This is a genomic window from Agromyces luteolus (assembly GCF_009729855.1).
GTDB lineage: Bacteria > Actinomycetota > Actinomycetes > Actinomycetales > Microbacteriaceae > Agromyces > Agromyces luteolus.
The window spans coordinates 399,733-457,403 of the sequence record NZ_WODA01000025.1 but is presented as its reverse complement, the minus strand read 5'-3'; the positions used below and the strand labels follow the sequence as shown (position 1 = coordinate 457,403).

The 57,671-nt window shown below is 73.3% G+C and carries 47 protein-coding genes and 1 tRNA gene (2 of these 48 only partly in view); 39 read left to right on the top strand and 9 right to left on the bottom strand.

From position 1 onward, the window contains the following. A protein-coding gene (locus GLX25_RS15770; RefSeq protein WP_155843887.1) for an FAD-binding oxidoreductase crosses the window boundary here: on the top strand, positions 1–126 show its 3' portion. Its footprint begins 1,260 nt before the window's first position; the window shows 126 of its 1,386 coding nt (coding positions 1,261–1,386); its start codon lies beyond the left edge, outside the window; it ends in the stop codon at positions 124–126. A gap of 27 nt (positions 127–153) precedes the next feature. Further along, the gene (locus GLX25_RS15765) at positions 154–429 is read left to right on the top strand and encodes a hypothetical protein (protein ID WP_155843447.1); all 276 of its coding nucleotides are present in this window, start codon (positions 154–156) and stop codon (positions 427–429) included. 210 nt (positions 430–639) lie between these two features. On the opposite strand, the gene GLX25_RS15760 is transcribed toward GLX25_RS15765, so the two are convergent. Beyond that, positions 640–1,461 carry a hypothetical protein gene (locus GLX25_RS15760; protein ID WP_155843446.1) on the bottom strand — a complete coding sequence of 274 codons (822 nt, stop codon included), beginning with the start codon at positions 1,459–1,461 and terminating at the stop codon, positions 640–642. A 165-nt stretch (positions 1,462–1,626) separates the two neighbouring features. Here GLX25_RS15760 and GLX25_RS15755 point away from each other — a divergent pair, with 165 nt between their 5' ends. The 7 genes from GLX25_RS15755 (at position 1,627) to GLX25_RS15725 (ending at position 9,248) form a co-directional block, all read left to right on the top strand. Then, the gene (locus GLX25_RS15755) at positions 1,627–1,977 is read left to right on the top strand and encodes a PepSY domain-containing protein (RefSeq protein WP_155843445.1); all 351 of its coding nucleotides are present in this window, start codon (positions 1,627–1,629) and stop codon (positions 1,975–1,977) included. Between the two features lie 131 nt (positions 1,978–2,108). Continuing rightward, positions 2,109–2,777 carry a response regulator transcription factor gene (locus GLX25_RS15750; protein ID WP_166548900.1) on the top strand — a complete coding sequence of 223 codons (669 nt, stop codon included), beginning with the start codon at positions 2,109–2,111 and terminating at the stop codon, positions 2,775–2,777. Between the two features lie 3 nt (positions 2,778–2,780). After that, positions 2,781–4,163, top strand: coding sequence for a sensor histidine kinase (locus GLX25_RS15745; protein ID WP_155843443.1), 1,383 nt, complete (start codon positions 2,781–2,783; stop codon positions 4,161–4,163). 28 nt (positions 4,164–4,191) lie between these two features. Further along, positions 4,192–5,034 carry an alpha/beta hydrolase gene (locus tag GLX25_RS15740; RefSeq protein WP_155843442.1) on the top strand — a complete coding sequence of 281 codons (843 nt, stop codon included), beginning with the start codon at positions 4,192–4,194 and terminating at the stop codon, positions 5,032–5,034. A 67-nt stretch (positions 5,035–5,101) separates the two neighbouring features. Beyond that, a complete protein-coding gene (locus tag GLX25_RS15735; RefSeq protein ID WP_155843441.1) occupies positions 5,102–6,019 on the top strand; it encodes a hypothetical protein in 918 nt (305 codons plus the stop codon). 51 nt (positions 6,020–6,070) lie between these two features. Continuing rightward, positions 6,071–6,748: an SDR family NAD(P)-dependent oxidoreductase gene (locus tag GLX25_RS15730; RefSeq protein WP_155843440.1), complete on the top strand. Its 678-nt coding sequence runs from the start codon at positions 6,071–6,073 to the stop codon at positions 6,746–6,748. Positions 6,749–6,914: 166 nt separating this feature from the next. Next, the gene (locus GLX25_RS15725) at positions 6,915–9,248 is read left to right on the top strand and encodes a transglycosylase domain-containing protein (protein ID WP_155843439.1); all 2,334 of its coding nucleotides are present in this window, start codon (positions 6,915–6,917) and stop codon (positions 9,246–9,248) included. 53 nt (positions 9,249–9,301) lie between these two features. Here the strand turns inward: GLX25_RS15725 and GLX25_RS15720 are convergent, their stop codons facing one another. Together GLX25_RS15720 and GLX25_RS15715 are read right to left on the bottom strand one after the other, a co-directional pair. Next, a complete protein-coding gene (locus GLX25_RS15720) occupies positions 9,302–10,870 on the bottom strand; it encodes a YhgE/Pip domain-containing protein (RefSeq protein ID WP_166548899.1) in 1,569 nt (522 codons plus the stop codon). Between the two features lie 287 nt (positions 10,871–11,157). Beyond that, on the bottom strand, positions 11,158–11,802 hold the full coding sequence (locus GLX25_RS15715; RefSeq protein ID WP_155843437.1) for an MBL fold metallo-hydrolase: 645 nt from the start codon (positions 11,800–11,802) through the stop codon (positions 11,158–11,160). Between the two features lie 61 nt (positions 11,803–11,863). Between GLX25_RS15715 and GLX25_RS15710 the strand changes: the two genes are divergently transcribed. From GLX25_RS15710 to GLX25_RS15625, 18 genes are all read left to right on the top strand, one after another. Further along, positions 11,864–12,766, top strand: coding sequence for a diacylglycerol/lipid kinase family protein (locus tag GLX25_RS15710; RefSeq protein WP_155843436.1), 903 nt, complete (start codon positions 11,864–11,866; stop codon positions 12,764–12,766). A 79-nt stretch (positions 12,767–12,845) separates the two neighbouring features. Next, a tRNA-Glu gene (locus GLX25_RS15705) sits at positions 12,846–12,921 on the top strand. A 170-nt stretch (positions 12,922–13,091) separates the two neighbouring features. Beyond that, positions 13,092–14,210: a TerC family protein gene (locus tag GLX25_RS15700; protein ID WP_155843435.1), complete on the top strand. Its 1,119-nt coding sequence runs from the start codon at positions 13,092–13,094 to the stop codon at positions 14,208–14,210. 110 nt (positions 14,211–14,320) lie between these two features. Next, a complete protein-coding gene (locus GLX25_RS15695; protein WP_271192390.1) occupies positions 14,321–15,193 on the top strand; it encodes a PP2C family protein-serine/threonine phosphatase in 873 nt (290 codons plus the stop codon). Between the two features lies 1 nt (position 15,194). Continuing rightward, positions 15,195–16,487, top strand: a complete 1,293-nt coding sequence (locus tag GLX25_RS19430; protein WP_155843434.1) for an FHA domain-containing protein — start codon at positions 15,195–15,197, stop codon at positions 16,485–16,487. Next, complete coding sequence (locus tag GLX25_RS15685) at positions 16,487–18,109, top strand: serine/threonine-protein kinase (protein WP_155843433.1); 1,623 nt, start codon at positions 16,487–16,489, stop codon at positions 18,107–18,109. Before GLX25_RS19430 ends, GLX25_RS15685 begins: the two co-directional genes overlap by 1 nt. Then, positions 18,106–18,819, top strand: a complete 714-nt coding sequence (locus tag GLX25_RS15680; RefSeq protein WP_166548898.1) for an FHA domain-containing protein — start codon at positions 18,106–18,108, stop codon at positions 18,817–18,819. The genes GLX25_RS15685 and GLX25_RS15680 overlap by 4 nt, the downstream gene beginning before the upstream one ends. Positions 18,820–19,021: 202 nt before the next feature. Continuing rightward, positions 19,022–24,385, top strand: a complete 5,364-nt coding sequence (locus GLX25_RS15675) for an Ig-like domain-containing protein (RefSeq protein WP_155843431.1) — start codon at positions 19,022–19,024, stop codon at positions 24,383–24,385. 43 nt (positions 24,386–24,428) lie between these two features. Then, positions 24,429–25,397, top strand: coding sequence for an AAA family ATPase (locus tag GLX25_RS15670; RefSeq protein ID WP_155843430.1), 969 nt, complete (start codon positions 24,429–24,431; stop codon positions 25,395–25,397). After that, on the top strand, positions 25,394–26,767 hold the full coding sequence (locus GLX25_RS15665) for a DUF58 domain-containing protein (protein WP_155843429.1): 1,374 nt from the start codon (positions 25,394–25,396) through the stop codon (positions 26,765–26,767). The genes GLX25_RS15670 and GLX25_RS15665 overlap by 4 nt, the downstream gene beginning before the upstream one ends. After that, the gene (locus GLX25_RS19425) at positions 26,764–29,055 is read left to right on the top strand and encodes a transglutaminase TgpA family protein (protein WP_155843428.1); all 2,292 of its coding nucleotides are present in this window, start codon (positions 26,764–26,766) and stop codon (positions 29,053–29,055) included. The genes GLX25_RS15665 and GLX25_RS19425 overlap by 4 nt, the downstream gene beginning before the upstream one ends. A 38-nt stretch (positions 29,056–29,093) precedes the next feature. Further along, complete coding sequence (locus GLX25_RS19190; protein WP_155843427.1) at positions 29,094–29,663, top strand: FHA domain-containing protein; 570 nt, start codon at positions 29,094–29,096, stop codon at positions 29,661–29,663. A gap of 121 nt (positions 29,664–29,784) precedes the next feature. Beyond that, positions 29,785–31,263 (top strand): 3-isopropylmalate dehydratase large subunit, encoded by a 1,479-nt coding sequence (gene leuC / locus GLX25_RS15650; protein WP_155843426.1) that lies wholly within the window; start codon positions 29,785–29,787, stop codon positions 31,261–31,263. Between the two features lies 1 nt (position 31,264). Beyond that, complete coding sequence (leuD, locus tag GLX25_RS15645; RefSeq protein WP_155843425.1) at positions 31,265–31,882, top strand: 3-isopropylmalate dehydratase small subunit; 618 nt, start codon at positions 31,265–31,267, stop codon at positions 31,880–31,882. Next, entirely contained in the window at positions 31,883–33,253 is a 1,371-nt protein-coding gene (gene murA / locus GLX25_RS15640; RefSeq protein WP_166548897.1) for a UDP-N-acetylglucosamine 1-carboxyvinyltransferase, read from the top strand. Between the two features lie 7 nt (positions 33,254–33,260). Continuing rightward, positions 33,261–34,037, top strand: coding sequence for a lysophospholipid acyltransferase family protein (locus tag GLX25_RS15635; RefSeq protein WP_271192389.1), 777 nt, complete (start codon positions 33,261–33,263; stop codon positions 34,035–34,037). Continuing rightward, positions 34,030–35,166, top strand: a complete 1,137-nt coding sequence (locus tag GLX25_RS15630; RefSeq protein ID WP_155843424.1) for an NAD(P)H-dependent glycerol-3-phosphate dehydrogenase — start codon at positions 34,030–34,032, stop codon at positions 35,164–35,166. The genes GLX25_RS15635 and GLX25_RS15630 overlap by 8 nt, the downstream gene beginning before the upstream one ends. Then, positions 35,066–36,166 (top strand): D-alanine--D-alanine ligase family protein, encoded by a 1,101-nt coding sequence (locus GLX25_RS15625; protein WP_155843423.1) that lies wholly within the window; start codon positions 35,066–35,068, stop codon positions 36,164–36,166. The genes GLX25_RS15630 and GLX25_RS15625 overlap by 101 nt, the downstream gene beginning before the upstream one ends. Before the next feature lie 66 nt (positions 36,167–36,232). Here the strand turns inward: GLX25_RS15625 and GLX25_RS15620 are convergent, their stop codons facing one another. Continuing rightward, positions 36,233–36,757 (bottom strand): DUF3515 family protein, encoded by a 525-nt coding sequence (locus GLX25_RS15620; protein ID WP_155843422.1) that lies wholly within the window; start codon positions 36,755–36,757, stop codon positions 36,233–36,235. A 25-nt stretch (positions 36,758–36,782) separates the two neighbouring features. Here GLX25_RS15620 and thiL point away from each other — a divergent pair, with 25 nt between their 5' ends. Continuing rightward, positions 36,783–37,781, top strand: a complete 999-nt coding sequence (thiL, locus tag GLX25_RS15615; RefSeq protein WP_155843421.1) for a thiamine-phosphate kinase — start codon at positions 36,783–36,785, stop codon at positions 37,779–37,781. On the opposite strand, the gene rsmD is transcribed toward thiL, so the two are convergent. Then, on the bottom strand, positions 37,751–38,353 hold the full coding sequence (rsmD, locus tag GLX25_RS15610; RefSeq protein WP_155843420.1) for a 16S rRNA (guanine(966)-N(2))-methyltransferase RsmD: 603 nt from the start codon (positions 38,351–38,353) through the stop codon (positions 37,751–37,753). The two genes, thiL and rsmD, sit on opposite strands and share 31 nt — an antisense overlap. A gap of 48 nt (positions 38,354–38,401) precedes the next feature. Here rsmD and GLX25_RS15605 point away from each other — a divergent pair, with 48 nt between their 5' ends. From GLX25_RS15605 to mutM, 10 genes are all read left to right on the top strand, one after another. Further along, a complete protein-coding gene (locus tag GLX25_RS15605; protein ID WP_155843419.1) occupies positions 38,402–39,217 on the top strand; it encodes a tetratricopeptide repeat protein in 816 nt (271 codons plus the stop codon). Then, positions 39,214–41,403 carry an ATP-dependent DNA helicase RecG gene (locus GLX25_RS15600; RefSeq protein WP_155843418.1) on the top strand — a complete coding sequence of 730 codons (2,190 nt, stop codon included), beginning with the start codon at positions 39,214–39,216 and terminating at the stop codon, positions 41,401–41,403. The genes GLX25_RS15605 and GLX25_RS15600 overlap by 4 nt, the downstream gene beginning before the upstream one ends. Positions 41,404–41,454: 51 nt before the next feature. Then, a complete protein-coding gene (gene coaD, locus GLX25_RS15595) occupies positions 41,455–41,946 on the top strand; it encodes a pantetheine-phosphate adenylyltransferase (protein WP_155052249.1) in 492 nt (163 codons plus the stop codon). Between the two features lie 35 nt (positions 41,947–41,981). Beyond that, the gene (locus GLX25_RS15590) at positions 41,982–42,956 is read left to right on the top strand and encodes an AAA family ATPase (RefSeq protein ID WP_155843884.1); all 975 of its coding nucleotides are present in this window, start codon (positions 41,982–41,984) and stop codon (positions 42,954–42,956) included. Positions 42,957–42,961: 5 nt separating this feature from the next. Next, a complete protein-coding gene (locus GLX25_RS15585) occupies positions 42,962–44,329 on the top strand; it encodes a DUF58 domain-containing protein (protein WP_155843417.1) in 1,368 nt (455 codons plus the stop codon). Then, positions 44,319–46,793, top strand: coding sequence for a transglutaminase TgpA family protein (locus GLX25_RS15580; RefSeq protein ID WP_155843416.1), 2,475 nt, complete (start codon positions 44,319–44,321; stop codon positions 46,791–46,793). The genes GLX25_RS15585 and GLX25_RS15580 overlap by 11 nt, the downstream gene beginning before the upstream one ends. An 11-nt stretch (positions 46,794–46,804) precedes the next feature. Further along, on the top strand, positions 46,805–47,368 hold the full coding sequence (locus GLX25_RS15575) for a YceD family protein (RefSeq protein WP_271192387.1): 564 nt from the start codon (positions 46,805–46,807) through the stop codon (positions 47,366–47,368). A gap of 9 nt (positions 47,369–47,377) precedes the next feature. After that, entirely contained in the window at positions 47,378–47,581 is a 204-nt protein-coding gene (gene rpmF / locus GLX25_RS15570; protein WP_092669520.1) for a 50S ribosomal protein L32, read from the top strand. Between the two features lie 76 nt (positions 47,582–47,657). Beyond that, positions 47,658–48,320 (top strand): ribonuclease III, encoded by a 663-nt coding sequence (gene rnc, locus GLX25_RS15565; protein ID WP_155843881.1) that lies wholly within the window; start codon positions 47,658–47,660, stop codon positions 48,318–48,320. Between the two features lies 1 nt (position 48,321). Beyond that, complete coding sequence (gene mutM, locus GLX25_RS15560; protein WP_166548896.1) at positions 48,322–49,338, top strand: bifunctional DNA-formamidopyrimidine glycosylase/DNA-(apurinic or apyrimidinic site) lyase; 1,017 nt, start codon at positions 48,322–48,324, stop codon at positions 49,336–49,338. Here the strand turns inward: mutM and GLX25_RS15555 are convergent. Both GLX25_RS15555 and GLX25_RS15550 read right to left on the bottom strand, forming a co-directional pair. After that, on the bottom strand, positions 49,280–50,368 hold the full coding sequence (locus GLX25_RS15555) for a GNAT family N-acetyltransferase (protein ID WP_166548895.1): 1,089 nt from the start codon (positions 50,366–50,368) through the stop codon (positions 49,280–49,282). The genes mutM and GLX25_RS15555 overlap by 59 nt on opposite strands. Next, positions 50,365–51,441 carry a GNAT family N-acetyltransferase gene (locus GLX25_RS15550; protein ID WP_166548894.1) on the bottom strand — a complete coding sequence of 359 codons (1,077 nt, stop codon included), beginning with the start codon at positions 51,439–51,441 and terminating at the stop codon, positions 50,365–50,367. Before GLX25_RS15550 ends, GLX25_RS15555 begins: the two co-directional genes overlap by 4 nt. Positions 51,442–51,587: 146 nt before the next feature. On the opposite strand from GLX25_RS15550, the gene smc reads away from it, so the two are divergent. Then, positions 51,588–55,118: a chromosome segregation protein SMC gene (gene smc, locus GLX25_RS15545; RefSeq protein WP_155843413.1), complete on the top strand. Its 3,531-nt coding sequence runs from the start codon at positions 51,588–51,590 to the stop codon at positions 55,116–55,118. Positions 55,119–55,385: 267 nt separating this feature from the next. On the opposite strand, the gene GLX25_RS15540 is transcribed toward smc, so the two are convergent. Next, a complete protein-coding gene (locus GLX25_RS15540; RefSeq protein ID WP_155843412.1) occupies positions 55,386–57,050 on the bottom strand; it encodes an alpha-amylase family protein in 1,665 nt (554 codons plus the stop codon). A gap of 4 nt (positions 57,051–57,054) precedes the next feature. Continuing rightward, a protein-coding gene (locus GLX25_RS15535) for a TIGR03885 family FMN-dependent LLM class oxidoreductase (protein ID WP_155843411.1) crosses the window boundary here: on the bottom strand, positions 57,055–57,671 show its 3' portion. Its footprint extends 370 nt past the window's final position; 617 of the gene's 987 nt are visible here — the last part of the coding sequence; its start codon lies beyond the right edge, outside the window; the stop codon is at positions 57,055–57,057.

Genomic DNA, 57,671 nt, shown 5'->3' with positions numbered 1-57,671 from the left:
GGATTGGGCGAGGAGGAAGGTGCCGACGGTGCCCTGATCCTCGGCGCACACGAGGAGCGCGTCGAACGGATCCGGCTCGCCTACGACCCCGACGGTGTGTTCGCAGCTGCCGCGGCGCGGCCCTGAATCGCGGCGAGCACCCCGTGGAACGCGGTGGCCGACACCGGCGGCAGGATCACGGTCGCGACCGCCGGGGATCTGGTGGCGATGAAGACGGCCGCCGGCCGGGCGCAGGACCTCGCCGACCTTCGCATCCTGGCCCGCCACCTCGGCATCACCGACCCCGAACGGAGAACGCCCGCGCGCCGTGGGGGAGTGCCCGCTGACGCCCGACGGTGGAGTCGTGTCATCCGCCTCTCCGCGCGGACTGCGAGTCAGGCGAACCCTGCGCTCGACAGGGCGCGCCGTGCGTTGCGGGCGTCGATCTGACCCATTGCCGAGTTCGGACCGGAAGGCAGCGTCGGCGCGACGGCCCGTCACCGAAGAACGCATCGCGATCCTCGGCAGCCTCGCCGCCGCGCAACCCGCGCCAGCGGCGGACGAACGCAGCCGTTCGCGACGGCGGACGTGAACCTTCCGAAACCGAGTGCGGAGGACGGATTCGGCGAGGAATCCCGCTCAGGAGAGGGTTGTCGCGGTTCAGTCCGGACTCCCCAGCGGCCCGGTTCCGGCGCCGTCCGGCACGGTGTCGATCCGGACGAGTTCCTCGCGTCCGGCGCCGCCCGATGCGTCGAGTGCGAGCACCGGGCCGACACCGGGTGCGTAGAACTTGAGCTCGGCGACATCCGGTTCGATCGTGATGGTGTCCCAGGTGAGCAGGACGTCGTCGAACGCGCCGATCGGCGCCTCCGCCTTGGCGTGCACGCTCAGGACCTCGCCGTTGTCCTCGGCTTCGCCGCGGTAGTACTCCTGGCGGTAGGCCATGCCCGGCTGGGGATCGGCGGGGATCAGGATGCCGGGCAGGGCGCCGTCGACGCCCGCCTCGAACGATCCGGAGCGCGACGTGATCGCACCGTCCTCGAACTCTGCGGTCTCCTCGCCGAGGTACCACACCGCGCCCGCGTCGTCCTGGGCGTACCAGTCGAACGTGTCCTCGATGATGTCCGCGCCGTCCCGCACGGTGTCGCGCACGACACGGGCGGTGATGCCGTTCGCGATCCGCTTGGTCTGCGAGGTCGCGATGACGGTGACGACGAGGTCCGTGCCGTCCGCCCCGGCCTCGCGGTAGGTCCAGCGCGTTCCGGGCGTCATCGGCCAGTAGGGATTGTCGATGTCGGGACTGAATCGGGCCGGATCGAGGTCGACCGGCTGGTCGCCGACCGGGAGCCCGGATGAGGCGCTCCCGCCGGCGCCGGACCCCGCGCCGGCGTCGACCGACCCCGCGCTGCAGCCGGTCGCGGCCGCCGCGACGGCCGTGACGGCGGCGATCGTGGCGATCCGATGGACCTTCCGTGCTCGCATGATCCCGTTCCCTTCCCTCGGTGTCGCAACCGTGTGCTTCGAGGTTCGCCCGCCACTGCTGACTCGGCGATGAATGCGAGCACGGCGCGTTCAGGTGGGAGTCAGCGGATGCGTCGCAGACTCGCCTCGAACGCAGGAACGAACGCAGGAACAGGGGAGTACCTGATGAAGAAGCGCATGATCGTGATCGGGTCGGCGGCGTCCGGGATCGCCCTGCTGCTCGGCGGCGCGGCGCTCGCCTACGCCGGGACGTTCGAGTCCTCCTCGCCGTCCGAGGCCGCCGAGGACTCGGCGGAGGGGCCGGATGTGCCGATCACCGGTGACGCCCTCGAGCGCGCGAGTGCTGCGGCGCTCGCCACCACCGGCGGCGGACAGGTGACGGGGACCGAGGTCGGCGACGAGGAGAGCCTCTACGAGGTCGAGGTCACGTTGCCGGACGGCAGCCAGGTGGACGTCCAACTGGACGAGTCGTTCGCCGTCGTGTCGACCGACGCGGACGTCGAGTCGGACGAGTAGCTTCCGGTCGGCGCGGGGCCCGGCACGCCACGGGTCCGATACGGCACGGGGAGGATCGGCCTAGGCTGATCCCGCGAGTTCGCGTGCGCCGCGCCACCTCCGCGTCGCATGCGCACGACAGGAGCCGAATCGTGAAGGTACTGCTCGTCGACGACGATCGGAGGCTGGTCGCGAGCCTGTCCCGCGGCCTCGAGGCGGAGGGGTTCACCGTCGAGGCCGAGCACGACGGGCCCGGCGGCCTGTGGCGAGCGACGGAAGGATCGTTCGACGCGATCGTGCTCGACATTATGCTCCCCGGGCGCAACGGATTCCTCGTCTGCCGCGACCTGCGCGAGGCGGGCGATTGGACGCCGATCCTCATGCTGACGGCCAAGGACGGCGAACTGGATGAGTCGGAGGCGCTCGACACCGGCGCCGACGACTACCTCGTCAAGCCGTTCTCCTTCGTCGTGCTCGTCGCGCGCCTCCACGCGCTGATGCGCCGCGGGTCGCGGAGCCCGGCACCGGTCTCGGTGGGAGACCTGACCATCGACCCTCGAAGCCGGCGCGCCGATGTCGGCGGCCGGGAGCTGGCGCTCACCGCCCGCGAGTTCGACGTGCTCGAGTTCCTCGTGCACCGCGCGGGCGAGTCGCTCTCCAAGCGCCGCATCCTCGACGGGGTGTGGAGCGACGACTTCGAGGGCGACCCGAACATCGTCGAGGTGTACGTCGGACGCCTGCGCCGACGACTCGCGGACGCGGGATCCGGCGTGGCGATCGCCACCCTCCGCGGAGCGGGATATCGCATCGAGGACGGGTGAGCCATGAGCGGCATCCGTGTCCGGACGACCGTCGTCTCCGCCCTGCTCGTATTGGTCGTGCTCACCGCTGCAGCGGTGGCGCTGGTGACGGCGCAGCGCGCCGTGCTCACCGAGTCGGTCGACGAACTGCTCGACCGCCGGGCGGCGGCGGTGCTCGAGACGGTCGAGGCGTCGACCACCCCGCCGCCGGTCGACCTCGCGGCCGACGGAGACGAGGAGTCGTTCGCCGTCGTCACCGACCTCTCCGGTGCCGTGGTCGCCTCGACCGCCGGCGGGAGCCGCGACCTCCCGCTGCGCGCCCCGGCGGGCGAGGACCCGAGGTTCGCGACGGTCGCCGTGCCGTCGTCCGAGCCCGCGGGCGACGGCGGTGCGTCGTTCCGCCTCCGCTCCGAGCGCGCAGGCGACCTCGTCGTCCACACCGCGACCCCGCTCGACGACGTCGACGAGAGCGTGCAGGCCCTCATCCGAGGGCTCGCGATCTCGGTGCCGCTGACCACGATCCTCCTCGCGGCCGGCGTCTGGCTCCTCGTCGGTCGCGTCCTGCGCCCCGTCGAGGCCATCCGGCGGAACGTCGCGGAGATCGGCGGCGACACCCTCGACCGTCGCGTCCCCGAACCGACGAGCCGCGACGAGATCGCCCGGCTCGCGGTCACGATGAACGCGATGCTCGACCGGATCGAGCAGGCGTCGGTCGAGCAGCGACGATTCGTCGACGACGCGTCGCACGAACTCCGCAGCCCGCTCGCACGGATGCGCACCGACCTCGAGGTCGACCTGCAGCATCCCGCGCAGGCGGACCCGGCCGCGACGCTCGAGCGCGTGCACGACGACGTCGCCGAACTCGAGCGACTCGTCGACGACCTGCTGACGCTGGCGAGATCGGATGCCGCCGGGCCCTCGGCCACGACGGCGAACCAGCCGCCCGTGGACCTCGACGACGTCGTGCTCGACGCCGTCGCCCGCGTCCGTGCCCGCCGTCCCGGCGTCGTGATCGAGACGACCGACGTCGCGGCCGCTCGCGTGGGCGGGCGACGTTCCCAGCTCGCGCGGGCGGTCGGCAACCTGCTCGAGAACGCCGCGACGCACGGACGCCCGCCGATCGCGGTGCGCCTCGCGCAGCGCGACGGATGGGCGCAGCTGGAGGTCGCCGACGCGGGCCCCGGCATCCCGGAGGCGGACGCGGATCGCGTCTTCGACCGGTTCGTCCGGCTCGACCCGGCGCGGTCGCACGATGCATCGGGTACCGGCCTCGGGCTCTCGATCGTGCGCGCCATCGCCGTCGCGCACGGCGGCACGGTGTTCGTCGATGCGGGACGCCCGTCCGGCACGCGCGTCGTGATGCGGATCCCCACCGGTGCGCTTCCGTCCTCGCCGGCAGGGGAGTAGACCGGGGGTGGAGCGAAGGAGGGCGACCATGTCCACGCCGACATCCGGTCCGGGTCCCGACACGATCGTGCTGATCCACGGGTTCTGGGTCACACCGCGCAGTTGGGAGCACTGGAAGCAGCACTACGAGGGCAAGGGCTACACGGTGCTGACGCCGACGTACCCGGGATTCGAGGTCGAGGTCGAAGCGCTCCGTGCGGATCCGACGCCGATCGAGCAGCTCGAGGTGTCGCAGATCATCGGGGGGTTCGAGGAGCTGATCGGCGCGCTCGACCGTCCGCCGATCATCATGGGCCACTCGGCCGGCGGGGTCTTCACACAGATCCTGCTCGACCACGGATACGGAGCCGCGGGCGTGGTGATCTGCTCGGCGCCGACCGAGGGCGTGAAGGTGATCCCGCTCTCCCAGGTCAAGTCGTCGTTCCCCGTGCTGAAGAACCCCGCGAACCGGCACAAGGCCGTCGGGCTGACCCCGGAGCAGTGGTACTACGTCTTCGGGAACACGTTCGGCGAGGAGCGGTCGCGGGAACTCTACGACCGGTACCACATCCCCGCTTCGGGCAAGGTCTTCTGGGGCAGTGCCCTCGCGAACATCCACCCCGGCAAGGACGACACCTACGTCGACTACCGCAACGACGCGCGGGCCCCGCTGCTGTTCATCTCGGGCAGGCAGGACCCGCTCTTCCCGCCGAAGGTGGGCCATTCGAACGTCAAGCACTACACGTCCGACACGGTCACCGAGATCGTGGAGTGGGACGGGCCGCACCTGCTGCCCGCCATCCCCGAGTGGGAGGAGCTCGCCGACTTCGCGCTCGACTGGGCGCTGACGCATGCGGGAGGCGGGCCCGAGGACGGAGCGGGGCCGGGCTGACGGACCGCCGGCGATCTCAACCATCCGGACGATTCGACGGCGTCGTCGACGCTCCTACGCTTGCGGCATGGAATCCGGGATCGAGCCGATCGAGCAGTCCGAGCTGCGGAACTTCATCACGCACACCGAGGACACGATCTCACCGAAGGGCGTCGCCGCCCTCTACGGGCGCGCCGAGATGCTCGCGCGGTTGCCGCTCGGCCTGCAGCGCCGGATCGTTTCGCGGGCCCGCGCCGACGACTACATGGGCTTCGTCGTCGAGCCCTACTGCACGTTCCTCGCCTACGGGATCCGCGACGAGGTCGCGGCGGGCCGGCTGCTGCCACCGGGCTACCGCCTCATCCCGACCGCCATGTTCGCCGACGACGAGCCGCGCGCGTGCGCCATCCTCGGGGCGTTCAACGTCCACGCCTCGGTGTTCTGGGGGGCTCGGGTGGAGCTCTACCTCATCGCGGAGGACACGCGCACGGGAATGCTGACCTGGGTCATCTGCGACTACGAGTCCAACACGATCAACTACGACCCCGGGCAGGGGTTCTCGGCCTCCACCACGAGTCGGGCCGTCGTCACCACGTCGCACGCCGGTGAGGTGATCGTCGACGTCCGGAGCCGGGAGCGCGCGAACGCGCTCACGATGACGGCGCCGCTGGCGGCGGGTGCGATGCGGTCGCTCGACCAGCGTCTCTGGGTGGACGGCAACCTGTCCGTCGACTACGGCGGACGACTCGAGCACGCGGACTCCGTCCCCTTCGGGCTCGTCTTCGACCCGGGCGAGATGGCCCGGGCGCTGCAGCTCCCGCCGGAGGCGGTCGAGGTGGAGCGCAACACCTTCGGCGCCGACTTCCGGGAGGACGAGCCGTTCTCGGTCGCCTGCTTCCCGTACGCGCAGCACTTCCTGACGACCAGCTACCCGCGCTCGAGCCCGATCCACGACCGGCGGTCGCTGGAGGAGGCCGTCCGCTCGCTGCCGGCCGGGCCTCGCTGACATCGCGTGCGCCGGGCCCGCCCGGTGCGGCTCGCGCGCTAGCGTGAACGCATGGACCTCCAGCTCAGCGGTCGCGTCGTGCTCGTCGTGGGCGGCGCCGGCTTCATCGGTTCGGCGATCGTGCGGCGGGCCCGCGAGGAGGGGGCGACCGTCGTCGTCGCCTCGCGGGATCCGGGCGACGGCATCGTCCTCGACGCCCGAGACGACGCGTCCGTGATGGCGGCCATCGAGCGGATCGTCGACCGGCACGGCCGGCTCGACGCGGTCGTCGTGACCGCGGCGCCGCCCGCCCAGACGCTCGATCCCGCACGACTGGGCGACCCGGCGCAGGTCGCCGAGGCGTTCGACGCGAAGTCGCTCGCATTCCTGCGCGTCGCGAACGCGGCGATCCCGGTGATGACCGCGGCGGGCTTCGGCCGGATCGTCGGCGTGAGCGGGCAGAACGCGTTCCTCAGCGGGAACATCACGGGCTCGGTGCGCAACGCCGCGTTGAACGTCATCGCGAAGAACCTCGCCGATGCGGCGGCCGGCTCGGGAGTGACGGTCAACACGGTCAATCCGGGGCTGGTGCGGAACGAGCCATCCGTCGACGTCGAAGCGGGGAAGGGCGGCGAGTCCTCGCCGACCCAGATCGCGGACCTCGTCGCCTTCCTCATCTCGCCGCTGTCGGCGGTCTCGGGCGAGACGATCGCCGTGGGCCATCGCGTTCGCGGGGTGGTCTCGGGCTAGCAGGGCGCGCGGCGCGCCCGGCGCTGCTTTACAAGGGCCGATCCCTGAGGTTCGATGGAAGGCGAGGCCGAGGAGGACCGGAACCCTGCATCCGGTCCCGAGACGGGGACGGCCTCGGAAGGTCGGGGTTGGTTCGATGATGTACGGCGACACGCACGATCGCGCGGTGACCCGACCGCGCACGTTCGGCGGCGTCCTCGGCGGGCTGCTCGGCCTCGTCGCGGTGAGCGCGGCCGCGGCACTGCTCGTCGCCGCCGCGGTGACGCCGGCGATCGCCACGGCGGGCGTCGCGGCATCCGGCACCATCTCGCTCTTCGAGAACCTGCCGAGCTACCTGAAGATCGGCGAGCTCTCGGTGAAGAGCAACATCTACGCCAAGCAGTCCGACGGCAAGCAGAAGCTGCTCGCCTCGTTCTACGACCAGAACCGGGTCGAGGTCGAGTGGGACGAGGTGAGCCAGTACGTCAAGGACGCGGCGATCGCCGGTGAGGACCCGCGCTTCTACGACCACAACGGCGTCGACCTGCAGGGCACCATGCGCGCGGCCGTCACGACGGCGAGCGGTCGCGAGACCCAGGGCGGCTCCTCGATCGCCCAGCAGTACGTCAAGAACGTGCGCGTACAGGAATGCGAGCGCGAGGCGGTCGACGAGGAGGAACGCGACGGATGCTACGACGCCGTCACCGAGACCTCGATCGATCGCAAGCTCAAGGAGATGCGCCTCGCCATCGGCGTCGAGAAGCGCTACACCAAGAGCCAGATCCTGCTCGGCTACCTCAACATCGCGGGCTTCGGCGGCACGGTCTACGGCATCGAGGCGGCGGCGAACTACTACTACGGCACGAGCGCCTCGAGGGTGACGCTCGCCCAGGCGGCGTCGCTCGTCGCGATCGTGAACAACCCGTCGAAGTTCCGCCTCGACCAGCCCGACAACGAGACGAACGGCGCGGCCGACGGATACGCCGCCAACCACGGTCGGCGCGACTACATCCTGCAGAGCATGCTCTCCGAGTCGAAGATCACGCAGGCCGAGTTCGACGAGGCGATCGCGACGCCGGTCGAGCCGAAGATCACCGAGCCGAGCACCGGATGCCAGACCGCCGGCGGAGGCGCCTACTTCTGCGACTACGTCAAGCACATCCTGCAGAACGACCCGGTGTTCGGCGAGGACGAGGCGTCGCGGCTGCTGAACTTCCGCCGCGGCGGCTACAACGTGTACACGAGCCTCGACCTCGACCTGCAGGCCGCGGCCGAGCGGGCGATCGCCGCGCACGTGCCCGCGACGTACCCGGGATGGGACGTCGGCGGCGTCATCTCGACCGTCGAGGTCGGAACGGGCCGCGTGCTCGCGATGGCCCAGAACCGGACCTACAGCCAGGACCCGAAGGTGCTCGAGAAGGGGCCGCAGTACACGAGCATCAACTACAACACCGACTTCGCCTACGGCGGATCCCGCGGCTTCCAGCCGGGATCCTCCTACAAGGTCTTCACGCTCGCCGAGTGGCTGGCGGAGGGCCACGGGCTCGCCGAGCGCGTCGACTCCCGGCCGAAGAGCAACTGGGGCGTCTTCCAGGACAGCTGCCTCGGACCGCACTTCGCGGGCGACTGGAATCCCCGCAACGACGCGAACGAGTCCGGCGCCAACTACAGTGCGCTCGAGTCGACGATCGGGTCGATCAACACCGGCTTCATCGGGATGGCGAAGAACCTCGACCTCTGCGGCATCCGCAAGACCGCCGAGGCGTTCGACGTGCACCGCGCCGACGGCAACGTGCTCGTGCAGGGCCCGTCGTCGGTGATCGGCACGAACGAGGTCGCGCCGCTGTCGATGGCGGTCGCGTTCGCGGGCATCGCGAACAACGGCAAGACGTGCTCGCCGATCGCGATCGACCGGATCACCGGGCGCGACGGCGAGGAGATCCCGCCGCCGAAGTCGGAGTGCACGCAGTCGGTGCCCGAACCCGTCGCCGCCGCGATGCACACCGCGATGGGCATGGTCATGACGCAGGGCACGGCGGTCGCATCCCGCGCGGCGACGGTCCCGGCGGTGCCGCTCATCGGCAAGACCGGTACGACGGATGGCGCGAAGGACACCTGGATGGTCGGCGCGAGCAGCAAGGTCGCGACGGCGGCCGCGGTGGTGAGCGTCAACGGCGACGCGAACCAGCGCGGCATCTGGTTCGCGACCGGCCAGGCGGCGACGGCGCGTCACCGGATGTGGCCCGAGGTGATGTCGGTGGCAGCCGCCAAGTTCGGCGGAGACGGGTTCACCCAGGCGGGGCTCGGCCCCGTGTCCGGTCCCGGGTCGTTCCCCGACGGCCGTGTCGTGGAGCCGGACCCGCCGACGACGAGCGAGCCCACGACCGGACCCGACACGCCGGGCGAGCCTCCGTCCGGTGGCGGCGGCGGGACCGGCGGCGGCGGGAACGACGGCGGCGGCAACGACGGCCCCGGCAACGGCAACGGCAACGGCGGCGGCAACGGGGGCCCCGGAGGCTGATCCGACGGAACGGCGGAGGGCACGGCGCGCGACGCGCCGTGCCCTCCGCCGCGTCAGGCCGTCGCCGGCGCGGTGCGCGAGTGCCGCACGCGGTGGATGAACCAGGCCGCGAGCGCCATAAGGGCCAGCGCCCCGAAGACGAGCATCCACGGCAGCAGTGCGCCGGGCGAGACGCCCTGCGTCCCGGCGGCGAGCTCCGCGGAGCCGGCGGCGAGCCGGCCGTTGCCGTCGCGGAGCTCCGCGGCGCCCGAGGCGAGCGTGTCCGCACCGGTCGCGAGCTCGACCGTCCCGTCGGAGAGCGTTCGCGTGCCGGCGGCGAGTTCGGCGGACCCGGCCGCGAGCTCGTCGAGGCCGGTCGACAGGTCGGTCGCGCCCTGGGCGAGCGAGCCGTTCCCGACGGCGAGACCGCTCGCGCCGGTGGAGAGCCGCTGCGCGCCGGCGGCGAGCTCGGCGGTGCCGGCGGCGAGGCGCCCGGTGCCCGCGACGAGCTCGTCGACCTTGAGGTCGAGCGTCGACGTGCCGCCGCGGAGGTTCGCCGCGCCCGCACTCAGGCGGGCGGCGCCGTCGGCGAGCTCGGTCGACTTCGCGCTCAGCGTGCCCGCGCTCGACGCGGCGAGGTCGAGCTTCGCGTCGAGCTTGGCGGCGCCCGCGGCGAGCTCGCCCGACTTCGCTGCGGCGACGTCGAGCTTCGCGGCGAGCGCCTGCGTGCCGGCCGAGGTGGCCTGGGCCCCGGCCGAGACCTTCGCAGCACCGGTCGAGACCGCCCCGGCGGAGCCGGCGAGGTGCTGTGCGGCCTGGGCGAGTGCGAGCGCGTTCGCGACCGTCGCCTGGTCGGCACCGCCGTCGACGAGTGCCTGGTGGAATCCGCTGAGCTGCTGTGCGAGCGACGTGCTGCCCGCGGCGAGCCCGGCGGTGCCGTCGGCGACGCCCTTCGCGCCCGCGGCGACGTCGCCCGTGCCCGCGACGAGGAGCGGCACGCCGGTGGGACCGACGGCGTCGCCGAGGCCCGCTGCGAGCGCCGCCGCGCCGCTCTCCACGAGGTCGCCGCCGGCGGTGCCGGCGAGCGCGGCGACGCCCCCTGCCAGCTGCGATGCGCCGTCGGCGAGGCGGGCGGCGCCGTCGGCCGCGCTCCCGGCCCCGGTCGCCAGCTCCGCGGCGCCCGCGTTCGCGCGGCTGATGCCGTCCGACAGCGCGCTCGAGCCGTTCGCGGCACGAGCCGCCCCCGAGGCGGCGTCGCTCGCACCCGTGGCGCTGCGCGCCGCGCCGTCGGCGAGTTCGGCGGCCCCGGCCTGCGCTGAGGCGGCCCCGGCCTCGAGCTTCGCGGCGCCCGCAGCGGCGGATTCAGCACCCGCCCCAGCGGCCTCCGCGCCGTCGGCCGCCGCGGCCGCGCCGTCGCGGACGTCGCCCGCGCCCGCCGCGAGGGCCTCCGCGCCGTCGGCGAGCTCCGCGGAGCCCGCGTCGGCCTGTCCGGCCCCGTCGGAGAGCCGGGTCGCGCCGGCCGAGATCGTGTTGGTCGTGAGCAGGAAGAACGCCGCGAGGGCGATCAGGGCGATGGTCGTCGCGGCGGCGGCGATCCGCACGCCGAGGCCGTGGCGGTGCACGGCGGGGTCGGTTCTCGTCATCGAGTCTCCTGGGTTTCCGGCGCGCCGAAGCGCCCGTGTGCGTGGGGTGCAGGACCGACGGCGCCGGGGTGCCGAGGCGCCGCCACTCGGGCCCACGCGGATGCCTCGGCCGTGACATCCGGCCGACGGTCGCTCCGTCGCGGCCGAAAGTGGCATGAATCTGACAGAGGTCTCGTGGGTTCGTCAATGAACGCGCGCGAAGTTCGGTGGAACCCGCCAATCGGCAGGGCACGACAGGTCGGCGCCGTTGTGTCGGTCCGACAGCGGATGCCGCGGCATCCGTCGCCTCAGAGGTCGAACGAGTCGCCGGGTTCGAGTGCCAGGTACTCGCCGCCGCCCTGCTCGGTGGCCCACCCGAGCCGGGTGTTCGACAGGTCCTTGCCGGCGCGGGAGAGCACCATCTCGTGCGTGGGGAAGGCCCGCTTCGGGCGGACCGCCATGACGTAGTCCATCGCCTCGGAGATCTTCATCCACGGCGCCCCGGCGGGTGCCGCGAGCGCGTCGACCTCGACCCCCTCGGGCACGGCGAACGAGTCGCCGGCGTAGTAGAGCGCGTCGTTCACGAGCACGCCGACGTTGTCGATGACCGGGATCGACGGGTGGATCACGGCGTGCCGACCGCCGAAGAACCGCAGGCGGAACGGCCCGACCTCGACCTCGTCGCCGGGCGCGACGCGCTCCACCTCGATGCCGGCGTCGGCGGCCGCCGCGACGACCCCGTCCGGCCCGAGGACCCGCACGCCGGGGCTCTTGTCGCGGATCCGACCGAGCTGCTCGGGGGTCCAGTGGTCGTCGTGCAGGTGCGTGATCACCACGGCGAGCGCGCCGCCCGCCTCGGTGATCGGAGTGGTGAACTTGCCCGGGTCGACGAACAGCCGGTCTCCGGAGTGCTCCACGACGAGGGCGGCGTGCTCGAGCTTGGTGACGCGCATGATCCGAGCCAACACCGTGCGTGTCGTGCGCGCAACCGGGTCGCCCTGCCATGATCGCTGCATGTCGCGTGGCCCCCGTCGCCTCCTGCTCGCGGTGAACCCGAGCGCCTCGTTCGGTCGCAACCGATCGGTCGGGCCCGCCACCGCGCGCCGGCTCGAGGCCGAGGGGTACGAGGTGACCGTGCTGCGCGCCGACAACTTCGAGCTGCTGCGGCGCGAGGTCCAGGCGGCGTTCGAGGCGGGCACCGACGGCCTCGTCGTGGTCGGCGGCGACGGCATGGTCTCGCTCGGCGTCAACGTGCTGGCGGGCTCCCCGGTGCCCATGGGGCTCGTCGCCGCCGGCACGGGCAACGACCTCGCCCGCGCGCTGGGCCTCCCGCACGAGGACCCCGAGGCGGGCATCGACGCGCTCGTCGAGGCGCTCCGGCGGCCGCCGCAGTCGATCGACCTGGGGCTGATGCAGCACGGCGGGCTCCGCACGTGGTTCGCCTGCGTGCTGTCGGCGGGCTTCGACGCGGTCGTCAACGAGCGGGCGAACCGGATGGCGCGGCCGCGCGGTCCGAGCCGGTACACCATCGCGCTCCTGCGCGAACTCGCGACGTTCCGGCCGCGCCGGTACGCGATCACGATCGACGGGGTGCGGCGCGACCAGGCGGCGATGCTCGTCTCGGTCGCCAACACCCCATCGCTCGGCGGGGGGATGCGGATCGTCCCGCACGCCGACCTCGCCGACGGCGTGCTCGACGTGTTCATCGTGCATCCGCTGTCGCGCATCGGACTGCTCGGGGTGTTCCCGCGCGTATTCGCGGGGGAGCATGTCGACCATCCGGCCGTGGAGTTCGTGCGGGCGACGCGGGTCCGGGTGGAGGCCGACGACATCATCGCGTACGCCGACGGTGAGCGCGTCGGCCCGCTGCCGATCGAGGTCGAGGTCGTGCCCGCCGCGTTGCGGGTGTTCGCCTGAGGCCGGGTCGCGACCCGCTCGCCTCGCTCGATTTGGAATGCGTCGGAGACGTATGCCATACTCGAACACGTCGCAGCGAGGCCCCATCGTTTAGCGGCCTAGGACGCCGCCCTCTCACGGCGGTAGCGCGGGTTCAAATCCCGCTGGGGTCACCAATGACAGGCGAACGCCCCCGCATCATCGTGCGGGGGCGTTCGTCGTTTCCGGGGGCGGTCGCCTAGACTCGTGCGAGCGAAGGGGAGTATCCCGCCGGGCCGCCAGGTCCCGGGCCACGATCGTCAGTACGAGCGCCGTCGATGCCGCTCCGGGCGTGGCGGCGCATCCGATGCGCCGGGAGAGACTTTCGGTCCGTGCCGCACCCTCCGAAAGGCCCTCCGTGACCGCATTGCCCCTCTGGTTCGAAGTCGGTTCCCTCGTCGTCCTCACGCTGATCCTCGTCGCCGACCTGCTGATGGTGATCAAGCGCCCGCACGTCCCGTCCTTCAAGGAGTCGACCCTGTGGGTCGTGTTCTACATCGTGCTGGCGCTCGTGTTCGCCGGGCTGATGTTCGTGATCGGCGACGCCGAGCACGGCGCCCAGTTCCTCGCGGGCTGGCTCACGGAGTACAGCCTCTCGATCGACAACCTCTTCGTCTTCGTCATCATCATGGCGAGGTTCGCGGTGCCCCGGAAGTACCAGCAGGAGGTGCTCATGGTCGGCATCATCCTCGCGCTGGTCCTCCGCGGGATCTTCATCCTCCTCGGCGCGCAGCTGATCGAGAACTTCAGCTGGATCTTCTACATCTTCGGCGCGTTCCTGCTCTACACCGCGGCCCAGCAGGCGTTCGGCGACCACGAGGACGAGGGCGGCGACTCGGCGCTCATCCGGATGCTGCGCCGCCGGCTGCCGATCACCAACGACTACGACGGCATCAAGCTCCGCACGATGATCGACGGTCGTCGCTTCTTCACGCCGATGCTCATCGTGTTCGTCGCGATCGGCACCACCGACCTCATCTTCGCGCTGGACTCGATCCCCGCGATCTTCGGCATCACGCAGAGCCCGTTCATCGTGTTCACGGCCAACGTGTTCGCGCTCATGGGCCTGCGACAGCTGTACTTCCTCCTCGGCGGCCTGCTCGAGCGCCTCGAGTACCTCAAGTACGGCATCGCGTTCATCCTCGCGTTCATCGGTGTGAAGCTCGTGCTGCACGCGATGCACGAGAACGAGCTGCCGTTCATCAACGGCGGCGAGCACATCGAGTGGGCTCCGGACATCTCGACCTGGACCTCGCTCGCCGTGATCGTGGGCGCGATGGCGGTGGCGACGGTGGCGAGCCTCGTCAAGGCGAACCTCGATGCGCGCCGCCGCGGCCACACGCTCGGCGAGGAGATCCCGCACTTCACCGAGGAGGGCGAGCGCGAGCGCGATCGCGACGCCGACAGCTCGACCGTCGAGCGCTGAGGCGTCCCGGTCGGGGACGGAGTGACGCGAGCGCGGCGAGCGCTTGCTAGCGTGGAGCGACTGCGCCCCATCGGCGTGGACTCTGCCCTGCCCAGAGAGGACCCGATCACGTGACGTCTGACGGCAGCGGTGTCGTGCCCATCCCCACGGGGTCGGCGCGGATCGCGCACAGCGCCCGCACCCACGTCGGCAACGTCCGCACGGTGAACGAGGACTCGCTGCTCGCGCAGCCGCCCGTCTACCTCGTCGCGGACGGCATGGGCGGGCACGCCCGCGGCGACGCCGCGAGCCGCGCCGTGGTCGAAGCGTTTCGCCGGCACCTCGACGGGGGCGCGCCGTCGACGCCGGAACGGGTGCTCGACGCGATCCACAGCTCGAACGACGTCGTCCGCGCGCTCTCCGACGAGGGCGACGAGGGCACGGCCGTGGCGGGCACCACGGTCTCGGGGATCGCGATGGTCGACGCCGGCGACGGTCGCGGCGTGCACTGGATGGTGTTCAACGTCGGCGACTCGAGGGTGTACGCCTGGGACGGCCGCCGGCTCGAGCAGGTGACGGTCGACCACTCGGCCGTGCAGGAGATGGTCGACGCCGGCCTCATCCGCGCGGAGGAGGCGGAGAAGCATCCGGACCGGAACGTCATCACCCGGGCCGTGGGCGCCGACGCGCACGTCGAGCCGGACGTCTGGCTGATCCCGGCATCCGGCCGCCAGGTGTTCCTCCTGTGCTCCGACGGGCTGTCCAAGGAGGTCGGCGACGTCGAGATCGCGCGCATCCTGGCCGGGCACTCGATGCACGCGGCCGGCCTCGCCGGCGAGCTGGTGGATGCCGCGCTGGAGGCGGGCGCGCGCGACAACGTGAGCGCGATCGTGGTCGAGTCCGACCTCGGCGGCGCCGCCGACGAGGACGGCACGACGCGGGATCGAGGAGACGGGCTCGCGGAGGCGGTCGAGCAGACCACGCCGCGCGGAAACGGGGGATGACGTGGGGGAGTACCTGCCCGACCACGGTGGTCGCTGGCTGGCCGCGGTGCGCGGCGACGCGCTGCTGGTGCTGCCGGCCGAGCGCGCCGGCGACCTGCTCGAGCTCTGGCCGCGACTCGACGGCGATGCGGCCGCGCACGTGATCGACCGGCTGGCGGGGTCGGGCATCACCGCCGCGCCGAGCTTCGCGCTCGTCGTGCGCGAGCGCGCGACGGGCACGGCGCGGGCGCTCGTGCGCGGCGACCTCCGCGTCACGCTCGGGGAGGTCGAGGTCTCCGGTTCCGGCGTGTCGACGTGGCAGGAGCGCGCGGTCGACGGGCGTCCCGACGTCCGGGTCGCCATCGCGGAGGCCTCGGAGGGGACGCGGCTGCCCGTCGTCGAGGGCGTGGTCGCGGCATCCGTCGTCGAATGGAGCGTCGGACGCGACCAGGCGCGACCCGCGCGGGCGGTCGCGCCGGCCGAGCCGGCCGCCGAGCCCGCCCGGGCCGAGGAGCCCGACCGTCCCGAGGAGCCCGACCGTCCCGAGGAGCCCGCCGCCGAGACCGTCGTGCCCGACGAGCGGACGATGGTGCCCGAGGACACGGTCGTCGGCGTCTCCCGGACCGAGCGCCCGACCTTCGCGCGCCCGGCCGTCGAGCGACCGGCCGTCGACCGCCCGGCACCCGCGGTCGACGCGACGGCGACCGCTGCGACCGACGCGTCGCCGGTGGTCCCGGTGATCGTGCCGCCCGACTTCGGGTCCACCCCGCCCGCGCGGGACGAACCCGTGCCGGCGGCGGCGTCCGCCGGGGCGCCGGCCGTGCTCGGCGACCACGACGGACTCACCGTGGCCGCATCCGACCTCCGCCGTCTCCGGGCGAGGCTCGGCGGCGCGGGCGCCGCTGCGGCCGGCGGCGACGAGCCGACCGATGGCGGCGGCGCAGCGCGCGGGGCCGCGGCATCCGCCCCGTCGTCCCCGCCGCTCGCGCTGCGCATGCCCGACGGATCCATCGAGCCCATCGTCGGCGAACTCGTGCTCGGCCGCGCTCCCGCGATCGGGCGCGTCACCGGCACCCGGATCCCGAGGCCCGTCGTCATCGGCGCCGGCGACCCGGACATCTCGCGGACCCACCTCCGCGTCGCCGTCGAGGGCGGCACCGTCGTCGTCACCGACCTGGACTCGCGCAACGGCACGCAGGTCGTCGCACCCGGCCAGCCGCCGCTGCGGCTCCGCCCGTCGGAGGCGACGCCCGTCCTGCCGGACACCGTCATCGACCTCGGCGGCGGCTGGAGCATCCAGGTGGTGGTGCGCTGATGCGACGCCCGCCCGCCGCGCCGCCGGAGCTTCCGGGGTTCACGCACCTCGGCCTGCTCGGGTCGGGCGGCTTCGCCGACGTGTACCTCTACGAGCAGCGCCTCCCGCGCCGCAAGGTGGCCGTGAAGGTGCTGCTCGCCGACGACATCGACGCCTCGACGCGTGCGCAGTTCGTCGCCGAGGCGAACCTCATGGCACGACTGTCGGCGCACCCGTTCATCGTCACGATCTTCCACGCCGACGTGTCGGCCGACGGCCGCCCCTACTTCGTCATGGAGTACTGCTCCGGTCCGAGCCTGTCCGAGCGGTACAAGCGCCAGCCGCTGTCGGTCGAGGATGCGCTGCGCACCGGCATCCGCCTCTCGGGCGCCGTCGCGACCGCGCACGCCGCCGGCATCCTGCACCGCGACATCAAGCCCGCGAACGTGCTGACGAACGACTACGGATGGCCCGCGCTCAGCGACTTCGGCATCTCCTCCGACCTCGAGGGCGACCTGCCGGTCCACACGATGAGCTTCACGGGGGATGCCGCGGCCACCGGCTCGGGGACCGGATCCGACCGCGCGGCGGTGGGCATGAGCGTTCCGTGGTCGCCGCCCGAGCTGTTCGAGGACGATCCGCGACCGGACACCCGCAGCGACGTGTTCGCGCTCGCGGCGACGGTGCACACGCTGCTCGCCGGACGGACGCCGTTCGAGGTGCCGGGCCGGTCGAACGGCCCGCTCGACCTCATCGGGCGCATCGAGCGCGGCCGCATCACGCCGATCGGCCGCGACGACGTGCCGGCGAGCCTCGAGTCGGTGCTCGCGACCGGCATGGCCGTGCGGCGCGAGGACCGGTTCCAGAGCGCCGTGGAGCTCGGTCGGGCGCTGCAGCGCATCGAGCTCGAGCTCGGCTACTCGGTGACCGGGATCGAGGTGCCCAACCTCGCCGCACCCGGCGACGGCGACGGGGTGCCGCCCCCGACCGACGCGGACGACGAGCCGGCGACGCGCGTGCGCGGGGTGCGCGAGGTGGCGGCGCAGGGCGCTCCCGCCGTCGGCTCCTCGCCGGTGGAGGACGGGACCGTGATCCGGCCGACGGCAGCGGCACCGGCAGCGGTCGCGGCGGTGGAGGGGGCCGTCGACGGCGCCACGCTCCTCGCGCACGGTCGGCGGGCGGCGGGCGCATCGCGGCCCGAGGGGACCGCACCGCAGGAGCCCTCGTCCCCGGGGGGACGACGCGCGATGGCCGGGATCGTCACGGCCGTCGCCGGGATCGTGGTCATCGTCGCGGTGAGCGGCGCGCTGCTGCTCGGCGGCACCCTCGGCGGTCCCGGGACCGACCCTGAGGAACCCGGGACGATCCCCGAGGATGCCGTCGTCGCCGCGAGCGTGCCGGCGCCCGAGGTCGAGCCGGGCGCGATCGCCGACGGGCGCGCGGTCTTCACCGTCAGCCACGACGGCGCCCAGGACGGCGACCGGTACCGCTGGCAGCGCGCGGACGGCTCGGGATCGACCGCCGTCGCCGACGGGCCGGAGATCGTCGTGGGCGACGTCGCCGCCGGCCAGACGGTCTGCATCGAGGTGCAGGTCCAGCGGGGCAGCAAGACCTCCGAGCCCGTCACCGGGTGCACGTCGTGAGGCCGCTCCGCGTCGAGTACTGCGGCGAGTGGTACACGGTCGAGGCCGGGAGCACCTTCACGATCGGCCGCGAGTCCGACCTGACCATCGACGACAACCCGTACCTGCACCGCACGTTCCTCACCCTCTCGAGCGAGTTCGGCCTGTGGTGGCTCTCGAACGTCGGCCAGCTGCTCTCCGCGACGGTGTCGGATGCCACGGGCAGCGTGCAGTCGTGGGTGGCGCCGGGCGCCAAGCTGCCGCTCGTGTTCAAGACCGTCCACGTGCTCTTCAGCGCGGGCGCGACGACCTACGACTTCACGGTGCACGCGGAGGAGGACTTCTACAACACGTCGCTGACCGCGGCGCCCGCCGACGGCGGCACCACGATCCTGCCCGTCACGCTCACGACGAGCCAACGGCTCCTCATCGTCGCGCTCGCCGAGCAGGTGCTCTCGCAGCCGAGCGCGGGCCGCGCGACGGTGCCGTCGTCGGCCGAGGCCGCGGCCCGGCTGGGCTGGAGCATGACGACGTTCAACCGCAAGCTCGACAACGTGTGCGAGAAGCTCGACCGGATCGGCGTGGACGGTCTCCGGGGCGGGCGCGGGCGGCTCGCCGTGAACCGGCGCGCCCGGCTCGTCGAGTACGCGGTCGCGACACGGCTCGTCAGCGCCGAGGACCTGGCGCTCCTCGACGGCGACGGGCCCGGCGGCGCCGTGGGGGACGCCTGACGGGGCATCCGACCGCCGGAGGTCCCTCTCCGATTCGTCGTCGCGCGCGGCGGGGGATCGTCTCCGATTCCGGACCGAGGTGGGGACCGCTCCCCATTTCGGGGCCCCGGAATCGGCGTGTTAGCGTATGCCCGACCCGCCGGTCCCTCCGGCGGCGACATCCGACGCCCTACCGACGGAACGCACCGGGGGAGACGTATTCGTGGTCACGTTGAGGTCCTGGGCGCGGTCGCGCCGGAACGTCGCCTCGGCCGCCGCGCTCGCCGTGCTCGCCGGCGTGCCCGTCGGGCTCGCCGTCGCCCACCAGGGCTTCCCGGTCACCGACCCCGACCTGCGCGCCCGCGAGGTGTGGGTCACGAACGCCGAGGAGCTGCTCGCCGGACGGCTGAACCGGCAGATCGAGGAACTCGACGCGGCCGTGGCGACGGCCACGAACGAGATCGACGTCTTCCAGGAGGGCGAGGACGCCTTCCTGTACGACCCGGGCGTCGGCTCGATCGAGCGCATCGACCCGTCCTTCACGACGCTCGTGCAGCGCATCGACGTCCCGCCGGCGTCCGAGGTCGCGTACGGCGGCGACGTCCTCGCGATCCTCTCGCCCGAGGGCGAGCTCTGGCGCGTGACCGCCGACGGCGACCTCGCGTTCGACCACCGGGGCACCGACCCGATCGTCGAACTCGGGTCCGGCGCGCACGTCGCCGTGACGCGGGAGGGCACGGTCCTCGCCACCGCACCGGGCGACGGCGAGATCGTCTCGCTGGCCCGCGAGTCGTCGGAGCCGACCACCGCCGAGCTCCCCGACCTCGGCGAGCACCAGTTGGCGGCGGTCGGCGAGCGCGCCGTCGTCTTCGACGCGGAGGCCGGACGCGTGGTCGTCGAAGGGCGGGAGATCGAGCTGCCGGAGCCGGCGCTGCGCCTCCAGCAGTCCGGGCCCGAGAGCGACCTCGTCGTGCTCGCGACGGCGACGGGGCTCCTCGAGGTGCCGCTCGGCGGCGGCCCGGTGCGCGCCGTCCCGCACGGCGGCGAGGTCGCGGTCGCGGGTGCCGGCGAGGTCGCCGCCCCCGTGCGGCTCGGCACGTGCGCCCACGGCGCCTGGGGCGGCGCCGCAGGTCGCTACCTGCTCGCGTGCGACGACGCCGAGCCGCAGTCCGCCGCGATCGAGCAGCCCACGGCCGTGTCGCGCCTCGAGTTCCGGGTGAACCGCGACGTGATCGTGCTGAACGACCTCGCCAACGGCAACGCGTGGCTCGTCGACTCCGACCTCCGCCTCGTCGACAACTGGGAGGAGGTCACGCCGCCGGAGGAGAGCGACGAGCTCGAGGGCGACGAGAAGTCGGCCCAGCAGACCTTCGAGGACACGCTCGCCGAGCGCACCGACGTGAACCGCCCGCCGGTGGCCCGCGACGACGACTACGGCGTGCGTCCCGAGCGCACGACCGTGCTCGAGGTGCTCGAGAACGACACCGACCCCGACGGCGACGTGCTCACGATCGCGAGCACGTCGGAGGTCTCCGACGCCGCCGGCCGACTCGAGCTCATCGACGGCGGGCGCGCCCTGCAGTTCACCCCGGCGGCCGGCGCCGCGGGCAGCGTGTCGTTCCGCTACGGCGTCGACGACGGTCGCGGCGGCGTCGCCGAGGCATCCGTCGACGTGCGCATCGTGCCGGACGGCGAGAACGTCGCGCCGGCCGGGTTGCGGCAGGCGGCGATCAGCGTGGAGCAGGGCCAGCACCTGACCTACAACCTGCTCGCCGACTGGAACGACCCCGACGGCGACGACCTGTACCTCGTGAACGCCTCGCCCACGGGCGGCGACGCGGTGCGATCGAGCCCCGACGGGACGATCACGTTCGAACACCGCTCGGCCGAGCTCGGCACGAAGGAGGTCCAGTACACGGTCTCCGACGGGCGGACGACGGCCGCCGGGACCCTGACCGTCGAGGTGAAGCCGACCGGCACGCTGAACCCCATCGGCACGCCCGACTTCGCGCGGGTCTTCGCGGGCGAGACGACGCTCATCGAGCCGCTCGCCAACGACCTGTCGCCGTCGGGAGCCGGCCTCGAGCTCCTCGGCGTCGAGGAGGCGCCCGAGGTCGCCGCCGTCACGCCGAACGTCGAGCGCGGCACCATCGCGTTCTCGAGCACCGAGCCGGGGGAGTACGTGTTCCTCTACTCGCTCGGAGCGGGCGCGGCGACGAGCAAGGGGCTCGTGCGCGTGCAGGTCGTCGAGGCGCCCGCCGAGGCGCAGCCGCCGATCGCGGTGAAGGACACCGCCTACCTCCGTGCGGCCGAGCCGCTCACCGTGCCGGTGCTCGCCAACGACGTCTCGCCGTCGGGCCGGGTCCTCGCCGTGCAGTCGATCGACGACTCCGCGGCCGACGGCCTCGTCTCGGTCGAGATCCTCACGAACACCGTGCTGCGCGTGACCGCCTCGCAGGCGCTCGACGAGCAGCTCCAGGTGTCGTACACGGTCTCCGACGGCGTGAACTCGTCGACCGCGAGCGTCACGATCGTGCCCGTGCCGCCGCTCGTCAAGCACCAGCCGCCGGTGGCGGTCGACGACGGCGCGATCGTGCGTTCGGGCGACATCGTGACGGTCGACGTGCTCGGGAACGACACGCACCCGGACGCCGCGACGCTGCACCTGCTCCCCGAGCTCGTGGATGTCGACGCGCCCGACGGGCTCGCGTTCACCGACGGCGACACCGTGCGCTTCCAGGCCCCCGAGGCACCCGGCGTCTACAGCGCGGTCTACACCGTCACCGACGACCACGAGCAGACCGCGCGGGCGACCGTCCGCTTCACGGTCGTCGGCCGCGACGCCGGCGAGAACCGCGCCCCGCTGCCCACCCCGCTGACCTCGCGCACGTTCGCCGGATCGGCCGTGAAGGTCGACGTGCCGCTCGACCAGCTCGACCCCGACGGCGACTCGGTGACCCTCACGGGCATCACGGTGGCGCCCGAGTTCGGTCGGGTCGTCGAGCGCACGAGCACGTCGTTCACGTACGAGGCGTTCGCCGGGTCGGCCGGCACCGACGAGTTCGGCTACGAGGTGCGCGACACCTTCGGCGCGACCGCCGAGGGCACCATCCGCATCGGCGTCATCCCGAGGCCCGAGGTGCAGCTGCCGCCGAAGGCGGTCGACGACGCGATCGAGATGAAGCCCGGCCGGACCGCGTCGGTCGAGGTGCTCCTCAACGACTCCGACCCGAGCGGGTACCGGCTGCACGTCGCCGACCTGCCCGAGGTCGACGACGGCATCGACGCCGAGATCCGCGACCGGCGACGAGTCGTCGTGACCGCCCCGCAGCAGGAGGCCGCGTACACGATCCGCTACGAGATCTCGAACGGCCACGGCGGCGCCGACACCGCCTTCCTGCAGGTCGCCGTGACGGAGGACGCCGTGATCGACCCGCCCACGGCGGAGGACCAGGTGATCGAGCCGGAGGCGGTCGTCGACGGCGAGGTCGTCACGGTCGACCCACTGGCGGATGCCACGAACCCCGGCGGGCTCGTCGAGGACCTCGCCGTCTCGCTCGAGGGGCCGAACGCCGGGCGGGCCGAGGTCGCCGCCGACGGCACCATCGACGTGATGCCCGGCCGCGAGCGCTACGCGGTCGCCTACCGGCTCACCAACGAGCTCGACGACCTGTCGGCGATGGCGTTCGTGATCGTGCCGCCCGTGCCGTCGGGCGACGACACCGTCGAGGAGACGCAGCGTCCGAAGACGCCGGAGGAACTGCTCGCGGAGGAGAAGGCCAAGTTCCCCGCGCCCTACCTCAAGGACCTCGGCGAGGTGATCGTGCCGATGAACGGCAGCATCAGCTGGAACGTCGACGACCTCGTGATCGTGCCGTCGGGCGACCCCGCACTGATCCTCTCCGCGTCGTCGACGAACGCGGGCGAGCCCGCGTTCGTGAGCGGCACGGCCGTGCAGTACGTGCCGGCCGCCGACTACCGCGGCGCCGCGTCGCTCACGTTCGAGGTGACGGATGGCGAGGGTGCCGACGATCCCGTCGGGCGCACCGCCATCCTGACCATCCCGATCACGGTCGGCGACCCGGACTTCAACGACACCCCGCCGACGTTCACGCCGCGGAGCGAGACCATCGAGGCCGGCGAGGCGCCGCTCGACGTCGACCTGCGCTCGTCGACCGACCAGCCGAACCCCGACAACATCGAGCGCGTCGAGTACCGGAACCTGCAGGGTGCGAACGCCGACATCGAGGCGGCGATCGTCGAGGGCTCGATCCTCCGGCTCTCCTCGCCGCTCGGCGTGCAGCCCGGCACCGAGGCGCGGATCTCGTTCGACGTGGTGTTCAACGAGTTCACGGTGCCGGGCTACGTCGACGTGACGGTGGTCTCGTCGACGCGGGCGATGCCGAAGGCGAACGACGACGGGCCCGTCGAGATGGTCCGCGGCGGCTCCGCGACCGTCGACGTGCTCGCAAACGACTTCAACCCGTTCGCGCCCGACGCGCCCCTGACCGTCGTCGCGGCGCAGGTCGACCAGGCGGATGTCGGCGCGAACGCGTCGGTGTCGCACACCGCCTCCGACGTGACGGTGAACGCGGGCGCGGCGTTCACGGGCACGCTGAGCGTGATCTACCGCATCCAGGACGGCACGGAGGACCCGGCGCGCGAGGTGCAGGGTCGCGTGACCGTCGTCGTCCGCGACGCGCCCGACCGTCCGGCAGCGCCGGAGATCCGGAGTTCCGGCAACCGCTCGGTGACCATCCGATGGACGGCGCCCGCGAACAACAACTCCGCGATCACCGACTACGAGGTCGACTACAACGGGCAGCGGACGACGTTCGGCGCCGGTGCCGCAGGCGTGAACCAGGAGTTCACGGGGCTCACGAACGGCACCGCGTATCGATTCCAGGTGCGCGCGAAGAACGACATCGGCTGGAGCCAGTGGTCGCCGCTGTCGGCGTCGGAGACGCCGTACGGCACGCCCGGCGCGCCGACCGGCGTGAACGCGCAGGTCAACGGCTACGCGCCGACCAGCGTCGACGTGAGCTGGAACGCCCCGTCGAACACCGGCGGCGGCACGATACGCTACGACGTCCGGATCGACGGCGGGGCGTGGGTGAACTCGGGCCAGAACACCAGCCACCGCTTCACCGGCGTCGGTGCCGGCTCGCACACCGTGGCGGTGCGCGCCGTGAACCTCGGCAGCGGCAACGCCGGCACCGCGTCGTCCGACAGCTTCTCGGTGCAGAACCCGCCGCCCCCGCAGCCGTCCGGGAAGATCGGCAAGGGCCCGAGCCGCTCGTGCGACAGCGGCGGCGGCGGGTGCGCCGAGGTGCGCATCACGTGGAGCGACATGGATCCCGGTCGGTACCGCGTGTACGCGACGATCAACGGCTCGTCGTGCTGCGGCTACCAGGAGACGGTCGACATCGGCGCGAACGGGCAGAAGCAGCTCCTGAACCACCTCGGCGTGCGCGCGGCCGGCGAGACGATCGCGGTGCGGTTCGAGAACGTCAGCGGCGGCACGTCGCGCACGCTCGGCGGGATCAGCGGCACCCAGTGGAACAACCTCGGCTACAACACGTGGTGACGGGCGCGAGCCCGACCGAAGCAGACGACCCGGAGGAACGAACATGACCGTGACCCAGGACCAGGCCAGCTGGTTCCAGGACGCCTTCTCGAAGCTCGTCGACAACGTCGACCGCGCGATCCTCGGCAAGCGCGACATCATCGAGCTCGTCGTGACTGCGATGCTCTCCGAGGGGCACGTGCTGCTCGAGGACTACCCCGGGACGGGCAAGACCGTGCTCGCGAAGGCGCTCGCGAACACGCTCGACGGAACGCACTCGCGCATCCAGTTCACGCCCGACCTGCTGCCGTCGGACGTCACGGGCGTCACGATCTACGACCAGGGCAAGGGGCAGTTCGAGTTCCACCGCGGTCCGATCTTCGCGTCGATCGTGCTCGCCGACGAGATCAACCGCGCGAGCCCGAAGACCCAGTCGGCGCTCCTCGAGGTCATGGAGGAGGGGCGCGTCACGGTCGACGGCGTGGGCTACGAGGTGGGCAGCCCGTTCATGGTCATCGCGACGCAGAACCCCGTCGAGCAGGCGGGCACCTACTCGCTGCCCGAGGCGCAGCTCGACCGCTTCCTCGTCAAGACGTCGCTCGGCTACCCCGACCACGACACCGCCGTGACGCTGCTGCTCGACTCGGCGAACCGCGCCCGCGCGTCGAAGGTGTCGCCGATCATCGCCTCGAGCTCGGTGACGACCATGGCGCGGCTCGCGGCCGAGGTGCACGTCGACGCGGCGGTGCTGTCGTACCTCAACCAGATCGTCTCGGGCACGCGGGACCACCGCGACTCGGCGCTCGGCGTCAGCATGCGCGGCGCCCTCGCGTTGGCGCGAGCCGCGAAGACCTGGGCGATCTCGCGCGGACGCACCTACGTCACGCCCGACGACGTGCGCGAGCTCGCGGTGCCGGTGCTCGCGCACCGCATCATCGTCGACCCCGAGGCCGAGTTCGCCGGCTCGACGGCCGAGGAGATCGTCCGCACGGTGCTCGTCGAGATCGCGCCCCCGGCGTACCGCGCGGCATGACCGCAGGCATCGACGCACCGGCGTCGACGCCGCCCGAGCCGGCGGCGCCGGCACCGGACCCGCGGGCGCGGACGGCGCCCGGGAGGGCGTCCGCGACCCGGACCTCGCAGACGGGCATCGCGCTCCGCTCCGCCGGGCGCTCGCTCGCGGGATCCGCTCGCTCGCTCGCCGCCGGCCTGCACCGGGCGGGCCGCGCCGTCGGTGGGTTCGCCGCGCCCGTGACGGGCGTGATCTCACCGGTCGGATGGCTCGTGCTCGCCGCCGGCGTCGTCGCGCTCGCGCTCGCGTGGCCGCTCGGCTGGATCGAGCTCGCCTTCGTCGGCGCGACGCTGCTCGCCGCGCTCCTCGTCGCGGTCCCGTTCGTGTTCGGACGGATGGCGTACCGGGTCGGGATCGAGCTCCAGCCCCGTCGCGTCGTGGCCGGCGAGCGCGCGCTCGGGCGCCTCGTGGTCCGGAACGTCGGCGACGGGACATCCGTGCCCTCGCAGCTCGAGCTGCCCGTCGGGAGCGGCCTCGCCGAGTTCGTCATCCCGGCGATCCCGGCGGGAGGCGAGCACGAGGAGCTCTTCGCGGTGCCCACGCAGCGCCGCGCCGTGATCGTCGCCGGCCCCGCGGCATCCGTTCGCGGCGACCAGCTCGGGCTCATCAGGCGAGAGGTGCGCTGGACCGACCCCGTCGAGCTGTTCGTGCACCCCGTGACCGCACGCCTGAAGCCCTCGGCGGCGGGCCTCGTGCGCGATCTCGAGGGCGAGGTCACGAAGACCATCACCGACAACGACATCTCCTTCCACGCGCTCCGCGCGTACGAGCCCGGCGACGCGCTCCGCAACGTGCACTGGCGCACGTCGGCGCGCACCGGCCGGCTCATGGTGCGCCAGTACGAGGAGACCCGGCGGTCGCAGCTGCTGCTCGTGCAGCCGACCAGCGCGGAGCACTACGCCTCCGAGGAGGAGTTCGAGCTCGCGGTGTCGGTGCTCGCCTCGCTCGGCGTCCAGGTCATCCGGGACGCAACGCGGCTCGCCGTCGCCACCGACCGCCTGCGGCTCGGCACCGCGACGCCGACCGCCCTGCTCGACGACACGTGCCGGATCGCGCCGCTCGAGGACGCCGCCGCGCCCGTCCGCGACGTCGTCCGCGAGGCGGGCCGCCGCATCCCCGCGCCGAGCGTACTCGTCGTCGTCGGCGGCTCGCGCGCGCCGCTCGCCGAGTTCCGCGCCGCCGAGACGGTGTTCGGGTCCGACACCCAGGTGATCGTGTTCCGCACCGAGGTCGGCGCGGCGTCGCGCATCGCTCGCGTGGGGGAGTCCACGATCGTCACGGTCGGCTCGCTCGACGAGCTGTCGCGCCTCGTGCGGAGGGTGCGCCCGTGAACCGGATCGCCCGCAGCTCCCTCGTCGACCTCGGCGTGCTCTCGGTGCTCTCGCTCCTCGCGATCGCCGGGTACGAGACGAGCTTCGGCGGCCTCGACTTCCTCGCCGCCGCGCTCGCCGGCGTCGTCGTCGGCACGCTCGCGGCCGTGCTCGGCACGGTGCTGCGCCTGAACGTGCTCGTCACGGTGCTGCTCGGCGTCGTGCTCTACTTCCTCGTCGGCACGCCGTTCGTGATGCCGGGCGAGGCGTTCCTCGTCGTGCTCCCGACGCTCACGTCGCTCGCCGGGCTCGCCGTCGGCGCCGTGCACGGCTGGGCCGACATCCTCACGATCGCCGCACCGGTCGAGGCGCCCGACTACGTCGCGGCGGTGCCGTACGCCGCCGCCGCCGTCGTCTCGCTCGTCGGCGGGATGCTCGTGCTGCGGTGGCTGCCCGCGCGTCGCACGCCGCTCCGGGCGGCGGTCCTGGTCGTCGGGCCAGTGCTGCTGTTCCTCTCCGGCATCCTGCTCGGCACCGACCAGGCGTTCCTCGCGGCCGTGCGCGGCGTCGCGTTCGCGGCGGTCGCGCTCACCTGGATCGCCTGGCGTCGCGGCGCGAGCGTCGAGGCCGGCGGCGAGGGCGCGGTGCGCCTGCGTCGACGGAAGCTCACGGGGTCGGTCATCGTCGTCGCCGGGGCCGTGGTCATCGGAAGCGTCGCGGGCCTCGCGGTCGCGCCCGTCGCGCCGGACCGGTTCGTGCTGCGCGACCGCGTCGTGCCGCCCTTCGACCCGCTGGAGTTCCCCAGCCCGCTCGCGGGCTACCGCGAGTACACGAAGGAGCTCGCCGAGTCGCCCGTGTTCGTCGTCGACGGGCTGGAGCCCGGCGACGCGCTGCGGCTCGCCGCCATGGACTCCTACACGGGTCGCCTCTGGAACGTCGCGGGGCCCGAGGAGGCCGCGGCCGACGGCGGGTACTCGATCGTCGGATCGACGCTGCCCGCGCCCGAGCTCGCCGACCTCGGCGGCGCCCGGTCGATCGAGGTCGAGGTCGCGGCGTACTCCGACGTCTGGCTGCCGACGGTCGGCTACGGCTCGACGCTCGAACTGCTCGACCGCGGCTCGGCGGAGCGGGCCGGCGACGTCCGCTACAACCCGGCCGCGGGCACTGCGGTGCTGACGAGCGGTGCGGCCGAGGGCACGCGCTACCGCCTCGACGCGCGCGTGCAGGTCCAGCCGGAGGACACCGAGATCGTCGACGTGCCGGTCGCCCGGCTCGCGCTGCCCACCGTCGAGAACCTGCCCGACGTCGTCGCGGCGAAGGCCGAGGAGTTCGCGGGCGAGGCTCCGAGCCCGATCGAGCAGCTCCGGAACGTCGAGCGTGCGCTGAAGACCACCGGGTTCCTCAGCCACGGGCTCGCGAGCGACGCCGTCGCGTCTCGGGCCGGACACGGCGCCGACCGGCTCATCGAGCTCTTCACGCGGAGCCGCATGGTCGGCGACGAGGAGCAGTACGCCGCGGCGATGGCGCTCATGGCCCGCCACCTGGGCTATCCGTCGCGCGTCGTCATGGGGTACGCGCCCGAGGTCCCGGAGGGCGGCGGCACGGTCGAGGTGCTCGGCGGCGACGTCACGGCGTGGGTCGAGGTGCCGTTCGAGGGCGTCGGCTGGGTCGCGTTCCACCCGACTCCCGACAACGTCGACGTGCCGCAGGAGCAGACGCCGAAGCCGAAGTCCGAGCCCCAGCCGCAGGTGCGCCAGCCGCCGCGCGCGGAACAGGCGCAGGACGAGCTCCTCACCACGACCGAGATCGACGACACCGACGACGAGGATCGCGACCGGCCCTTCCAGCTGCCCGCGTGGGCGTGGATCGTCATCGCCTCGATCGGCGTGCCCGCGGCGCTGCTGCTGCTGCCGATGCTCGTCGTCGCGATCGCGAAGCGCCGACGGCGAGCCATCCGGCACCGCGGCACCGCGGACCGTCGCGTCGCGGGCGCGTGGGAGGAGCTCGTCGACCGGTACGCCGAGCTCGGCTTCGAGCCCCCCGAGCAGTCGTCGCGCCTGCAGACCGCGCGGTCGCTCGAGCGCCAGCTCGACGAGCAGGGCCTCGGCGACGTCCGCATCGCGGGTCGGGCGCCGCTCTCGGCGATCGCCGCGACCGTGGACCGCGACGTGTTCGGCGGCGAGGACCTGGAATCGGCGTCGGTCGACCGCCGCTGGACCGAAGCGGATGCCGCGGCCGCGGCGGTCGCGGCGGCGGCGGGCCGGATGCGCCGATTCGTGGCGCGCTATCGCCTCCGCCGTCGCCGATGAGACCGGGCCGCGACGAGGCCGCGGGTTAAGGTGGGGGCGTGAGCGAGCCCGAGTTCATCGTGCCCCCGCCGGGGCTCGTGCCGGACGCGCCCGAACCGGATCGACCCGGGCAGGCCGAGGGCACCGTGCGCGCGGAGCGGGCGCTCCCGGGGTTCCGACCACCACCCGGCATCCGCCCGCCGTCGGCCCTGCCGATCGCGCCGCCCGCCCTGCCCGCCGACGTCGCCCCGGCCGCAGCGCCCGCACCCGCCCCCGTCCCGACGGGCCCGTGGCACCTCCGGAGCGCCGACGGGATCGAGTTCTCCGTGCCCGAGCGCGTGGTGGTCGGCCGCGACCCGAAGCCGAACACGTGGCTGCAGGGCGCGACCGTCGTCGCGATCCCCGACCACACCCGCTCGATGTCGAAGACCCACGCGCTCCTCGAGGTGCGGGGCGGCCGGCTCCTGGTCACCGACCTCGATTCGACGAACGGCGTGCGCGTCTGGCCCGAGGGGTCGGAGCCCACCGACCTGGAGCCGGGCGTGCCCGCCGAGGTCCCGCTCGACGCGGTCGTCCTGCTCGGCGACGTCGCCCTCCTCGTGGAACGGGCACCGGCGGACTCGGTGTAACCTGTCGGCATGCGTGCTCGGCGACTTCTCCTTCGCTGCCGCGGCGGGGCCCAGTCCTGAGGCCTTCCCCGCCGCGGAGTCCGTCGACGGCCGACCACCCTCCCGAAGGAAGACGTACCGCATGAACGAGACCACCCCGAACCCGTCGCGTCCGCAGACCCTGGCCGAGAAGGTCTGGGACGCGCACCTGGTGAAGAAGGGCGAGGACGGCACGCCCGACCTCATCTACATCGACCTCCACCTCGTGCACGAGGTCACGAGCCCGCAGGCGTTCGACGGGCTCCGCATGGCAGGCCGCCCCGTGCGCCGCCCCGACCTGACGATCGCGACGGAGGACCACAACACCCCGACGCTCGACATCGACAAGCCCATCGCCGACCCGACGAGTCGCACGCAGATCGAGACCCTGCGCCGCAACGCGGCCGAGTTCGGCATCCGCATCCACTCGCTGGGCGACAAGGAGCAGGGCATCGTCCACGTCGTCGGCCCGCAGCTCGGCCTCACGCAGCCCGGCATCACCGTCGTCTGCGGCGACAGCCACACGTCCACGCACGGCGCCTTCGGCGCGATGGCGTTCGGCATCGGCACGAGCGAGGTCGAGCACGTGCTCGCCACGCAGACGCTGCCGCTGAAGCCGTTCAAGACCATGGCGATCACCGTCGAGGGCACCCTCCGGCCCGGCGTCACGGCGAAGGACATCATCCTCGCGGTGATCGCGAAGATCGGAACCGGCGGCGGCCAGGGCTACGTGCTGGAGTACCGCGGGAGCGCCATCCGCTCGCTGTCGATGGACGGCCGCATGACGATCTGCAACATGTCGATCGAGGCGGGCGCCCGGGCCGGCATGGTCGCGCCCGACGAGACCACGTTCGAGTACCTGAAGGGCCGCGCGCACGCGCCGGAGGGCGAGGACTGGGACGCGGCCGTCGAGTACTGGCGGACGCTCCCGACCGACGAGGGCGCCGTGTTCGACGCCGAGGTGTTCATCGACGCCGACGAGCTCGAGCCCTTCGTCACGTGGGGCACGAACCCCGGCCAGGGCGTGTCGCTCAGCGGGGCCGTGCCCGACCCGGCCGACATCGAGGACCAGCACGAGCGGGCCGCCGCCGAGCGCGCCCTGGAGTACATGGACCTCGCACCCGGCACGCCGCTGAAGGAGATCCCGGTCGACGCGGTGTTCATGGGCTCGTGCACGAACAGCCGCATCGAGGACCTGCGGGCGTTCGCATCCATCATCGAGGGCCGCACCAAGGCCGAGGGCGTGCGCGTCATGGTCGTGCCCGGCTCGGCGCGCGTGCGCCTCGAGGCCGAGGCCGAGGGCCTCGACAAGGTGTTCGAGGCGTTCGGCGCCGAGTGGCGCTTCGCGGGCTGCTCGATGTGCCTCGGCATGAACCCCGACCAGCTCGCCCCGGGCGAGCGCTGCGCGTCGACCTCGAACCGCAACTTCGAGGGCCGCCAGGGCAAAGGCGGCCGCACGCACCTGGTCTCGCCGCTCGTCGCGGCGGCGACCGCCGTGCGCGGCACGCTCTCGAGCCCGTGGGACCTCGAACGGGATGCCGCGGCCGAACCGGTCGGCGCGGGCGCGAAGGGCGGCAACTGACATGGAGAAGTTCAGCACGCACGACGGCGTCGCCGTCCCCCTGCGCCGGTCGAACGTCGACACCGACCAGATCATCCCCGCGGTCTTCCTGAAGCGCGTGACCAAGACGGGCTTCGACGACGCGCTGTTCCACGCCTGGCGCCAGGACCCCGAGTTCGTGCTCAACCACCCCGCGCACGCGGGCGCGTCGGTCCTGATCGCCGGCCCCGACTTCGGCACCGGGTCGAGCCGCGAGCACGCCGTCTGGGCGCTGCGCGACTACGGCTTCAAGGTCGTGATCTCGAGCCGGTTCGGCGACATCTTCCGCGGCAACGCGGGCAAGCAGGGGCTGCTCGCGGCGCAGGTCGCCTACGAGGACATCGAGCTCCTCTGGGAGGCCATCGAAGCGCAGCCGGGAATAGCCGCGACCGTCGATCTGGTTGAGCGTACGGTGAGCATCGGGAGCCTCACAGTCGCCTTCGATATCGATGACTACACTCGGTGGAGGCTGCTCGAAGGGCTCGACGACATCGGGCTCACCCTCCGGGACGAGCAGGCCATCTCCGACTTCGAGGCGACTCGGGCGGGATGGCGGCCGACGACGCTCCCCATCAGGGAGCCGGCAGAGACAGGGAACTGAGTGAACACACTCGTGGATGACGCGAAGCAGCACGGCACGGCGGTCGGCCTTCCGGTCGACCGCATCACGATCAACGGGGGCAAGCCGCTTCGCGGTCGAATCGAGCTGAAGGGGGCCAAGAACCTCGTCACCAAGGCGATGGTCGCGGCGATCCTCGGCGACACGCCGAGCGTCCTGAAGGACGTCCCGAACATCAGCGACGTGCGCATCGTGCGGGGCCTCCTCGAGGTCCACGGCGTGACGGTGACCGAGGGTCCCGAGCCGGGCGACCTCATCCTCGACCCGTCGGCCGTCGAGTCGGCGCACATGGCCGACATCGACGCGCACGCCGGCTCGAGCCGCATCCCGATCCTCTTCTGCGGGCCGCTCCTGCACCGACTCGGCGAGGCGTTCATCCCCGACCTCGGCGGCTGCCGCATCGGCGACCGGCCGATCGACTACCACCTCGAGGTCCTGCGCAACTTCGGCGCGATCGTCGAGAAGCTGCCGAGCGGCATCCGCATGTCGGCGCCGACCGGCCTCAAGGGCGCGAAGGTCTCGCTGCCGTACCCGAGCGTCGGGGCGACCGAGCAGGTCCTCCTCACGGCGGTGCTCGCCGAGGGCATCACCGAGCTCACGGGCGCGGCGATCGAGCCCGAGATCATGGACCTCATCAACATCCTCCAGAAGATGGGGGCCATCATCACGGTCGACACCGACCGGGTGATCCGCATCGAGGGCGTCGAGCGGCTGCAGGGCTACTCGCACCGCGCGCTCTTCGACCGGAACGAGGCGGCGAGCTGGGCCGCGGCCGCGCTCGCGACCGAGGGCGACATCTTCGTCGGCGGCGCCCGCCAGCCCGAGATGCTCACGTTCCTCAACATCTTCCGCAAGGTCGGCGGCGCGTTCGAGATCGAGGACGACGGCATCCGCTTCTACCACCCCGGCGGTGAGCTGAAGCCGGTCATCATCGAGACCGACGTGCACCCCGGGTTCATGACCGACTGGCAGCAGCCGCTCGTCGTGGCGCTCACGAAGGCCAAGGGCGTCTCGATCGTGCACGAGACCGTCTACGAGCAGCGCTTCGGCTTCGTCGACGCGCTCGTCGAGATGGGCGCGTCGATCGACGTGCACAAGGAGTGCCTCGGCGGCCGGCCGTGCCGGTTCGGCCAGCGCAACTTCAAGCACTCCGCGGTGATCTCCGGCCCGTCGCAGTTGCGCGGCGCCGACATCGAGGTGCCCGACCTGCGCGGCGGGTTCAGCCACCTCATCGCGGCCCTGACGGCCGAGGGGCGCTCGACCGTGTCGAACGTCGGGATCATCGCGCGCGGCTACGAGAACTTCATCACGAAGCTGGAGCTGCTCGGAGCGGACTTCGCGCTCGAAGGATAATGGGTCAGTGCCCCATCGTGACCCCTCCGTCGTGCCCGCAGTGAAGCCCGGCGCCGAGAAGCGCCGCCCCTCGTTCTTCTGGGTGCTGGCCGCGCTGATCCTCCCGCTGTGGAGCCTCGGCGTGAAGTACCGCTTCCACCACCCCGAGCGGATGCCGCAGGCCGGCGCCTTCGTGCTGTCGCCCAACCACTACAGCGAGATCGACCCGCTCGTGATGGGCGTGGCCTCGTGGCACCTCGGGCGACTCCCGAGGTTCATGGCGAAGGCGTCGCTGTTCAAGAACCCCGTGCTCGGCTGGTTCCTGCGCACCTCGGGCCAGATCCCCGTCGAGCGCGCGGGCAGCAGCAGCCACGCCGCCATCCGCGCCGCGGAGGAGCTCGTCGAGAAGGGCCGCATGGTCATCGTCTACCCCGAGGGATCGCTCACGCGCGACCCCGACCTGTGGCCGATGCGCGGCAAGACCGGTGCGGTGCGCATCGCGCTCGAGCGCGGCATCCCGGTCGTCCCCGCCGCCCACTGGGGCACGCAGCAGATCATGCCGAGGTACGCGAAGAAGGTCAGCTTCTTCCCGCGGAAGACCGTGGACGTCGTCATCGGCGAGCCCCTCGACCTGTCGGCCTACGAGGGCAAGCCGCTCGACCAGGCGACCCTCCTCGCCGCGACGAACGACCTCATGAACGCGATCGCCGCACTCGTCGGCGAGCTGCGCGAGAAGACGCCGCCGGCCGAGCGCTGGGACCCGACCAAGCACGGGCAGAAGGAGACGGGGCGCCTCGATGGCTAGGGGGGCCGGCCGCCGCGTGCCCGGCAAGCGCGTCGCCGTGCTCGGCGCGGGCAGCTGGGGCACGACCTTCGCGAAGATCCTCGCCGACGGCGGCGCCGACGTCGTGCTGTGGGCCCGCCGCCCCGAGCTCGCGCGCGAGATCCAGGAGGCCAAGCGCAACAGCGACTACCTCCCCGGCATCAACCTGCCGATCGGACTCCGGGCGACGAGCCGGCTGGACCTCGCCCTCGCGGGGGCCGAGCAGGTCTACATCAGCGTGCCGAGCCAGACGCTCCGCCAGAACCTGATCGCGGCGGAGCCGCACCTGCACGCCGAGGCGACGATCGTCTCGCTCATGAAGGGCGTCGAGAAGCCGACGGGCCACCGCATGAGCGAGGTCATCGCCGAGGTGCTGCCGATCGCCGAGTCGAAGATCGCCGTGATCTCGGGCCCGAACCTCGCGCTCGAGATCGCGAGGGAGCAGCCGACGGCGGCCGTGGTCTCGTCGACCAGCATGGAGACCGCGCAGTCCGTGGCATCCGTGTCGCGCAACCGCTACTTCCACTCGTTCGTGAACACCGACGTCATCGGCACGGAGTTCGGCGGGGTCCTGAAGAACCTCATCGCGGTCGCGATCGGCATCGTCGACGGCGCCGGCTACGGCGAGAACACGAAGGCCTCGATCATCACGCGCGGCCTCGTCGAGATGACCGACTTCGCCGTCGCCTACGGCGCGCACCCCGACACGCTGTCGGGCCTCGCCGGGCTCGGCGACCTCATCGCGACCTGCCAGTCGCCGCTCTCGCGCAACAACACCGCCGGGCGCCTGCTCGGCCAGGGCTACAAGCTGCCCGAGGTCGTCAACCAGATGCAGCAGACCACGGAGGGGCTCGCGTCCGTCGGCCCGATCCTCGAACTGGCGCGCGCCAAGGGCGTCGAGATGCCCATCGTCGAGCAGGTCCGGCAGGTGCTCGCCGGAACGCTCGCGCCGAAGGACATCGCGCCGCACCTCACGACCGACGACGAGCCGCAGGGCGAAAGGACGATGGATGGACAAGCTCAGGGTGGTTCTGCTCTTCGGCGGGCGCTCCAGCGAGCATTCGATCAGCTGCGCCACGGCGGCGGGAGTGCTCCGGGCGATCGACCGTGACCGCTACGAGCTGATCCCGGTCGGGATCACGCGCGACGGCGCGTTCGTGCTGGAGGCCGACGACCCGGATCGCTTCGCGCTCGACCCGGCGCACCTGCCCGAGGTGCACGACAACGGCACGCGCGTGCGCTGGCCGGAGTCCGCCGCGTCCCGCGAGCTGCACGTCGTGACCGCGAGCGGCGAGAAGTCCTCGCTCGGCGAGGTCGACCTCGTCTTCCCGATCCTGCACGGACCCTTCGGCGAGGACGGCACGATCCAGGGCCTGTTCGAGCTGCTCGGCCTGCCCTACGTGGGCTCCGGCGTGCTCGCGAGCGCGCTCGGCATGCACAAGCACTTCACGAAGACCGCGCTCGCGGCCGCAGGCATCCCGGTGGCGCCGTGGCGCACCGTGACGGCCCGGCAGTGGGCGGATGACCCGGCCGCCGTCCGCGCGGACGCGGCATCCCTCGGCCTGCCGCAGTTCGTGAAGCCGGCCCGTGCCGGCTCGAGCGTCGGCGTGAGCAAGGTGGCGGAGCCGGGCGAGCTCGATGCGGCCCTCGAGGTCGCGTTCGCCGAGGACGACACGGTGCTCATCGAGTCCGCCGTGATCGGGCGCGAGGTCGAGATCGGCGTGCTCGGCGGCGCGCCGGGCGAGCGCCCGCGCGCGTCGGTCGCGGGCGAGATCGTGCTCACGGGCGACGGGTTCTACGACTTCGCGGCGAAGTACCTCGACGCGCCGGGCGTCGACCTCGTGTGCCCGGCCGACCTCGGCGACGGGCGGCTCGAGGAGATGCGCGACCTCGCGATCCGCGCGTTCGAGGCGATCGGCGCCGAGGGGCTCGCGCGCGTGGACTTCTTCCTCACCGAGGAGGGGTTCGTGGTCAACGAGCTCAACACGATGCCGGGCTTCACCCCGATCTCGATGTTCCCGCGCTGCTGGCAGGAGTCGGGCGTGAGCTACCCCGAGCTGATCGACGAGCTCATCAGGGTCGGGATGGCGCGGGGCGTGCGCGTCGGCTGAGGCCCGCGTCGGCTGAGCCCCGCGCCGGCCGGCGGCCGCGGGCCCAGGGGCAGGCGGGCCGCGGACTCAGCCGGCGTCCGTCGCCTCGCCGGTGGCCGGTGCGAGGTCCTCGAGGTCGGTGCATCCGCCGTCGGCGGGGATCGCCGCGACCGCGCCGGAGAGGTCGGCGATGGCCGTCGAACCGGCGACCGCGTCGTTGTCGACGACGACCTCGACGGCGGGCGTGCGTCCGTAGGTCACGAAGCGATAGGTCGGCGCGTCGGACTCGTCGATGATCCAGTCGACCTCGTCGACGCTCACGCAGCGCAGGGTCGTCGGGCCCGGGGGCTCGATGCCGCAGCGGAGCAGGACCGCCGCCGGCGAGCCCCATGCCCCCGTGCCCTGCGCGGTCGTCTCGCGGGCGTCGAGGCCGGCGACCTGGTCGGGCAGGCGCACCACGACCGAGGCGCAGTCGGCGGCGGCCGCGTCCGGCGCGGGATCGAACGGCACCGGCTGGCTGCAGGCGGCGAGGAGGGGCACGGCGGTCGCGGCGACCAGCGAGGCCGCGACGAGGCGCGTACGGCGGCGGCGGCCTGACGGGGGAGTCGACATCGTCGATCAGGCTACCGTGGGAGCCATGGAGCAGCCTACACGCGAGCCGTCGCCCACGGTCGGGGAGCTCGGCGAGACCGCGGTGCTGGCCCGCATCCTCCCGCGCCTCGAGCCGGGCGAGGCCGCGCTCCTCGGCGCGGGCGACGACGCCGCGGTCGTGGCCGCCCACGACGGCCGGTTCGTCGTCACGACCGACCTCATGGTCCACGGTCCGGACTTCCGCCTCGCCTGGTCGCGCCCGCACGACCTCGGCTGGAAGGCGGCGGCCACCAACCTCACCGACGTCGCCGCGATGGGCGCGAGGCCGACGGCGCTCGTCGTCTCGATCGCCGCGCCGCCGACGACCCCCGTCTCGCTGCTCGAGGGCATCGCCGACGGGCTGCGCGATGCGCTCGACGCGCTCGCGCCGGGGGCCGGGGTGGTCGGCGGCGACCTGTCCGCGTCGTCGGTGCTCACGATCGCCGTGACCGCGTTCGGCGACCTCGACGGGCGAAGGCCCGTCCTGCGGTCGGGGGCGCGACCGGGCGACGTGCTCGCGCACGCCGGCGCCCGCGGCGACGCCGCGCGCGGGCTCAAGGTGCTCTTCGCCGAGGCGCGCGACGCCGACGGCGAGCCCGACGCCGACCTCGCCGACGCGGCCCGCACGAGGCATCCGCTCCTCGTCGGCGCGCAGCTCGCGCCGTCCCCGCCGGTGTCGGCGGGCGTCGTGGCGGCGACGTCCGGGGCGACGGCCATGCTCGACGTGAGCGACGGGCTCGCGCGCGACGCGCGGCGGCTCGCCGAGGCGAGCGCGGTCGGGCTCGACTTCCATGCGGGCGCGCTCGGCCCGGATCCGCTGACGGCGATGGCCGGCGCGGAGGACCACGGCCTCCTCGCGACGTTCCCGGCGGGCACGACGCCCCCGGAGCCCTTCGAGGTCGTGGGCGTCGTGAACGGCGATGCCGGGCGGCTCACGCTCGACGGCGAGCCCGTGGACACGAGCGGATGGGACCCCTACTCGGGCTGGGACGGCGGTACCGGCTGATCCGCGTCGGCCGTCGACGCCCACCAGAGCGTCGTCTCGCCGTAGTCGCGGCGCCGCTCGGGCTCGATGCCGTCGGGCCACCCCGGTTCGGGGGAGCGGCTGCTGCGCTCGACGACGACCGTGGCCGAGTCGGCGAGGAGCGGGGCGAGCAGCGCGAGGTCCTTGGCGAGCTCGGCCTCGCCGAGGTCGTAGGGCGGGTCGACGAACGCCAGGTCGACGCCGCCGGCCGCCGACTCGAGGTAGGACGCGACGCTCCGGGCCTCGACGCGCACGCGCGGCGCCGCCGCCCCGCGTGCGGCCCTCGCGAGGGCCGCGGCGTTCCGCCGGCACACCTCGGCGGCGGGCCTGGCCTTCTCGACGAGCACCACCTCGGCCGCGCCGCGACTCGCGGCCTCGAGCCCCAGCGCGCCCGAACCCGCGTACAGGTCGAGCACCGAGGCATCCGCCACGGCGTCGCGCGCCTCGAGCGCGGAGAAGATCGCCTCGCGCACGCGGTCGCTCGTCGGTCGCGTGCCCGAGCGGGGCACGGCGAGGGTGAGCGAGCCGGCGAAGCCGGCGATGATGCGCGTCATGTCTCGGGAGCATAACGGCCCCTCCTCCGGCGCTGCCATGATGGTGAGGTGGATGACTCGACCGACGCCCTGCACGCCGATCCGTCGCATCACCGGGGGCACGAGCAGCAGGCCATCGACCGCATGTGGGACTTCGGCGATGCCGCCGCGAGCGAGGAGCGCTTCCGCGCGGCCGCGGCCGACGAGACGCTGAGCGCGCACGGGCGCGCCGTGATGGCCACGCAGCTGGCCCGCGCGATGGGCATCCAGCACCGCGAGGAGGAGGCGCTCGCGGTCCTCGACGAGCTCGAGGCCGCCGACCCGGGCGACTCCGACGAGGAGGCGGCCGAGCTGCGCGCGCGCATCGCGCTCGAGCGCGGCCGGATGGCCGCGGCCGGCGAACGCGTCGACGAGGCGGTGCCCGAGTTCACGAGGGCCGTCCGCGAGGCCGCGCTCGGCGGCTCGACGTTCCTCGTGCTCGACGCGCTGCACATGCTCGCGCTGAACGACACCGGCCACGAGGAGGAGTGGGCCGCCGAGGGCTTCGACATCCTCGAGGGCGTCCGCGACCCGCGCCTGAAGCGGTGGGGCGTCGCGCTGCACAACAACCTCGGCTGGACCAAGCACGACGGCGGCGACGCGCAGGCGGCCCTGTACCACTTCCAGAAGGCCGTCGACGCGGCCGACCGCTACGGCACACCGGGGCAGCAGCACGTCGCCCGCTGGTCGGTCGGGCGCGCGCTCCGCACGCTCGGCCGCACCGACGAGGCGCTCGAGATCCAGCGCGAGCTCGCGCTCGCGCGCCCCGACGACCCCTACGTGCGCGCCGAGATCGAGGCCCTCGCACCCGCGCCGACGGAGGCGGAGCCTACGATCGAGCCATGACGGCCGATCGCGTGGCGGAGGGGGCGCTGACCCTCGACAGCCGCCTGAACGGCGCGCTCGGCGGGCGCACCGCGCAGGCGCTGCAGCGCGCGTTCGGCTACACCACGGTCGGCGACCTGCTCGCGCACTACCCGCGTCGCTACGCCGCCCGCGGCGAGCTGACGGCGCTCGCCGAGCTCCCGCTCGACGAGAACGTCACGATCGTCGCCGAGGTGCTCGAGGTGCGCGAGCGCACCATGCGGTCGCGCCGCGGATCGATCCTCGAGGCGAAGATCTCCGACGGCACCGGCATCCTCACCCTCACCTTCTTCAACCAGAAATGGCGCGCGAACGAGCTGAAGCCCGGCGTTCGCGGCATGTTCGCCGGCAAGGTCTCCGACTACCGGGGCGCCCGCCAGCTCGCCCACCCCGACTACCAGCTCTTCGACGACGCGGTGCCGACGACCGGGGCGGATGCCGCGGCCGTGCGCTGGGCGACCGCGCCGATCCCGATCTACCCGGCCACCGGCACGCTCTCGAGCTGGCAGCTGCAGACCGCGATCGGCGTGCTGCTCGACGGGCTCGGCGCCGTCGACGACCCGATCCCCGAACCCGTCCGGCGCGGCCGCGGCATCCGGTCGCACCGCGACGCGCTCGAGGGCGTGCACCGGCCCGAGCGTGACGAGGACTGGAAGGCCGCACGCCGCACGCTCCGCTTCACCGAGGCGTTCGTGCTGCAGACCGCGCTCCTCGAGCGCCGCGCGGCGGCGCGCGCGCACGAGGCCGTCCGGCGGGAGCCGCGGCCCGGGGGACTGCTCGAGCGGTTCGAGGCGTCGCTCCCGTTCACGCTCACCGACGACCAGCTCGAGGTCGGCGGTGAGATCCTCGCCGACCTCGCGGCGGCCGTGCCGATGAACCGCCTCGTGCAGGGCGAGGTGGGGTCCGGCAAGACCGTGGTCGCGCTCCGCGCCATGCTCGCGGTCGCCGAGTCGGGCGGGCAGTCGGCGCTCCTCGCCCCGACCGAGGTGCTCGCAGCGCAGCACCTGCGCTCGATCGCGAAGATGCTCGGCCCCGAGCTCTCCGCCGAGCTCATGCCGACGCTCGTCACGGGCCAGCTGCCCGCGGCTGAGCGACGGAAGGCGGCGCTGCGCGTCGCGGCCGGGCAGTCCCGCATCGTGGTCGGCACGCACGCGCTCCTCGGCGACACCACGAGCTTCGCCGACCTCGGCCTGGTCGTCGTCGACGAGCAGCACCGGTTCGGCGTCGAGCAGCGCGAGGCGCTGCGCCTGAAGGGGCGCCACCCGCACGTGCTCGTGCTCACGGCGACGCCGATCCCGCGCACGGTCGCGATGACGGTGTTCGGCGACCTCGACGTGAGCACCATCCGGCAGCTGCCCGCGGGCCGGGCGGGGATCGAGACGCACCTCGTCCCGCTCGCCGAGCGACCCGCATGGCGCGCCAGGGTCTGGGAGCGCCTCGCGGAGGAGCTCGCCCAGGGGCGGCAGGGCTTCGTCGTCTGCCCGGCCATCGAGCCCAAGGTGGCGGAGGACGACGGCGAGCCCATGGAGGGCGAGCCCGCGCCCGGCGCCGGCCCCGCGGCATCCGTCGCCTCGGTGCTCGCCGAGCTGCGGGCGCTGCCGTCGCTCGCCGGCGCGCGCATCGCACCCCTGCACGGGCGCATGTCGGCCGACGAGAAGGACGACACGATGCGCGCGTTCGCGGCGAAGGAGCTCGACGTGCTCGTCGCGACGACCGTGATCGAGGTCGGCGTCGACGTGCCGAACGCCAGCACCATGGTCGTCGTCGACGCCGACCGGTTCGGCGTCTCGCAGCTGCACCAGCTGCGCGGGCGGGTCGGCCGGGGGAGCGTGCCCGGGCTCTGCCTGCTCGTCTCGCACGCGGAGGCCGGCAGCGTGGCGCGCGAGCGCCTCGAGGCGGTCGCCGCGACGCTCGACGGGTTCGAGCTCGCGCGGGTCGACCTCGAGCTCCGGCAGGAGGGCGACGTGCTCGGCGCGATGCAGTCGGGCGGGCGGTCGTCGCTGAAGCTGCTCCGCGTCGCGCGCGACGGCGACCTCATCGCCGACGCGCGCGAGGCGGCCGCCGAGCTCCTCGCGGAGGACCCGCGGCTCGCCGGACACGCCGCGCTCGCGGCCGCCGTGCGGCGCCGCCTCGACGACGAGGCGAGCGAGTACCTGAGCAGGGGCTGAGACTCTCCCGCACCCCGCCCGGAGCGTCGATCGCGCACTACGCTGGCACGTATGCAGCGGATCGCCGTCGTCCCCGGATCATTCGACCCTGTCACGCGCGGACACCTCGACGTCATCGAGCGGGCCGCCGGCCTGTACGACCAGCTGCATGTCGTGGTCGTCCACAACCCCGACAAGTCGGCGCTGCTGCCGATCGCGCAGCGGGTCGCGCTCATCGAGCAGTCCATCGCCGACGCCCGCATCCCCGGCGACATCGTGGTCGCGTCGTGGAGCATGGGGCTGCTCGTCGACTACTGCACCGACGTCGGCGCCTCCGTGCTCGTCAAGGGCATCCGCTCGCAGGTCGACGTCGGCTACGAGACGCCCATGGCGATCGTGAACCGGCACCTCGCGGGCGTCGAGACCGTGTTCCTGCTGCCCGACCCGGCGAACGCGCACGTGTCGAGCTCGCTCGTGCGGCAGGTCTCCGCGCTCGGGGGCGACGTCGCCCCCTACGTGCCGCGATCCGTGGCCGAGTACCTCCAGGGGGCGATGCGGCCGTGAGCGACTCGGAGGGCGCCGTCGGCGTCGCGGCCGCGATGGGGATCGACGAGGTCGGCGACCGCGCCGCGGCCATCGTCCGCAACGTCGAGACGGTGATCAGCGGCAAGCGCGAGGCCGTCACCGCGGCGCTCACCGTGCTCCTCGCCGAGGGGCACCTGCTCATCGAGGACGTGCCCGGCGTCGGCAAGACGATGCTCGCCAAGGCGCTCGCCCGATCGGTCGACTGCACGGTCAGCCGCATCCAGTTCACGCCCGACCTGCTGCCGAGCGACGTCACCGGCGTCTCGGTCTTCGACCAGGTGTCGCGGCGGTTCGAGTTCAAGCCCGGCCCCGTGTTCGCGAACATCGTGATCGGCGACGAGATCAACCGGGCCAGCCCGAAGACGCAGTCGGCGCTCCTGGAGTGCATGGAGGAGCGCCAGGTCACCGCCGACGGCACGACCTATCGCCTCGAGCAGCCGTTCACCGTCGTCGCCACCCAGAACCCCGTCGAGATGGAGGGCACGTACCCGCTGCCCGAGGCCCAGCGAGACCGGTTCATGGCCCGCATCTCGATGGGCTACCCGGCGACCGCCGACGAGCTCGCGATGCTCGCCCAGCGCGAGACCGCGAGCCCCCTCGACACCCTCGAACCCGTCGTCTCGCTCGCCGAGCTCCGCGCGATGATCGAGACCGTCCAGCGCGTCTACACCTCCGAACCCGTGAAGGAGTACGCCGTCGAGCTGGCGCGCGCCACCCGCGAGGACCGCCAGCTGCGGCTCGGCGCGAGTCCCCGCGCGACGCTCCAGCTGATCCGCGCGGCCAAGGCGCACGCCGCCATGCACGGTCGCGACTTCGTCCTGCCCGACGACGTCGACGCGCTCGCCGTGCCGGTGCTCGCGCACCGTCTCGTGCCGACGAGTCGCGCGGTCGGCGGTCACGACCACGACGGCGGCCCCCTCATCGACCAGATCGTGCGCCGCATCGTCGGCGAGACGCCCGTCCCGGTCGGCAGCGCCCGGAGGGAGTGATCGGGATGTCGCGGGCCGGTCGAGTGCGTCACCAGGCGCGTCCTCGCCTGACGCCGCGAGGGATCGCGCTCATCGCGGTCGGCGGCGTCCTCTTCGGCGTCTCGCTCTGGTTCGACCTCCGCGACATCCTCCTCCTCGCCGCGGTCGGCATCGCCATGCCGCTCGCCGCGCTCGGCTTCCTCGCCGTGCGCCAGCCGCGGCTCGCGGTCCACCGGACCTTCGAACCGCCGGTGGTCGGCGCCGGCCACTCGACGACCGTCAGGCTGCGCGTGCACAACCGCAGCAGGCGCGCGTTCGACGGTGCGCACTGGCGCGACCTCTCCTCGCCCGCGCTCCGCCCGCCGCCCGAGGCGATCCTGCCCGCGATCGGGCGCACCGAGGGGGTCCTCCCCTCCGGTGACGACACCGTCGGGCTCGAGTACCGCATGCGCACGCCGCGACGCGGGGTGTTCGACGTGGGCCCGCTCCGCATCTCCGTGACCGATCCGTTCGGGCTCGCGCGCATCGACCGCGTGGCGGGCGGCGCGCGCGACCTCGTGGTGACGCCCCGGGTCACGCTCCTCGAGCCCGCGGTCGGGCTGCTCGCGAGCGTCGACGGCACGGTGCACGCGCTGCAGCGCCGCACGCGGCCGAACAGCGACGAGCTCATCGCGCGCGAGTACCGGTACGGCGATCCGCTCCGGCGGGTGCACTGGGCCGCGACGGCCCGCCGAGGCGAGCTGATGGTCCGCGACGAGGAGCAGCGCGGCGACCCCGAGCTCCGCATCCTCCTCGACACGGCGCTGGGCGGCCGCGTGTCGCATCCGGCCTCGGGTGCGCGCGACGGCGCCGACGCCCTCGACCCGGCGTTCGAGCTCGGCGTCGAGCTCGCCGCATCGCTCGGCGTGCACCTGCTCGGCCGAGGGTTCCGGGTGCGGCTCGACCCGGTCGACGATCCCGCCGCGCACGTCGATCCGATCGCGCCGGAGGCGGGCGGGTACCGATCGCCGGGCGGCGACGTCGCACTGCTCGAGGACCTCGCACGGCTGGACCCGCCTCGCCGCGACGCGGCGCGGAGCGAGCCGCGCGAGCCCCGGCGGCATCCGATCGCCCCCGTGACGACCGTGCGGAGGGACATGCGGATGCCGGCGATCGCCGTGCTCGTCGACCCGTCGGGCGACGCGGCCGAGACGCTCGTCGCGCTCCGCAGCTCGGTCGAGCCCGCGATCGCGTTCGCCGCCGACGGCGTCTCCGCCCGCATCGTCGACCGGCTCGAGGAGGCCGACTGGAGGGTGATCCGCGTCCACCGGCCCGCCGACCTGCCCGCCGCGTGGCAGGAGGCCTGGCGGTCGGCCCGCGAGGCCGTGCGCTCGGGAGGCCGACGTGGGCCCTGACCGGTACCCGCTCACCCGTGCGCAGTCGCTCGCGCTGTCGGGGGCGAGCCTGCTGCTCCTCCTCGTCGCGACGACCGCGCTCGGGCCGCTGATCGCCGGGAGCGGATGGTGGTGGGCCGGCGCCGTCGTCGCGGTCGCCGTGATCGGGGGCGGAGCGGCGCTCCGCGCCCTCCGCACGCCGCCCTCCCTGGTGCCGCCGCTCGAGCTCGTGGCGATGCTGCTCGCGCTCACGCTGCTCTTCGGCGGCGCGACGAGCCTCGCACTGGTGATCCCGACGCCCGACACGTTCGGGGTGTTCGGCGAGCTGACCGAGGGCGCGCGTCGCACGATCGAGCAGCAGTCGGTCCCGGCGATCCCCGTTCCGGCGCTGGTCTGGGCGATCGCCGTCGGCGTCGGACTCATCGCCGTCTTCCTCGACCTGCTCGTGCAGACCGTCCGGGTGCCGGCGCTCGCCGCGATCCCGATGCTGGTGCCCGTGCTCGTGCCGGGGCTCTTCGTCGCCGACGGCGCCGAGGCGCCGGCGCTCGTGCTCACGGCCGCGACCTACCTGCTGCTGCTGCGCGTCGACGTGCGGGTGCGACGCGCCGCCGAGCTCGTCCAGGAGGACGATCGCGACGACGCGCCCGTCGTCAGCGCCCCGAAGCGCGCGCCGATCGTGTCGACCATGGGCGCATCGCTCGGGCTCGCCGCGATCGGTCTTGTCGCGGCATCCGTCATCGCCGCCGCCACGCCGAGCGTGAGCACGAGCTTCCTGGTCGGCACGGGCGGGCCCGCGACCCTCTTCGCACGCGGGGTCAGCCCGTACGTCGACCTCGGCCGCGACCTCCGCAGGCCGGAGCCGGTGCCCGCGTTCTCGTACGTGTCGCCCGAGGGGGAGCGACCGTACTTCACGCTGCTCACGGTCGAGCGGCTCGAGGGGCAGGTGTGGTCCGCGACCGATCGCGCGGTCGACGGGGAGAACACGCTCGGGACGCTGCCGGGGCCCGACGGCCTCGCCGAGGACGTCCTGGTCGTGCCCCGTCCCATCGCCGTGCAGGTCGACCAGGTCCGCACGGCCTGGCTGCCCGTGCCGTACCCGACGACCGAGGTCAGCGGGGTCAGCGGGTCGTGGTTCTGGGACCAGGGCACGCTGAACGTCCGCAGCGTCGACTCCACGACGCTCGGGCAGCAGTACCGCCTCACCCACCTCGACGTGCAGCCCGACGTGACGCAGCTGCGCTCGGCGCCCGTCGCGTCACCGGGTGCCGTCGCCGACGCGACGCGCCGGCTGCCCGACGACCTTCCGCCGATCATCGCCGAGACCGCCGCCTCGGTCACGGCATCGGCGGCGACGCGCTACGACGCGGCCGTCGCGATCCAGGCGTTCCTGCGGGGCTCGGACTTCGAGTACTCCGAGAGCGCGCCCGTCGCGGACGGGTACGACGGCGCGGGATTCGATGCGATCGCCGCGTTCCTCGACCAGCGAGCGGGCTACTGCGTGCACTTCGCGTCGACGATGGCGGTGCTCGCCCGCGAGGTCGGCATCCCGTCGCGCATCTCGATCGGGTACACCGCGGGAACGCCCGGCGACGGGCGCGTCGACGGCGAGGTCGTGATCGAGGTCGACTCGCACGACCTCCACGCCTGGCCGGAGCTCTACTTCGAGGGCGTCGGGTGGGTCCCGTTCGAGCCCACGCCCGGGCGCGGGAGCGTGCCCGACTACTCGCGTCCGAACGCCGGGCAGTCCCTCCCGGGGGTGGTCCCGACCGGTCCGGCCGCGACGCCCGGCGCGACCGGACGCCCGGAGGGCGATCCCGACCGGGCGCTCGGCGGTCCCGGCGGCACGCCGTCGGCCGGGGCGCAGGTCGCGCAACTCGGGCTCATCGGGCTCGCCGTGGCGCTCGTCCTCCTGCTCCCGGCGATGATCCGGGTCGGCATCCGTGCCGCGCGACGCGGGGCCATCCGCTCCGGCGAGCGACCGGCGGATGCCGCGTGGCGCGAACTCCTGGCGACCGCCGTCGACCTCGGGCTGCCCGTCGATCCGCGGCGCACCGTGCGCGGGCTCGCGGCGGAGCTCGCCGAGCGGCCGGCGTTCCGCGGCGATCCGGAGTCGCCGCCGGGCGAGCGCTCGGAGGCGCGCGCCGCGCTGGAGCGCGTGCGCGATGCGGTCGAACGGGAGCGCTACGGTCGCGTCCGCGGAGCCGGAGCCGGTGCTGGTGCCGGAGCCGGAGCGGGAGCGGGAGCGGGCGCGCCCGCAGGGGCGCACGCGGGCGCCGGGGCGGGCGCCGGGTCCGCCGGTCCGGGCGGCGGCGAGGACCGCGAGCACGCCCGCCGCGGCGCCCTCGCGGTCGATCTCCAGGCGGCGTCCGACGCGCTCCGCGCGGACGCTCCCGCCGTCCGCCGGGTCGCCGCCGTCCTGCTTCCCGGGTCCCTCCGCCCGTCGGCGCGCATCGCGTTCGGCCGGCCGGCACCGCCCGGCGAGTAGGATCGTCGTTCGTGGCCGTACCGCATTCCCCCTTCAGCATCAACGTTCGCGACCTCGTCAACCGACCCGGCGAGATGCGCGAACAGCAGTTCGACGTGCCCGTCCCCGAGCAGCTGGGCGAGGGCATGGTCTCGATCCGGCAGGGTTCCGACCTCGCGATCGACGTGCGCCTGGAGTCCGTCCACGAGGGCGTCCTCGCCACCGCGGAGGTCGACGCGACCGCCGAAGGCGAGTGCGGACGATGCCTCATCGACATCGCGCTGCCCGTCCGAGTCGAGTTCCAGGAGCTTTTCGCGTATCATTCTGGGGAAGCTTTCGAGTATGAGGTTCAAGACGACCACGTGGATCTTGAACCACTCATCCGAGATGCGGTAGTGCTGGCACTGCCCTTCCAGCCGGTGTGCCGGCCTGACTGCCCCGGTCTCGACCCCGAGACCGGACAGCGACTGGCCGATCATCCGGAACTCGTCACCCCTGTCGAGCGCGATCCGCGTTGGGCTGCGCTCGCGGGGTTCGCGGCTTCCGAAGACGAGGGCGCGGATGCTGCATCCGACGCCGACCAGCAGAGAGATTGAGAGAGAGTCATGGCTGTTCCCAAGCGGAAGAAGTCACGCGCCAACACCCACGCGCGCCGTTCGCAGTGGAAGGCCGAGGCCCCCACGCTCGTCAAGACCGTCGAGAACGGCAAGGTCACCTACAGCCTCCCGCACCGCGCGCGCGTGGTCGAGGACTCGGCGGGCACCCCGCTCTTCCTCGAGTACAAGGGCCGCAAGGTCGCCGACGTCTAGTCGGCCAGTGAACGACGAACGACCGGTCGTGAGGCGCGTCGAGCGCACGGACACCGGGGCCGACGAGCTCGCCGAACTGCAGCGCACGCTGCGCGTCGAGCTCGACCCCGAACTCCTGCTCCTCGCCCTCACGCACCGGTCGTTCGCGTACGAGAACGGCGGCATCCCGACGAACGAGCGCCTGGAGTTCCTCGGCGACTCGATCCTCGGGCAGGCGGTCACCGTCAAGCTGTTCACCGATCACCCCGAGCTCGACGAGGGCGAGCTGGCCAAGCGCCGGGCGAGCCTCGTCTCGAGTGTCGCGCTGGCCGAGGTCGCCCGGACGATCGGGCTCGGCCCGTACATCCGGCTGGGTCGCGGCGAGACGATGACGGGCGGCGCCGACAAGCCGTCGATCCTCGCGGACACCGTCGAGGCGATCATCGGCGCGGTCTACCTCTCGCGCGGCGGCGAGGTCGCGACCGACCTCGTGCTGCGGCTCATCACGCCCCTCATGCGCGATCCCGACCGGTTCGGCGCGGCGATGGACCCGAAGACGAGCCTGCAGGAGATCGCCGCGCGCCGCGGCGCGACCGCGCCGTCGTACTCCGTCAGCGAGAGCGGCCCCGACCACAGCAAGCACTTCGTCGCGACGGTCACGGTCGCCGGCCTGGTGTCCGCGTCGGGCGAGGGCTCGAGCAAGAAGCAGGCCGAGATGGCGGCCGCGCTCGAGGCCTGGACCACCCTGAACGACCGCTGACGTGCCCGAACTGCCCGAGGTCGAGGTCGTCCGCGCCGGGCTCGCCCCGGCCGTCACCGGCGCCCGCGTCGCCGGGGTCGAGGTGCTCGACGCCCGGTCGCTGAAGCGCCACGAGGCGGCATCCGGCGGCTTCGAGGCGCTGCTCACGGGCGAGCGCATCGAGGCCGCCGTGCGACGCGGCAAGTTCCTCTGGATGCCCCTGGCCGGCGGTACCGCGCTCGTCGGCCACCTCGGCATGAGCGGCCAGCTCCTGCTGCGCACGCCGGACCACCCGGGCGACGACCGCCACGCGCGGATCAGACTGCACCTCGAGCACCCGGTGCACGGCGAGCTGCGCGTCGACTTCGTCGACCAGCGGATCTTCGGGTCGATGGCGATCGATCGCATGGTCCCCACCGCGGACGGCGAGGTCGCGGGGTTCTCGGCGGACGTGACGGGTCCGTGGGCACGATCGATCCCGTCGCAGGTGGCGCACATCGCGCGCGATCCGCTCGACCCCGCGTTCGACGACGCCGCGTTCGCCGCGGCGCTCGCCCGCCGGGCGACGGGCGTCAAGCGCGTGCTGCTCGACCAGGGCGTGGCGTCGGGCATCGGCAACATCTACGCCGACGAGGCCCTCTGGGCGGTCCGCATGCACGGCGAGCAGCCCGGATCGAGCCTCGGCCGGCGGCGCGTCCGCGACCTGCTCGCGGCCGTCCGGGAGGTGCTGCAGAAGGCGCTCGCCGAGGGCGGCACCAGCTTCGACGCCCAGTACGTCAACGTCAACGGCGCATCCGGCTACTTCGCCCACTCGCTGAACGCCTACGGACGCGCCGGGCGCCCGTGCCCGCGGTGCGGCACGCCCATCGTCCGCGAGGCGTTCATGAACCGCTCGTCGCATCGGTGCCCCCGCTGCCAGCGCCTGCGCGCGAGCGTGCGCCGCGTCGCGGCACACGACGCATCGGCGCGCGTCGTGCGGGTCACCCCCGCTGCCACGTCGCCTGGATCGAGTGCGGGCGGAACCCCAGCTCCCGGTTGATCGCGAGCATCGGCCCGTTCTCGTCGGCGTTCCAGGTGTACACCTCGGTGCGCTCCGGCGCGGCATCCGCGAGCGCGACGAGGTTCGCGAGCTTCATGCGCATGCCGAGGCCGTGGCCGCGGTGCGGGCCGAGGACGAGCGTGTCGTCCTGGTAGGCGCCGCGCTTGCCGGGCGCGAGCGTGAGGATCGTGAATCCGGCGACCTCGCCGTCGGGGGTGATCGCGGCGACGGTGAGGTGACGGCGTCCCGCCTGGACGGCGCGCGCCTCCTCGTCGATGATGCGCGCGGCATCCCAGTGCTCGTCGGGGAAGTCGACGGCCCCGCTCGGCGCCTCGGCGACCATCTGCGATCGGGCGGCCGCGAACGCGTCGAGGTGCTCCTCGGGCGTGCGATCGCGCCAGAGCTCGATGCGGTAGCCGTCGGATCGGTCGACCTGCCGGGACAGGTCGCGGAAGCGTGCGCCGAGGCCGCCGACGGGAAGGGCGCTCGCGACGAGCAGCTGGCCGAGCTCGTAGCCGCGCGAACGTGCGAACCGGACCGAGGGCGCGTCGGCGGGCAGGGAGGCGCCGCCCTGCGGCGGGCGGAGGCGCTCGCCGGCGCCGTCGTCGGTGCGGTGCTCCGAGATCAGGATGGTCGATCCGCGTCCGGCGTCGCGGGCGGATGCCTCGACGGCGTCGAGCACGCGGCCGCCGAGCCCGCGTCGGCGGTGGGCCGGGTCGACGCCGACCATCGTGATCATGGGTGCGCCGCCGTCGTTCCCGCCGCGCTCCCACCACGCCGCCGTCGCGGCGACGAGTCGGCCGCCGTCGAAGATCCCGAAGCGACGCCGCTCGAGGTACGGGTTGGCGCCGAGGACCGCGAGCTCGGCCGCCGAGTAGCTGAACTCGTCGGTGCCGACCGTCTCGAGCTGGATGCGGCGAGCGAAGTCGGCGTAGGCCTCCAGGTCGGCCGACTCCGGGACGCCGATGCGGTCGTGGGGCCGGATCGGACGGAGGACGCCCGCCCCGCGGTCGGGCGCGGTGCCGCTCACGGCCGCTGCCAGACCGACTCGAGGGCGAACGGCCGGAAGCCGAGGTCGAGGTTGATGGCGAGCATGTGCTCATTCTCGTCGGCGTTCCAGGTGTAGACGCGCTCGCGCGAGGCATCCGTCGCCTGGAGCCGCACGAGGTTCTCGAGCTTCAACCGCATCCCGAGCCGGTGGCCCCGATGCGGGGCGAGCACGATGGTGTCCCACTGCTCCACGGCGCGCGAATCCGGCAGCAGGGACAACTCGGTGAAGCCCGCGACCTCGCCGTCGGCGGCGACCGCCGCGACCGCGAGGCCGATCCGGCCGACCTCGCGCGAGCGGCGCTCGCCGTCCCGGATCCGGGAGGCGTTCCAGTGCTCGAGACCCCACTCGATCGCGCCCGCGGGCGGATCGGTGGACATCCGCTCGTGCGCGATCGCGAGCGAGTCGACGAGGTGGTCGGGCGCGCGCTCCTGCCAGGCGACGAGGCGGTACCCGTCGGAGGCGCGCGAGCGGGCCTCGGCGAGGCGGCGTCGGAACTCGTCCGCGCGACCCGCGACGTCCATGGCGCTCACCCGGTAGAGCTGCCCGAGCGCGTAGCCGTGCGCGATCGCGAACCGCGCCGCAGGCGCATCCGCGGGGATGTCGCCGTCGCCCTGCGGCGGGCGCAGCCGCGGCCCCGACGGCTCGCCGCGTTCGACCAGGTGATCGGCAGAGAGCACGGTGTTCGGCCGGCCGGCCGCCCGTGCCGCTACCTCGGCCGCGGCGAGGAGCCGGGATCCGATGCCCTCCCGTCGCCGATCCGGGTGGACGCCGATCACCTCGACGTAGGACGTCGACTCCCCGTCGTCGACCTCCCACTGCACCTCGGCGAGGCCGATGAGCCGCCCGCCGTCGAACGCGCCGATCCCCGTGTACGTCGCGAACTCGGCGCGGCGCAGGTCGTGCAGCACCTCGCGGGGTCGACGCGTCAGCTCGGAGGTGCCGAGCGCCTCGACGTCGAGCCGGCGCAGGAGGTCGGCGTACGCGACGAGCTCCCCGGCGTCCGGAGCGTCGGCGCGCTCCGGCAGCCGGATCGGGCGGATCTCGAGCGCCATCGCGTCCCCTCCCTCGCGCAGGCAGCGTGCCAGCCTAGTCGGGGTCGATGACGGCGGCAACGGCGGGGGAGCGCGGGCACGCGGCATCCGCTCGGGTACGCTCGTCCGAGGCATCCAGCACCATCACGCCGCGACACCGGGGGGACATGTACCTCAAGAGCCTCACCCTGAAGGGCTTCAAGTCCTTCGCGCAGCCGACCACCTTCGCGTTCGAGCCGGGGGTCACGTGCATCGTCGGCCCCAACGGCTCCGGCAAGTCGAACGTCGTCGACGCGCTCGCCTGGGTGATGGGGGAGCAGGGCGCCAAGACGCTCCGCGGCGGCAAGATGGAGGACGTCATCTTCGCGGGCACCTCCACGCGCGGCCCGCTCGGTCGCGCCGAGGTGAGCCTGACCATCGACAACGCGGATGGCGCGCTGCCGATCGAGTACACCGAGGTCACGATCTCGCGCACGCTGTTCCGCAACGGCGGCAGCGAGTACGCGATCAACGGCGAGCAGTGCCGCCTGCTCGACGTACAGGAGCTGCTCAGCGACTCGGGCCTCGGCCGCGAGATGCACGTCATCGTCGGCCAGGGCCAGCTCGACCAGGTGCTGCACGCGAGCCCGGAGGACCGCCGGGGGTTCATCGAGGAGGCCGCGGGCATCCTCAAGCACCGCCGGCGCAAGGAGAAGACGCTCCGCAAGCTCGACGCCATGCAGGCGAACCTCACGCGCCTGACCGACCTCGCCGCGGAGCTCCGTCGGCAGCTGAAGCCCCTCGGCCGTCAGGCCGAGGTCGCGCGCGAGGCCGCCGGCATCGCCGCCGTCGTGCGCGACGCGAAGGCGCGGCTCGTGGCCGACGAGGTCGTCGAGCTGCGGCGTGCGCTCGAGGCCGCCGGGCGCACCGAGCACGAACGGCACGCCGAGCGCCTCGTGCTCCAGCAGGAGCTCGAGCGCCACCAGGCCCACATCGACCGGCTCGAGCAGGCGCAGGGCGGCGACGACGTCGACCGGGCGCGCGCCGTGAGCTTCGCGCTCGAGCAGTCCGAGGCCAGGCTGCGTTCGCTCGACTCGCTCGCCCGACAGCGCATCGCGCTGCTCTCCGCGGCCGACGAGGGCACGGATGCCGCGCCCACCGTGACGCTCGCCGACATCGATGCCGCGCGGGGCGAGCTCGACGGCATCCGCGGCGGCGTCGGCGACGCGGCGTCCGCCCTCGAGCAGGCGGCCGTGACCACCCGCGATGCGAGGACCGCGCTCGACGCCGTCGACGAGGAGATCGCCGCGCAGGCGGCACGCGTCAGCGAGTACGACCTGCGCGCCTCCCAGCTCTCCGGCCGGGCCGACGCGGCGGCGTCGAAGCTCGCCGCCGTCCGCGGCGAGGTGCTCCGGCACCGCAACGCCCTCGACGCCGCGCAGTCGCGCCGCGAGACGGCCGCCGCCGACCTCGCGCGCGTCGAGGCGGAGTCCGACGCCGATCCCGCCTCCGCGACCGACCTCGACGAGGCGTACGAGCTCGCGCAGGCCGCGGTGTTCGAGGCCGAGACCGAGATCGAGAAGCTCCGCGAGGCGCTCCACGACCGCGAACGCGAGCGCGATGCGCTGGGCGCGCGCGTCGGAGCGCTCTCGCTCGCGCTCGACCAGAAGGACGGCTCGGCCGCGCTCGCCGCGTCCGGCACCGCGGGCGTTCGGGGCCTGCTCGCCGAGCACCTGCGCGTCGAGCCCGGCTACGAGGCCGCGATCGCCGCCGCGCTCGGGCCGCTCGCCGAGTCGGTGCTCGTGGACGACCGCGTCGCGGCCCTCAGGGCCGTCGGCGTCGCGACCGACGACGACCTCGGCCGCGTCGCGCTCACCATCGCCGAGCCGGGACCCGGTTCGCGCGGCGCCGGCAGCGCGCTCGCCGTCGACGGGCTCACGGCCGCGGCCGACGTGGTGACCGCACCCGCCGGCATCCTCGCCCTGCTCGGCGAGGTGGTCATCGCCGACGACCTCGACGCGGTGCGCGCCGCCGAGCCCGCGATCGCCGCCCTCGACCGGCCTGCGACCGTGATCACGCGAGACGGCACGGTCATCGGGCGGTACGTCGTGCACGGCGGATCGGGTCGGACGCAGAGCCGCATCGAGCTGATCGCCGAGCGCGACCGCGCGGAAGCGCGGCTCGAGGAGGTCCGATCCGACATCGAACGCGCACGCTTCGACCTCGACGAGCAGCGTGGCAACGCCGAGCACGCCAAGCAGCAGTCGAAGCTCGCGCTCGCGGCGCTGCGCGAGTTCGACGCGCAGCTCGCCCAGCGCACCGAGGCGCTGAACCGCGCCCGCGTGCAGGCCGAGGCGGCCGCGGCCGAGACCGATCGCCTCGCCGATGCCCTGCGGACCGCCGAGGAGCGCATCGCCGAGGCCGAGCAGGCCGCGACGGCGGCCAAGGACGAGCTCGAGGCCGCCCGCGCCGAGCCACGACCCGTGCTCGACGCCGATCGCCGCGACGGCGCGCTCGCCGCGCTCGAGCGCGCCCGAGAGGGCGAGGTCGAGGCGCGACTGAAGCTCGAGACCGCGCGCGAGCGCGTGCGGGCCGAGGAGGCGCGGATCGTCGCGATGGAGCGCCAGCACGAGGCCGAGCGGCGTGCCGCCGACGAGGCCGCGCGGCGCGCCGTCATCCGTCGCGCCCAGCTCGACGCCGCGTCACGCGTCGCCGACGCGCTGCCGCCGGTGCTCGCCGCGGTGGGCCGTTCGGTCGCCGAGGCCCGTGTCGCGCTCGCGGCCGCCGAGGCCGAGCGGACGAGCCGCAACGAGGAGGTCCAGGTCGCACGACGTGCCGAGGCATCCGCTCGCGAACGGCTGCAGGCCGTGACGGAGGACGTGCACGGGCTCGAGCTGCGCATCTACGAGAAGAAGCTCCACGTCGGCTCGCTCGTCGAACGTGCCGAGAGCGAGCTCGGGCTCGGCGAGGACGTCCTGGTGGCCGAGTACGGTCCCGACCAGCCCGTGCCCGACGACGCGGACGCCGAGGCGGAGCCGCGGCCGTTCGTTCGTGCAGAGCAGCAGAAGCGCCTGCAGGCCGCCGAGCGCAAGCTCGCCCAGCTCGGCCGGGTGAACCCGCTCGCGCTCGAGGAGTTCGCGGCGCTCGAGCAGCGCCACCAGTTCCTCACCGAGCAGCTCACCGACCTCGCGAACACCCGCAAGGACCTCCTCACGATCATCGAGGAGATCGACGGGCGCATGGAGTCGATCTTCCGCTCGGCCTTCGAGGACACGCGGGAGGCCTTCGCCGAGGTGTTCCCCATCCTGTTCCCCGGCGGCGAGGGGCGCATCGCGCTCACGAACCCCGACGACCTGCTCACCACCGGCATCGAGGTGAGCGTCAAGCCCGCCGGCAAGAAGATCGAGCGGCTGTCGCTGCTCTCGGGCGGCGAGCGCTCGCTCGCCGCGGTGGCGCTGCTCATGGCGATCTTCAAAGCCCGCCCCAGCCCGTTCTACATCATGGACGAGGTCGAGGCCGCCCTCGACGACGCCAACCTCGGTCGGCTGCTGACGACCTTCGAGGACCTCCGCGAGGAGAGCCAGCTCATCGTCATCACGCACCAGAAGCGCACGATGGAGATCGCCGATGCGCTCTACGGCGTCTCGATGCGCCAGGACGGCGTCTCGGCGGTGGTCGGCCAGCGCGTGCGCGAGGAGTTCGCCGCGAAGGCCAGCTGACACCGGTGATCGAGGGGGCCGCCCTGCGGCCCGCCCGGTGATCGAGTAGGCCGCCCTGGGGCCCGCCCGGTGATCGAGTAGGCCGCCCTGCGGCCCGCCCGGTGATCGAGTAGGCCGCCCTGCGGCCGTATCGAGATCCGGTGACGGGGTCTCGATACGCTGCCTTCGGCTGCTACTCGACCACCGCCTTCGGCTGCTCCTCGACCACCGCCTTCGGCCGCTCCTCGACCACCGACTTCGGCCGCTCCTCGACCACCGGTGCCGCGCTCACGTGAGCCGGCGGTCGCCCGGCGCGAGCACCCGGAACCAGCGGTACCCGTACGCGTCGAGCTCGACGTCGATCCGGCCGCGCTCGTCGATCGGGTCGGCGTCGACGGCGAACAGGTCGGAGAGCACCGCGTCGCCCGGCACGTCGCCGAGCTCCAGCGTCACGCGCACGGGTCGCGGCGCGAAGTTGTGCAGCGCGACGAACCGCAGGTGGTCCTCGGTGATGCGGTGCGCGAGCACGGCCGGTTCGCCGACGTCGAGCAGCTCGAACGCACCCCAGCCGATCTCGGGCGAGTTGCGGTACCTCGTCACGAAGCCGCGGATCGCCGCGAGCAAGGAGTCGGGGTCGTGCATCTGCGCCTCGACGCTGACGTGCTCTGGCGCGTACCCGTCGCCGGGCGGGGAGGCGGCGAGCCGGCCCGGCGCGGCCCGCGAGAAGCCGCCGTTGCGGCCGCCCGTCCACTGCATGGGCGTGCGCACCGCCTGCCGCTTCTCCTGCTCGCCGTTCTCGCCCATCCCGATCTCCTCGCCGTAGAAGAGCACGGGCGTGCCGGGGAGCGCGAACAGCAGGCTGTAGACCATGCGGATGCGGCGTGGATCGCCCTCCAGCATCGGCGGGAGCCGTCGCACGATCCCGCGACCGTACACGCGCATCCAGTCCTCGGGCGCGAACGCGTCGAAGACCTCCTCGCGCTCGGCCTCGGAGAGCTTGTCGAGGGTGAGCTCGTCGTGGTTGCGCACGAAGTTCGCCCACTGCTTCTCGGGCTCGAGCTGCGGGCGCCGTGCGAGCGTGTCGCGGAGCGCCGTGGCATCCTGCCTTGCGAGCGACAGGTACAGCCGCTGCATCGCCTCGAAGTCGAACTGCAGCGTGAGCTCGGCCGGATCGCCGTCCGCGCCGAAGTACGCGATCTGCTCGTCGTACGGCAGGTTGACCTCGCCGAGCAGGATCGCCTCGCTGGCCCGGCGCTGGAGGTAGCGCCGCAGGTCCCGCATGAGCTCGTGCGGGTCGCCGACGTCCTCGCCCTCCGGCGGCTCGATGAGGAACGGCACGGCGTCGACGCGGAAGCCGGAGAACCCGAGCTGCAGCCAGAACCCGACGGTCTTCGCGATCTCGTCGCGCACCTCCGGGTTCGCGATGTTCAGGTCGGGCTGGTGCCGGTAGAACGAGTGCAGGTAGTACTGCTCCGTGCCCTCGTGCCACTCCCACACGCCCTCCTCCTCGCCGGGGAACACGCTCTCGGGCGGATTCGGGGGGATCTCGTCGCGCCAGACGTAGAAGTCGCGGTAGGGCGCGTTGCGCCCGCGCTTGGCCGAGGTGAACCACGGATGCCGGTCGGACGTGTGGTTCATGACGAGGTCCATGATCACGCGGATGCCGCGATCCTTCGCCGCACGCGTGAACGCGACGACGTCGCCGAGCGAGCCGAGCCGCGGGTCGACGCCGAGGAAGTCGACGATGTCGTAGCCGTCGTCCTGGTCGGGCGAGGGTTGGAACGGCATGAGCCAGATGCAGGTGACGCCGAGCTCGGCGAGGTGGTCGAGCCGTTGGGCGAGGCCCTCGAAGTCACCCGTCCCGTCGTCGTTCCAGTCCATGAACGTCTCGACGTCGAGGCAGTAGACGACCGCGGTCTTCCACCAGAGGTCGCCCCGATCCGTGGCGCGCATCGGCTCAGCCCTCGAGCCCGGCCGACGGACCTGCGGCGCGGAGGGCCGGCAGGACATGGGCGCCGAACGCGTCGATGAACCCCGCCTGCTCCTGTCCGACGTGGTGCAGGTAGATGCGGTCGACGCCGAGCTCGGCGATCCCGAGCAGCGCGTCGAGGTGCCGCTGGAGGTCCGACGAGGCGAGGAGCGTGTCGGCGACCTCCGACGGCGTCGCGTCGGCGGTGCGCTCGTCGAACGCCTCGGGGGTCGCGAGCTCCCACGCCAGGTGGGGCGGCACGAGGCTCTGCCGCCACTGGTCGTGGGCGATCGCGACGGCCTCGTCGTCGGTCGGCGCCCAGCAGAGGTGCACCTGGACGCAGATCGGCCCGCGTCCGCCGGCGTCGCGGTAGGCGTCGATGAACTCCCTGAGCGCGTCGGGCTCCTGGTCGACGGTGATCACGCCGTCGGCCCACTCCGCGGTCTCGGCCGCGGTCTCGGTGCTCACCGCGGCGGCGATGAGCGGCGGCGTCTCGTCCGGGCGGGTCCAGAGCCGTGCCTCGTGCACGTCGAAGGTCCCCTCGTGCGTGACCGTCTCGCCGGCGAGGAGGCGGCGCATGACGTCGATCGTCTCGGCGAGCCGGC

Excerpts from the sequence above, each read along its gene's own strand:
- GLX25_RS15625 (WP_155843423.1), top strand. The coding sequence starts at position 35,066 with ATGGACAAGCTCAGGGTGGTTCTGCTCTTCGGCGGGCGCTCCAGCGAG.
- GLX25_RS15620 (WP_155843422.1), bottom strand. The coding sequence starts at position 36,757 with ATGTCGACTCCCCCGTCAGGCCGCCGCCGCCGTACGCGCCTCGTCGCG.
- smc (WP_155843413.1), top strand. The coding sequence starts at position 51,588 with ATGTACCTCAAGAGCCTCACCCTGAAGGGCTTCAAGTCCTTCGCGCAG.
- GLX25_RS15630 (WP_155843424.1), top strand. The coding sequence starts at position 34,030 with ATGGCTAGGGGGGCCGGCCGCCGCGTGCCCGGCAAGCGCGTCGCCGTG.
- coaD (WP_155052249.1), top strand. The coding sequence starts at position 41,455 with ATGCAGCGGATCGCCGTCGTCCCCGGATCATTCGACCCTGTCACGCGC.
- GLX25_RS15665 (WP_155843429.1), top strand. The coding sequence starts at position 25,394 with ATGACCGCAGGCATCGACGCACCGGCGTCGACGCCGCCCGAGCCGGCG.
- GLX25_RS15710 (WP_155843436.1), top strand. The coding sequence starts at position 11,864 with ATGTCGCGTGGCCCCCGTCGCCTCCTGCTCGCGGTGAACCCGAGCGCC.
- GLX25_RS15745 (WP_155843443.1), top strand. The coding sequence starts at position 2,781 with ATGAGCGGCATCCGTGTCCGGACGACCGTCGTCTCCGCCCTGCTCGTA.
- GLX25_RS15720 (WP_166548899.1), bottom strand. The coding sequence starts at position 10,870 with ATGACGAGAACCGACCCCGCCGTGCACCGCCACGGCCTCGGCGTGCGG.
- GLX25_RS15730 (WP_155843440.1), top strand. The coding sequence starts at position 6,071 with ATGGACCTCCAGCTCAGCGGTCGCGTCGTGCTCGTCGTGGGCGGCGCC.
- GLX25_RS15755 (WP_155843445.1), top strand. The coding sequence starts at position 1,627 with ATGAAGAAGCGCATGATCGTGATCGGGTCGGCGGCGTCCGGGATCGCC.
- GLX25_RS15600 (WP_155843418.1), top strand. The coding sequence starts at position 39,214 with ATGACGGCCGATCGCGTGGCGGAGGGGGCGCTGACCCTCGACAGCCGC.
- GLX25_RS15740 (WP_155843442.1), top strand. The coding sequence starts at position 4,192 with ATGTCCACGCCGACATCCGGTCCGGGTCCCGACACGATCGTGCTGATC.
- GLX25_RS15715 (WP_155843437.1), bottom strand. The coding sequence starts at position 11,802 with ATGCGCGTCACCAAGCTCGAGCACGCCGCCCTCGTCGTGGAGCACTCC.
- leuC (WP_155843426.1), top strand. The coding sequence starts at position 29,785 with ATGAACGAGACCACCCCGAACCCGTCGCGTCCGCAGACCCTGGCCGAG.
- GLX25_RS15550 (WP_166548894.1), bottom strand. The coding sequence starts at position 51,441 with ATGGCGCTCGAGATCCGCCCGATCCGGCTGCCGGAGCGCGCCGACGCT.
- GLX25_RS15760 (WP_155843446.1), bottom strand. The coding sequence starts at position 1,461 with ATGCGAGCACGGAAGGTCCATCGGATCGCCACGATCGCCGCCGTCACG.
- GLX25_RS15590 (WP_155843884.1), top strand. The coding sequence starts at position 41,982 with ATGGGGATCGACGAGGTCGGCGACCGCGCCGCGGCCATCGTCCGCAAC.
- GLX25_RS15700 (WP_155843435.1), top strand. The coding sequence starts at position 13,092 with ATGCGCCGGGAGAGACTTTCGGTCCGTGCCGCACCCTCCGAAAGGCCC.
- GLX25_RS15670 (WP_155843430.1), top strand. The coding sequence starts at position 24,429 with ATGACCGTGACCCAGGACCAGGCCAGCTGGTTCCAGGACGCCTTCTCG.
- GLX25_RS15735 (WP_155843441.1), top strand. The coding sequence starts at position 5,102 with ATGGAATCCGGGATCGAGCCGATCGAGCAGTCCGAGCTGCGGAACTTC.
- rsmD (WP_155843420.1), bottom strand. The coding sequence starts at position 38,353 with ATGACGCGCATCATCGCCGGCTTCGCCGGCTCGCTCACCCTCGCCGTG.
- GLX25_RS15685 (WP_155843433.1), top strand. The coding sequence starts at position 16,487 with ATGCGACGCCCGCCCGCCGCGCCGCCGGAGCTTCCGGGGTTCACGCAC.
- thiL (WP_155843421.1), top strand. The coding sequence starts at position 36,783 with ATGGAGCAGCCTACACGCGAGCCGTCGCCCACGGTCGGGGAGCTCGGC.
- rpmF (WP_092669520.1), top strand. The coding sequence starts at position 47,378 with ATGGCTGTTCCCAAGCGGAAGAAGTCACGCGCCAACACCCACGCGCGC.
- GLX25_RS15540 (WP_155843412.1), bottom strand. The coding sequence starts at position 57,050 with ATGCGCGCCACGGATCGGGGCGACCTCTGGTGGAAGACCGCGGTCGTC.
- GLX25_RS15585 (WP_155843417.1), top strand. The coding sequence starts at position 42,962 with ATGTCGCGGGCCGGTCGAGTGCGTCACCAGGCGCGTCCTCGCCTGACG.
- leuD (WP_155843425.1), top strand. The coding sequence starts at position 31,265 with ATGGAGAAGTTCAGCACGCACGACGGCGTCGCCGTCCCCCTGCGCCGG.